The sequence below is a fragment of the Myceligenerans halotolerans genome (assembly GCF_054782975.1).
The window spans coordinates 113,377-170,459 of record NZ_BAAGRL010000025.1 but is presented as its reverse complement, the minus strand read 5'-3'; the positions used below and the strand labels follow the sequence as shown (position 1 = coordinate 170,459).

Sequence of the window (57,083 nt, the reverse complement as noted above, 5' to 3'; positions counted from 1 at the left end):
ATGTAGCGCCCACACTCGCGCCTCCTCCCCAGGTCCACGCACCCGCCTGCGAGACAGTGCTGGTGCTGAGTGACGGGGAGTAACTCGTGCCGGGGTACGAGTAGGAGTACTGGCTCAGGTCGGGGATCGTTCCGAACCCATAGCCGGATCCGTAGTACGTAGGCTGTGACAAGGCGACGCTCGCGCCGGCAGCGGCACCGATTGCCAGCCCCCCGAAGAGCGCCTCCCCCACTGTCACACACGCGCCCAGGACGACGATCCCAGGGCCGACGCAGTGTCCCGATGGGTCGGAGTGCCGCACAGGGTTACCCATGCCGTAGGCGTACCTGTTCAACTGATCCACAGGCAGGGCGACATCGTCGCGCGTCAGGAATCCGCCGGTCTCCGGGTCGTACCAGCGGGCGTCCATGTTTACGAGTCCACTTTGGGTGAAGTCGTTCTGGAACCCGAGCTGGTCGGCTCCGACACTGGAGGCCTGTCCTAGAGGGTCAAAGGACACGGTCCGTTCAGCCGCCCCATCGACGACCGCGATCACGTCTCCGTGCGGGTCTGTGATTCCTCTGCCGCCCTGGATCTCGACGATGCGCCCATGAGGATCACGAACCACCGGAGAGGATCCGATATCGGAGGCGTCACGACCCAAGCCCGCATAAGCCAGCGTCTTGTCCCCGGCCGACGAGAGCCGTCCGAGCCCGTCGTACTCATAGCTGTCGCTGCCCGACCTTGCCAGTTGCCCGAAGGGGTCGTAGTCGTAGGTCGTGTTGTCGGCAGCAACCCGGTTGCCGTCCGTTGAGTAGGAGTAGGTGACATCGCCGACCGAACGGAGCTGGTTGCGTGCGTCATACCTACGCTGGTCACCATCACGTGAGATCAGGTTCCCGGCCGGGTCCCACTCCAGAGTGTGAGTGCCGGACTCGTCCGCCCAACCTGTGAGCCTGTGCCGGGCGTCGTAGGTGTAGTCCGTCGTCCTGGAGGCAGGCTGGTTCGACGACCGTGACAGGCGGTTTCCTTCGGCGTCATATCTATAGGTCTCGTCCACCAAGGTCTCGGTGCCAGAGACCACCTTCTGGCCTGCCAAATTCCCGAGGAGGTCCCAGGACAACGTCTCCTGGCTAGATGGTGCGGATACCGACGCAAGGCGGGCGCCGTCATAGGCATAGCTGTAGAGCGAGCCGTCCGGCGTCGTCACCGAGCCAACGCGACCGCCGGGTTCCCAGGTGAAGGATGCCGTGCCGGTCGTGTCGGTCCGCTCCGTGACGTTTCCGTCCAGATCGTAGGCGACGGTCGAGTTCCCGGCCGGCCCATGCGACCCGGTGAGCTGACCGAGTTCGTCGTAGGTCAGGGTCTGCTTCCCGTCCGGGTGGGAGAACGAGGTCAGCCGGCCTGCCACGTCGTACCCGAAACTACGGGTGCTCGTGGCGGCATCGACGGTCGCGGTCACCGTCGCCGGCAGGCCGTCCACGAAGTATTCCGTCGACGTCGTACGGCCGCCCGGAGCGATCGCCTCGACCACACGCCCGGCGACATCGTGCTGCCAGGTGAAGGTTCTGTCAGCCGGCAGGGACGCGCCGGGTACCGACGGTTCGACCAGTGAAGCAAGCAGGCCGGTAGCGGTGTAGGACGCCTCAGTGATGTTGCCGTTCGGGTCCGTGTACGTGGTCACGTTACCGTCGGCGTCGTAGCCGAGGCTCGCGGTAGCGCCGTCCTCATAGACGATCGAGGTCGTGTTCCCCCGCTGGTCATAGCCGAACCCACGCACGCCACCCAACGGGTCAACCTGCTCGACCTGGAGCCCCGCCGCGTCATAGCCCCAGTTCCAGCTCCGCAGCGGATCACCGGACTCGGAATCGAGGATCGACTTCCGGACCGCATTGCCGTACGCGTCGTAGTTGGTCCACATCGTGCTGCCGTCGGTGCTTGTCTGCTCGACCACACGCCCAGCAGCATCCCTATCGAAGCCACGAATGACACCGGCTGCATCGGTGGCCGAAGTGACCTCTCCCAGCGTGTTGTACTCGGCCTCGAACGTCGCGCCCTCGGGCGACGTCACGCCTGTCTGGTTCCCGTAGACGTCGTATGCATAGCGCCAGGTCGCCTGCTGTTCGCCCACCTGCGTCGCCTGCTCGAGGAGATTTCCACGCCGGTCGTATCCAGCGGTAGTCACCACGCCCAGCGGATCGGTATAGGCGACCGTGTTGCCGAAATCGTCGTAGGCGAACATCTCGGTGTGGTCATCGGCATCGTCTCGTTCGCGTGTGACCTCGACGAGCTGTCCCAGGCTGTCGTAGCCGTAGCGGGTCGTCGCACCGGCCCTGTCCGTCGTCTTTTCAACCCGCCCCGCGGCGTTGTACTGCCACGAGTCGCGAGCAGCCTCCTGGCCTGCCTCGTGGAGAACGCTCTGGCTCGTCCGCCGACCGTAACCGTCGAACGTCGCCTCGGCAGTGGCTCCAGACGGCGTCGACCAGTTCAGCAGATTGCCGAAGGCGTCGTACCCGTACTTCGTGGTGTACGCGCCCTCCAGGGAGTAGGACGACTCTTCCACCATGCGATTCGCGGTGTCCCAGGTGTACCGCGTCTCGATCGGGTCGGCGTCGGTGGAACGGGGATCAACGACGGCAACCACCCGGCCCAAGACGTCGCGCCGAAGTGCGGTTGTTCGGGCACCCGCATCGTCCGCGGCCGAGCCCACCGTCGTTGTCATGAGGTTGCCGGCGGCATCGTAAGCATACGTGGAGGTACGCAGCGGCGTCGTCGCAGTGACCGTCTCGGACGTGACCAGGCCGCGCGGGTCCAGGGCGCGCATGATCTGTCGCGCTGGGCTGTCGGCTTCCCCGGTGGCAACCGTCAACTTCACGGGGCGACGCAAGTGGTCATAGGTGACACCGCTCACCACACCGTTGTCGAACAACGCGGACAGGTCCCCCGCGCGCGTGAAGTTCGCCGCGAACTCCCGCACATCTTCGGTACCCGACCCGCTCGCAGCAGGCATGTCCAGTGCCGTCACCTGCGCGAGCATGTCGTCGATGTAGTAGTCGTAGCGTCGGCTGACGCCCTTCCTGTCGGTGACGACCTCCGGTCGCCCTGCCTCGTCGTACTGGATCTCCTCAAGAACGACGTCATGAGGCTCCTGCTCGTGGGCGCTCATGTGGCCGACGGCAACCCGCCGCGCCACATCCCCTTGCGGCGTGTACTCCAGCCGTGTCGTCGCTCCCGCTGCATCAGTAGTCGTCACGAGTCGACCCAGTGAGTCATAGGAGTTCTGAGCCTGGACGACACCGTCTGGCCCCTTCGTGGTCAACAGGCGGCCCTGGGCGTCGTGGGTGTAGTCCACCACGTAGGAAGTGTCAGTACTGAGATCCCTTCTTGCCGATGAGATGAGGTAGCCATCGATGTCGTAGGAGTACGACTGGCGCGCCTGGTGCGCCTCACCCGTGATCGGGTCCGTCGTGCTCCCGGCAGTAACGGCGACGATCTTCCCGGCGCCGTTGTATGTGATCGACTGTGTCTGCGTCGTCACTCCGTCGCCAGAGGTCTCAGTCGATTTCAAGCGTCCAGCCCAGTCGTACGAGTACGCGTTCTTGGCGCCCAGCGGGTCGGTCACCGTAGCGAGCTGTCCCTTGCTCGTGTAGCCGAAGTTCGTCACCTTCCCGGCAGGATCGCTGACCGACGCACGCAAACCCGCCGGCGCGGTCCCGCCGCCGACCGCTGGTTCCGTGCCCTCTGTGTACGTGTATCGCTCGGTCGTGCGCGTCCCGGCAGTCGTGCCGCGGATGATCTTTGCCACACGGCCTGCACTGTCGTACCCGAACTCGATATCCGCGTACTCACGCAGGTCATCGAGCGTCGGATCCTTGAAGAGAAAAACCAGCGTACTCATCGGCGACGTCTTGAGTTCGAGTTCGCCCTTGGCGGCACCCGAGCCGACGTACGCGTATCGGGTAACGCTCGACTCGCCGTGCTCCAGGTACTGGTACCGCGCGGTCAAGTTGCCAGCCTCGTCATACTCCATTTCTAGGTAGGAGCCCTGAGGCGACGCGTACCCCGTCGTCCGGCCGGCACCGTCATAACGCCATTGCTCAACCCCACCACGGCTGTTGTACAGGTATCGGGTGCGCCCTTGAGCGTCCAACTCGTACCTGTCAACGGCGTCCGCGCCGTTGGTGACGGTGACCTGGCTCCCACCGCCCGACAAGGCAGAAGCCGCGAATGAGTACGATCCGTCTGGAGTCTCGACCTTGGTGGCCTTGGCACCGGAATAGGTCACCCGCGTCGTCGTCGCTCCGCCTGCCGATGCGACCGATACCAGTTTTCCACCGGAATAGTCGTATGCGATGCAAGCATCTTCTGGAGCGGGACGGCACACCTTGGTGAGCAGGTCGCCGTCATACGTGTAGGTCCACACCACTGGAGTGTTCCTGGGCGCTCCGTTGGGTCGCACCGAAGCAACTCTTTCGCCCACCCAAGACACGCCAATCGAGCGCCCAGATGTGACATCCTTGATCATCGAGATCTTTGCTGCGCTATTCCAGTTGAACTGCGTGGCGAATCCGTCCGCATTTGTCACCGACGACACACCCATGGAATTGAACTTGTAAAGTGCGCCATTTGGATCCGTGAATTTCCCGACACACGGACTCGCGCATGACTCCAACTTCATACCCTGCGAACCTGGCGCAGGCGCGAAACTGCCGTTGGCGTTCTTCCCGAAGGCCACCTCGTGTCCGTCAGCGAGTCTCACGATCTTTCCGGTTGACGTCTCAATCAACGCCATGTCAAAGATCGACGACCATCCGGCACCGAACGCTCCCACTCGCTCACTGGCCGATGAATGACTCCGAGCAAGCGCAAGCGGAGCGCCTGCACCTACCAGCGACGCATCGGTCGTGGCATGCTCGAAGTGCTGGTCGGAAAGATCGACCCCAGCGATCCGCGTCGCTTGGGCACCTAGCCCAAAACTTTTTCCCGCGGCAGCGGGGACAATCGTAGCGAAGGTACGACTCGGATTGCCTATGGTTCCCACGTAGGGGTTGTCCCGGGCTGCGGAAGTCCATTTGTATACGCCATTCCAACCCAGCGCACCGGACGGGACCTTCCAACTCTTGGACGCTATCCAGCCAGAATCCGCGACGACCACGGTGTCCCTGCAGTGCGCATCCAAACACCGCTTGACCTCGAAGGAGTACTCATAATCCTGAGAAACCGCATGCGCGAGCGACATCGACAGAGTCGGCCGGAGGGAACCAAGAATCTTCTGCGGGGACGGCGAACTGAGCCGCACCTCGAAGTCGCCACTCTCTGGCGACGCAAGAGTCGAGCCCGTGGAGAACCAGAACTCCTCATTGAATATAGTCCCCATGTACGGATTGTTCCGGGCCGCTGCCGTCCACTTGTACGTCTTGTTCGTCCCCAACTTGCCTGCCGGCACCTTCCAGGACCCTGGCACCCAGTCTGATCTTGCGACTGCCGTGTCCTCCGAACAGGTGCTCGCCCTCACCGGACAGACCGTGTACTGCCACTCGATCCCATCCGACGACGGACGAAGACCTGTGGTACGGCCGATCAGCGTCGGCCTCGTTCCCGTGCCCTTCGCATTGTTCGCCGGTGATTTCGCGAAAGACCGAGCGACTGGCGCCACACCGTTGTCGATGTAACTGACGTTCGGGAAGGACGGAATCTCTACCGCCTCGAAGTCGACGGGCGGATTGCTGTACCCATCACTAAGGCCTCTCACCACGGGCGGTGCAATTTCCGGCGACGCCACCGGAGCCTCCGCAGCAAGCACGGAACCCTCGGTCGCCGCCGCAGCTCCTGTCGACCCAGAGACGTCGACGAAACCTGCAGCCAAGACCGCGGTAGCAGCGAATACAGCGAGCGGACGGCGAAACCTCACCAGGATCTCCAGCATGTTCGTCAGACAGTCGATCAGGCACTTCGAAGACCCGTCAACGGAGGGACTCCGGAGCGCATAGTACTGAAAGCTAGCATATGTCCGACCTAGACCTTGCTGGGGAACGTCGTCGGACGCCTCACCCCAAAGAGTGAGATCACGCGGCACCCCGGAGCGCCACGTCGGTCCCGGCTGGGAAGGCCAGTTCGCCGCCAACCACCTCGGACACTTCGCCCTCGCCTGCGAGCTCTACCCGCTCCTGGCCGCGGCGGACGGTGCGCGCGTCGTCGTCAACAGCTCGGCCGGACACGTCCTGACCGACATCCGCTGGGACGACCCGCACTTCCGCACCGGCTACGACAAGTGGCTGGCCTACGGCCAGTCCAAGACCGCCAACAGCCTGTTCGCCGTACACCTCGATGCCCTCGGGGACGACGACGGCGTCCGGGCGTTCGCTCTCCACCCGGGCAAGATCATCACCGGTCTCCAGCGAGAGATGCCGCTCCAGGAGCAGATCGACCGCGGATGGGTGGACGAGCACGGCAACGTGATCGGGGCCGGCTTCAAGACACCCTCCCAGGGCGCCGCCACCGGCCTCTGGGCAGCCACGTCTCCCCTCCTCGACAGCCGCGGCGGCCTCTACCTCGAAGACTGCGACGTCGCACGCATCTCCGCCCCCGACCGCCCCATGGACGACGGCGGCGTCCGCGAGTACGCCATCGACTCCGGCGCGGCCGCCCGGCTCTGGGACCTCTCGCTAGCGGCGACGGGCGGCGCTCCGATCCCCCGATGACGGGACGTTCGGTGTCGCGTTGCCTCAGCGCGCCCCGATCAGCTCCCGTAGCCACGCGATCCCGGACTCCGCCTGCACTCGCTGGAACCGTCGCAGGTGCGGGATGCCGCGCGGCGGGGGTTGCAGCGAGGAGTGCACGAAGTAGGCGGCGATGATGGCGACCCAGGTGAGCACGGCCTCGGGGTCGGTGCCCGGCGGGAGCGGAGTGCGGTCCAGCACCGCCGACGGCGCGGGCCCGCCCAGCGCGTGCACGGCGGGCAGCATCGCGACCAGGTCGCGGAACGCCGCGCCTCGGGCGGCCCACGGCCAGTCCACGACCACGCCGCGGCCGCGATCCTCCGGCCCGGCGATCAGCACGTTGTCGGCGCGGAAGTCGCCGTGCACCAGCGAGTTGCCCGCGAGCGCCTCGGCCTGCCGGTCGTGTGCGGTGATCTGGGCGATCAGGTCGAGGTTTGCGGCGAGCCAGGGGTCGTAGGTCGACAGGCCGTCGGGTCGCTCGTCGGCGAGCAGTTCGGGGTGCGGCCACGGCGTCGCGGCGAAGTCGGGGAACTCGTCGCCGTCGGGGGCCGGGTGCTCGCCGATCCGTAGGGCGAGGCGTGCCAGCAGGTCGACGTCGTCCATGTCCCACGGATCGGTGCGTACGGCGCGTCCGTCCACCGGTTCGAAGGCGAGGACGGCCCAGCCGGTGTCTTCCTGGGGCGGGGCCGGGCTGTCGTCGGACACGTCGAGCGACCACAGCAGCGTGGGCGCGGGCACCGTGTCCGGCAGCCGCGCCGCGATGGCGGCCTCACTCCGGTGCAGTCGCCGTGCCTCGGCCTGGTCGGGAGAGGCGGTCTTGACGAATGCCGATCCGCGAGTGGTGGTCAGCACGCTGGCCAGGCCTGGGGAGTACCCGCCGTCGTGCGAGACCCACGACGTCACCTTCGCGCCCAGCCGCTCCTCGATGGCCGCCCGGATCGTGGCGGGCAGGTCGGGCCAGGTGGGACGTACGCGGGTCATGGCAGAACACCCTGCCGGAGCGGACAGGCCGGCACCACCGAAATACGCGGGGACGGTACATCCCCCGCAGGCGTTCTCACCCCAAGGAGTGAGATCACGCCGCACCTCCGGAGCATCGGGCCCGCCCCGGGGAAGGACGTGGTTCAATCGTGCTCAGCCCCCCGCCACTCTCCCGCACGGCCTGACGGTCCGCCCCGGCATCAAGGTGGTCATGGAAGGACATCCGATTCCCGCCGATCGAGGCACGACGCAGGCGTTCTGGCTGAACCTGATCGTCCATGGCGTCTTCGCGCCGCTCTCGGCCCTGGTGGTGGCTCTCCTTGTCGTCAGCGGGGCGCGAGCGTGGCAGGTCGTGGCGACGGTTCTGGCGGCGGTGGCGCTGCATGCCTCGATCGAGGTCGCGCGGCGTCGTCCCGTCGCGGGGTTCGCGGTCGCGTCGGCGGCGATGCTGGGGCTGGTGCTGACGCCCATGCCCGGGTGGGAGCCCAGTGCGCTCCCGTCGGCGGTGTGCTTCCTGGTCGCGCTGTGGCGTCTGACGGCCGTCGCGGGGCTTCGGCTGCGTCTCGTCGCGCTCCTCGTGAGCGTCGTGGGGATCGTCGTCTCGGGCCTGCTCTCATCGGCACGGATCGAGGGCTTCGTCCCCGCGTGGATGTTCTGGGTCCAGGGCGCGATCGCGCTGAGCATCGTCGTCGGCGTGTGGGCCGGGGCGATCGCCGTGACCCGTAGGAGGGAGCGTGCCGCCCGTGCGGAGCAGCGGCGACTGGATGTGGCTCTCGCTGCGGAACGTGCGCGCATCCGCCGTGACCTGCACGACGTCATCGCTCATTCGATCACGGTGCTGGTCGCGCGGGTCGACGCGGCGTCGGTCACCACGAGCGACGCCGGCACGAGCCGGGAGCTGGAGGACGTGGCCGAGGCGGGCCGCGACGCCCTCGGGGCGTTGCGGGCCATGCTGACGGTGCTGGACGCGGAGCGTCCGACCCTGAGCGAGCACCCGCTGACCGTGGCCGCTCTGCCGGAGCTCGTGGAAGCGGCGTCGACATCACTGCACCGCGTGACCTTCGCGGAGACCGGGGAACGCAGGCCGCTGGGGATCGGAGCCGAACTGGCCCTCGTGCGCGTCGCGCAGGAGGGCATCACCAACGCGCTCCGCCATGTGCGGCCCCCGGTCGCCGTGGCCGTCCGCCTCGAATGGCGGGGTCCGGACGTCCTCCTCGAGGTCCGGGACGACGGCGGTGCCGGCGTCCTGCGCGGCGGCTCCGCGGGAACGGGGCTGGCGGGTGCGCGGGCGAGGGTCGAGGCCGCGGACGGGACGTTCACCGTGACGGGGGACGACGGCGCCACGACGCACGACGGCGGCTGGACCCTGACCGCACGGCTACCGACCAAGGAGTCCCCGTGACACCCGTACGAGTACTCCTGGCGGATGACCAGGACCTGTTGCGCGGCGCGCTCCGCACGGTCCTGGGGGCGGACCCGCAGATCGACGTCGTCGCGGACGTGGGCGACGGCCGGGCCGCGATCGAGGCCGTGCGCTCCCACCGCATCGACGTCGTACTCATGGACATCCGGATGCCCCGGCTCGACGGCGTCAGCGCGACCGAGGAGATCACCCGCCTGTCCCCGTCGACGCGGGTACTGATCCTGACGACCTTCGACGCCGACGAACTCGTCGTCGCCGCCATCCGGGCCGGCGCGAGCGGTTACCTGACCAAGGACACGCGCCCGGCCGCGCTCTGCCGGGCGGTGCACGACGTCGCTGCCGGGACGTCCGCCCTGGCACCGGGTGTGGCGGCGAAGATCGTCGGCATGCTCCGCGACTCACCGGCGGCCGACGCCCATGCGCTGGACGCCCTCACCCCGCGTGAGGCCGAGGTCTTCGACCTGATCGTCGCAGGCATGTCCAACGCGGAGATCGGGGCGAAGCTCTACCTGACCCAGAACACGGTCAAGACCCATGTCCGGGCGCTCCTGATGAAGCTCGGGCTGCGGGACCGCGTCCACGTGGTGATCTACGCCTACGAGCACGGGCTCGTCCGCACGGAATGATCTCGCGCTCTCAGCGGTGGGGGACGGACCATCGGTGCGGGACGGAGCGGTCCCGGAAGAGGCTTCCGGGACCGCTCCGGACGGTCAGCGCGCCCGGCTCCGCACCCTCCTGTAGCACACGATCCGGCGTATCAGTGCAGTCGCGCCGAGCGCGAAGCACACCAGGGAGAAGAGCGCGAGCAGCGGGAGCAACCAGGCGGCGACGATCCAGTACTGGAGGCTGAACGAGCCGCCCTGGACGCCGATCAGCGTCGGAAGAAGCGCCCCGACGACGGTCACGAGTGCCAGCGGTATCAGCCGGAGCACCACTCCGGGGCGACGGGCCTCGTGCCGCCGGACCGCCCAGCGCGGCGCGCGCACCACGGTGAGTGTGAGGAGCGCGCCCACGATCAGGAGCAGCCCGAGCAGAACCACGTTCACGACGGTCAGCGGATTGCTCATCGACGTCGTCTCCGCGCCGTTCCGTTCGGCCAGCAGGTTGGTCGACAGCAGCCGGGGAGCCCCGACGCCGTTACCCAGGACGATCGCGGCCTCACCGGTCCCGGGTGAGAAGACCATGTCGCCGGTCCAGGTCGCCAGGGTGCCGCCGTGGCCGATCAGCGGCTGCGCGGCCACTGCCTCGTCGGGACGGGCTTCCCAGCCCAGACCGTAGTTGCCGGCTCCTGGCTGGGCGGTGTGCATCTCCTCCAGCGACTCCGCGCTCAGCGGGCCGACGTCGAGCATCCCCTGGTTGAACCGCACCCACCGCACCATGTCGTCCAGGGACGAGACGACCCCGCCGTTGCCGACGCAGGCGCCCGGCATCTCCGGGACGGCGAACGCCAGGCCCAGAACCACCTCGTGTCCCGAGGCCAGCCCGGCCGCCGGGTCCGAGCAGAGTTCCGTGGAGGTGGTGTCGTCCATGCCGAGCGGAACGAACAGTTCCTCGCTCATGAACTCGTCGAACGGCTTTCCCGACTGGACCTCGACGATGCGCGCGGCCACGGAGTAGTTCGTGTTGTGGTACTCGTACTGCGCCCCCGGGGCGGCGTCCAGGGTCTTGTCCGCCAGCGAGGCCACGGCGTCGGCGGCGCTGCGCGGGGGCGGGAACGCGTACTCGTTGTTGGTCCGGATCGACAGTCCCGAGGTGTGGCTCAGGAGGTGGCGGACCGTGATCTCGCGGAACCGCGGATCGTCCATGGTGAACTCGGGCAGCACGTCGACGACCGGGTCATCGAGGTCGAACATCCCCCGCTCCACCAGGATCATGACCGACGCGGCGGTCATCGACTTGCTCATCGAGGCGATCCGGAAACGCGTCTCCGGGGTGACCGGGTCCCCGTCGCCGTCACTGCCGCGGACGATGGTCTCGACCGTGTCGCCGTCGATCACCGCCACGGCCAGGCCGGGGTTGTCGTACGCCGCCTGGTAGGTGTCGACGAGTTCCTCGCCTTCCGTCTCGGCGTGCGCCGGAGACGCCGTGCCGACCAGGACGATGCCGGCCAGCACCGCCAGCAAGGCCAGCCCGGCCAGCAGGAGGGAGAACCGGATGGGTGGAGAGAACGGGGAACGAAGGGGTGTCGGCCGGTGTCGGATCATCACGGCATCAGCCTGGGCCGGCGCGGCGGCGCCGTGCCTCACCCCGGGGAGTGAGCCAGGTTCACCCCGAAGAGTGAGGAGGGATGCAGGCACCCGCCCGCGCGGCGCGATCGGCACCAGATCATCGGCTGATCGCCGGGCGAGCCACTCCCAGGGCGTTGTCCCTCTGGGATTCGCCCGCATACACCGGAGGGCCGCACGTGACATCAGTCAAGGAGGTTGTGCTGACGCGCCCAGCTCAGGAGTGTGGCCCCGTCGCAGGGGTACCTCGATCCGCTCGCGCGAAGCAGGTCGAGGATCTCGGCTGCTCGGCGTGAGTCGATCTTGCCGTCCTTGTAGGCACGGATGAGGAGCCACAGCGAACCGTGGACCTTGACAGTCCTCATCCGCCGGGCGATCCGTGTTGCTTGCGCATCATCGGTGATCGCGATCGCCTGTCGTACCTGCGCGCTCGCGAAGACCGTGGCTTCGCCCTGGTCGTGCGTACCAGGACCGATCGCCTGCACATATGCCGCGAGGGCGACGAGTTCTTCCATCCCCTGCTCAGGCAGAAGCTCGACCCAGGCGATCTCACTCAACGCACTGGGTCCGGCGGCGAACTCGTTGCGGACCATCTCGGTGGTGCCGACCCGGAAACCGACAGTCAGGTCCTTGAGTGCATGCATGATGCCCGCCGTCGCGAAGCCGCTCAGGCAGGTGTTGTCGATGACGAGCAGGGGGTGTGGATCGGCGGCGTCGGTCACGAGTAGAAGTCCGGTCGAAGCTCGTTGGGACCGGCCTCAACCGGCTCTGGCAAGTCGTCCTCCGGGACGCGCACGATGGCCGCACACCTCGACCTGCCGATCGAACCGTCGCGATAGGCGGCCAACCCGCCACGTGATACCGAGGCAGAAAGGTCGCCCTCGGCCAGATCCTCTTCGGGCTGCTGTCCGAATGCGCGCAGTTCGGCACGAGTCGGGTTCGGCCGGAGAGCACGAACCTCGACGTCCGTGATGAGCCCTGCCTCGACGAGGCGCGCGAGCAGGCCGCTCCAGCTGATCCGGTACATCGACGACAGCCAGATCGCTTCCTCGCGGACGCGCTGAAGCATGTGGGCACCCGCGCCGATCCGCTCGGCCCAGCGTTGGCGCACCACGGCGAGCGGCAACAGGAACTCCACGGCGAAGGCGTTGACCAAGTGCTCATGCCCCGAGGTCGCGCCGGAGACGGTCTCGGCCGAGTACACGTCATCGAAAAGATAGTGGCCGAGCTCGTGGGCCGCGGTGAAGCGCCGTCGGCCCGGATCCTGGTTCGCGTTGATCACCGCCACGCCGAACCCGTCACTCGGGAGCATGACACCGTCGGTCGCCTCACCCAGAACCACCGACACGGTGTAGAGACCGAAGTCGTCGAGCACGTCAGCCATCCGACCCAGTTGGACCTGCCCGAGTCCGGCCTCCTCGCGCACACGACGGGCGGCCTCGGCAGCATCCTCCGGAGTTTCGACCCTGCCGAGCGACCCCACGAGCCCGGCGTGCTCAGCCGGCTCGAGCGCTCCCAGCTCACGAAGCTGCTGCACGTCCGCGGTCAGATCCTCGGCGGCGAGTTCGGCGACGAGCGTCGCAGGTCGATCCTCGACCACACCGCTCCGCCGTGCGACCAGCGGTTCCGGAGAGTCGGCGACGAACCACGGCAGCGGCCGGTCCAGGAACGATGCAAGGGTCGACAGCTCGATCGCCGAGACCTTCCGAGTGCCTGTAGTGATCTTCGAGATCGCGGTGCGGTCCACACCCAGCGCCGTGGCGAGCTCCGCCTGAGTCTTCCTCGCGGCGACACGAGCAAGCTCGATACGGTCGCCAAGCTCTGCCGGTGTGATCATGTGTGCGATTCTGGCACACATGCGCTTTCGTGCCCAGCGACGGCACCCGGTCGTGCGTGGCCTTCTCGTCGCCGGTCAGTCGGGCCGCGTGTCCTCCGGCGTCAGCAGGGTGTCGTAGTGCGCGGACCGCTCCTCGAAGCGTGACAGGACGGCCCGCGCCTCGGCCGGGACGTGCGCGACCTCGTAGTCCTCGCCGACGAACTCCCGGACGGCGTCGAGCGAGTCGAACAGCATGACGGTGGAGAACTCGACCTCCCCGTCGAGCGGGCGCCGAAGCAGATAGGCGCCGTGGTAGCCGGCGAGCTTCCGCTCGGCGATGGCGGGCAGCACGCGAGTACTGACGATCGACTCGTACGCGTCAGCGTTCTCGGGGGTGGTCCATCCTCGCCAGATTCGAACGATCATGCGGGAAGTCCACCATGGGTGCTACCCGGCGCTCAAGCCGCCGGTCGGTGCGGGGGCACTTCGCCGTACCCCGGCCGGGATCGCCCCGCCCGGCCGGGGCCGGACGGCTCCGTCCACGCACGTCAGGCGCCGTTCGGATGGCCACGCACGTCAGAGGCGCCGTTCGGATAGGGTCGGGCCGCACTGTCCGGCGTCGTCCCTGGAGTCCTTCACGGTGAGTGAGTACCAGTACTACGAGTTCCTGGCGGTCGACCAGCCGCTGACCAGTGAGCAGCAGGCCGCGGTACGGGAGCTGTCGACCCGGGCACGGATCACGCCGACGTCGTTCACGAACGAGTACCACTTCGGCGACTTCAAGGGATCCCCGGACGAGCTGGTGCGCAAGTTCTACGACCTGCACCTCTACTACGCGAACTGGGGCAGCCGCCGGTTGCTCCTCAAGCTCCCCGCGGTCGCGCTGCAGGGCGTGCAGCTGGAGGAGTACATCGTGGGCGATCACATGGACGCCCACCGATCGGGCAGAAACATGATCCTGGACCTCGGGTCCGAGGACGAGGAGCACTGGGACGAGGACTTCCAGGAATGGACGCTGGGCGCGTTCACCGCGCCGCGGGCCGAACTGCTCGACGGCGACCTCCGGCCGCTGTACCTGGTGTTCCTCGCCGCGATCGGCGTCTGGGCGTACGACGAGGACGCCTTCGACTACGACGACGGCGACATCCTGGAACCACCCGTCCCGGCGGGCCTCGGCGATCTCACCGGAGCTCAACGGACCCTCGCCGACTTCCTCCGCCTGGACGACGACCTGCTGGCCGAGGCCGCCAGTGCGAGCCCGCCACGGGACGCCGTCGTCGGGCAACGCGACGCCCGCGAATGGGTGGCAGGCCTGCCGATGAAGACCAAGGACGACGCGATCGTCGCGCTCCTGGCGGGAGATCACGTGGCTGCGCGGTCAAAGTTGCAGCGCCGATTCCAGAGCGCTACGGCTGGTGACAGCGTGGAAGGCTCCCGGACGATCGGCGAACTGCTCGACAACGCGGCCAAGCGGAAGCAGCGACGGTCGCCGTGACCACGCGCGGTCGGTCGGTTGCCGGATGATCGGCCCCCGGCCTGACCGGCTGACTCACCGCCTCCAGGGGCAGGCGTCACGGATGCCGGCCGCGATCCGTGACGCAGGGACGGCCGGACGACTGCGGCTGACGCGATCCGGACGCCCGCGGCCGGACGGGAAGTGCGGTCGGTTGCCGAGTGACCGATCACTCGACAACCGACCGCACCCCCACCCGCGCGTGACCTCCCGGCGTCAGAGTTCCGCCGTCGGCTTCGCGTCCAGCTTGTCGAAGCTGTTCAGCAGGCGCACGTAGGGGGCGAACGCCTCCTCGACCTGCTCGGGCTGCAGGCCGTAGCGCGTCATGTCGTACGTGTGCGGGCGGCTGCCCGCCGGCCGGGCGATCACCCGGTCGAGCTGCGCCGCGTCGCTCTCCGTCCACGTCGCCCCGATCGCCGAGTACAGGCGCGGCACCTCGGTGTGCGGGTCGTGGCTGAGCGCGTGGTACGGCACGTCCACGATGGACGACGGCGGCACGCTCAGCCGCGCCTCCAGCCCGCTGTCCACCGACGTGACCATGGACTCCATCACGAGCCGCCCGATCTCCAGCGGGTCCGGGTCCTTCTGGTACGGCGCCCACAGCGTCTCCACGAGACTGCAGGAGGAGCCGACGACGGTCGCCGGGTCGCGATGCGTCCACACGAACGTGGCGTCCGGGAACACCTTCTTGATCGTCGTCATGTCGTTCAGGTGCGCCGGGTACTTGAGGATCCACCGCTTGGGCGCCCGGCCGTGCTGCAGCACCTGCAGGCCCCGCTTCAGGTACCCGTAGTCACCGGCCAGTTCCTCCTCGCTGCGACCCGCGTACCAGTCGCGGTAGGAGTGCATGCTGCCGTGGAACAGCGGCCAGTAGGTGCCGTGCGGCATGAGCACCAGCGACTCCTCCGGGTCGTCGGCACGGATCGGATGGATGTGCTTCAGGTTCGGCGCGAACATGCTGGTGACGATCTTGATGCTCTGGTCGAACTTCTTGATCTCCCGCTTGGCGACTGCCGGGTCCTCGAGGCCCGTGTAGGTCATCTCCCACGCGCGCGGCCCGCGGTGGGCGGGCGACGCCGCGAGCACCTTGTGGGTGAGGGTGGTCGCGGTGCGGGGCAGCCCGAGGACGAACACCGGATCGGTGATCTGCTCGTCGGCGATCTCCGGGCGCTCGGCCAGCAGTGCCTTGATGCGCAGCTGGTTGGCGTAGCGGTCCTTGACCACGGAGAGCGCGAAGAACCAGCCCAGGGGCGTCAGCCGGGGCTCCTCGACGACGCTGGCGAACACACGGCCGAGGCCCTCGGCCAGCTCAGGGTCCTGGGCGCCGGCGTCCTTCTCGATCTCGGCGACGGCCTTCGCCCAGGCGTTCGCGGGATCCTCGCGCCCCCGGACGGCGGGGCCGAAGACGGTGTTGAGGACCTTGGAGGTGCGGGTGGTTGTGGTGGTGCGGCTCACGATGCTCCTTCTCAGGAATCTTCCGCTCGGCCAGACATATGCGTTTGTATCGCGTTACGTCCGACATCTGATCAGCGCCGCCAGCCTACTCGCGCCCCACACCGTACGAGGTCGCGCGTCCGAAATCATTGCCGCGGCCAACCATCTGACAGGATGGAGCCGTGACGGGAACGAACGGTGCGGTGGCGGACTCCTCGTTCCGATTCCGGGACATCGCCGTCGTCGCCTACCTGCCGTCCGTCGTCAGTTCGATCGGGCACGGCGCCGTGCTCCCGGTGCTGGCGATCCACGCGCACGACCTGGGCGCGACCACGGCCGTGGCGGCGTTCGTGGTCGCGCTCATGGGCATCGGGCAGCTGGTCAACTCGCTGCCGTCGGGGGCGCTCGTGGCGCGGCTCGGCGAGCGCCGCACCCTGGTGATCGCCGGGCTCGTGGACGCGGTCGCGATGCTGGCCGCGTTCCTGGTGTCGTCGGTGTGGCTGCTGTGCGTGTGCGTCGTCGTCAGCGGGATGAGCTGGACGGCATTCCTGCTGGCGCGGCAGGGGTTCCTGATCGACGCGGTGCCGGTGAGTCACCGGGCGCGCGGGATGGCGCTGCTGGGCGGGTCGATGCGGGTGGGGGTCCTGGTGGGTCCGCTGCTGGGGGCGTTGCTGATCCACCTGTCCGACGTCCGTGCGGTGTTCGTGCTGGCGGCGTGCGCGTCGCTGGCGTCGGCGCTGATCGTGACCCGGATGCCGGACTTCGGCCGGGTGGCGCGCGACGTCGTGCCCCGGCGGGTGCACTCGGTGCTGCGGGAGCACCGGCGCACTCTGCTGACACTGGGCGTGGCGGTCGTCGTCATCGGCGCCTCGCGGTCGGTGCGCACGGGCCTGCTGCCGCTGTGGGCCGATCACGTGCACATCGACGCAGCGGTCGTGTCGCTGCTGTTCGCGGTGGCGGCCACGATCGACATCCTGCTCACCCTGCCGGGTGGCTGGCTGCTCGACACCCGCGGGCGGCGGGTGGTCGCGGTGCCGGTGGTGCTCGCCGTCGGCGTCGCCTGCCTGCTGCTGCCCCTGACGGACTCCGCGCTCGGGGTCGGCGCCGTGATGGCGCTCATCGCGGTCGGGAACGGGCTGGGTTCGGGAATCGTGATGACCCTCGGCGCGGACGCAGCTCCGGAGGAAGGACGCGCGCAGTTCCTCGGCGGCTGGCGGCTGTGCGGGGACATCGGCAACACGGGCGGGCCGCTGGTGGTCGCGGCGGTGGCGGCCGTCGCGCCGCTGGCCGCCGCGTCGGTGATGATCGGCGTGCTGGCACTGGCGGGCACGGCCTGGGTGGGCTACTGGACGGGCCGGGCGGACCGCACCCGCCGCGGCTAGGCGACGACGCGATCGGCGGAGTGTCGAGTGGTCGGCCGGACGTCGAGCAGTCGGCAGCCCGGGGAGCCGACCGCCCGACATCGAACCGACCACTCGACACCCCGTGCGACCACGCACCCACCCGCGCGCGACCTCCCGCTTCACAGGTCCGCCGTCGGCTCCGCGTCCAGTTTGTCGAAGCTGTTGAGCAGGCGCAGGTAGGAGGCGAACGCCTCCTCGACCTGGGCCGGCTGCAGCCCGTAGTCCGTGATGTCGTACGTGTGCGGGCGGGTGCCCGCGGGCCGGGCCAGCACCTGGTCGAGCTGCGCCGCGTCGCTCCCCGTCCAGGTCGCCCCGATCGCCGAGTACAGCCGGGGTACCTCGGTGTGCGGGTCGTGGCTCAGCGCGTGGTACGGCACGTCCACGACGGACGACGGCGGCAGGCCCAGCCGCGCGTCCAGCGCGCGCTCGATCCACGTGACCATGGAGCCCAGCACGAGCTGCCCGACCTCCACCGGGTCCGGGTCCTTCTGGTACATCGACCAGACCGTCTCCACGAGACTGCACGTCGAGCCGACGACGGTGGCCGGGTCACGGTGCGTCCACACGAACGTCGCGTCCGGGAACACCTCCTTGATCGTCGCCATGTCGTTGAGGTGCCCCGGGTACTTGACGATCCACCGCTTGCGGTCCCGCCCGTGCTGCAGCACCTGCAGACCCTGCTTCAGGTACTCGTAGTCGGCGGCCTTGTCCGCCGCGCCGCGCCGGGCGTACCACTCGCGGTAGGTCGGCATGGAGGCGTACAGCAGCGGCCAGAAGGGACCGTGCGGGAGGAGCATCAGCGACTCCTCCGGCTGCTCGGCGCGGGTGGTGTGCATGTGCTTCATCCCTGGCATGAACAGGTTCGTCATGGCCTGGTTGGCCCGGTTGAAGTTCTTGATCTCGCGCTCGGCGACCGCCGGGTCCTCAAGGCCGGTGTGCATCATCTCCCACATGAGCGGGCCGCGGTGCGCGGGCGAGGCGGCGAGCACCCGGTGGGTGAGCGTGGTCGCCGTGCGCGGCAGCCCGAGCACGAACACCGGGTCGGCGATCGGCTCGTCGAGGATCTCGGGACGCTCCGCCAGCACGTTGTTGACGCGCAGCCGGTTGGCGTACCGCCCCTTGATCGCGGCGAGCGCGAACGTCCAGCCCAGCGGCGTCAGGCGGGGTTCCTCGGCGATGCTCGTGATCACGACGCCGAGGCCCTCGGCGAACTTCGGGTCCTCGGTGCCGGCCTCCTCCTCGACCTCGGCGACGGCCTTCGCCCAGGCGCTCCCCGGATCCTCGCGGCCCCGTATGACGGGGGCGAAGACGGTGTTGAGAACCTTGGAGGTGCGGGTGGTGCGAGAAGTGCGGCTCACGATGTCCCTTCTCATGCGATCGACGTGGCGGGTCGCGGGGCGAGCGCGGGGCTCACCGGACGAACTCCTCGGGCTCCGGCGGCTGCTCGGGGCGGAAGGTGACCGGTAGCGCTTCAAGGAGGCGGAAGCGGAAGTCCGGTGCCCACCGGAGTTCGTCCGTCCGCAGCGCGAGCCTGGGCGCGAGGCGGTGGTGCAGCGTCTCGACCGCCGTCCGCACGATCAGCCGGGCCAGGTGCGGCGCCGGGCACGCGTGGGCGCCGACGCCGAACGTCAGGTGGGCGCGGCTGCCGGACCCGTCCCAGGCGCCCTCGCCGCGGATGCTCGGGTCCGAGCCGAGAGCGCCGACGGCGAGCAGGATCGCGTCCCCGGCCTGCACGAGCTTGTCGCCGAGCACGAAGTCTTCGAGGGCGATCCGCGGTGCCAGCGTTGTCACCGGCGATGCGGTCCACAGCACCTCGTCCAGCGCCTCGTCGATCCCGAGCTGCCCTCCCGCGAGCCGTCCGGCGAACCGGTTGTCCGTCAGGGAGAGGTAGAGGGTCTGCGCCAGCCAGGCCTGCAGGCCGCGGGCCGCGATGGCCGTGAGCGACAGGAGCCCGAGCGCGGCCTCCGCGGTGCTCCCGTAGGAGGCGTGCCGCGCGAGCCGGCCCGCGGGCGTGGGCTCGCCGTCCGGCCGGCGGGCCGCCGTCTGGCCGGTGAGCAGGAAGCTCATCTCGTGCACGGCCGCGGCGGTGTCCTCTCCGGCCGCCCGGCGTGAGGCGGCGTCGAACACCTGCTGCGCGGCCGCGTCGTCGAACCCGAGGAACGTGCCGAACGTCAGCTGCGGCATGGGCGCCACGTACTCGCGCACGAGGTCGGCCACGCCCGTCCCGGCGAACCCGTCGATGAGTTCCTCGCACCTGGCGCGGGTGGTCCTGGCGATCTCGGCCTCGTCGATGACGCCGAGCACGTCGTCGAGCGGGGCGCGGAGCCGGCCGTGGGCACTACCGTCCATCTGCTCCACCGTCGCCCGGCCGGCAGGTGCCAGCGGCCGCAGCAGCGGGGACTCCGAGGGTGGCGCGTCGCGTTCGTGGCCGCTCCAGGTGCCGGTGGCCGCCGTGAGCGGGAGCTGGCCGCGGGCCATCGCGACGATGGTCCGGTACCCCATCACGAGCCAGGCGCGGGCACCGGGCTCCAGTTCGACGGGCGCCAGGTCCCCCCACTCCTCGCGGAGGCGGGTGTGAATGGCGTCCACGTCGTGCGCCGTGGTCAGCTCGGGGATGGTCGTGACGGTCGCGGGATCGTCGAGTTTCACGGGCCGGCGGCCGGGATCGTCCCCGAGGGCGCCGCCGGTTCCGGCGATGCCGTCGATAGTGGTCGAGCTGGTCATCATCATGTCCCCGTCTGGGTCGGGTACAGGGTGCAGTGCTGTCTTTCGCCCGAACTCTGCCGGACATATCGCCTTGTGTCGAGATAGGTCCGGCATCCGGCCTGCTCGAACAGGGTGTGGCGGCCGTGGAGGCCCCGCCTCGGGCGAGGATAAGGCCCATGGACGACACCGCACGCTGCCCCTGCCTGTCGGGCGAGACCTACGGTGCCTGCTGCGGCCGGTACCACCGCGGCGCGGGTGCCGCCCCCACCGCGGAGGCCCTGATGCGGTCGCGCTACGCCGCCTTCGCCGTCGGCGACGCCGACTACTTGCTGGCCACGTGGTCGCCGTCGTCCCGGCCGGACACACTGCACCTGGACGACGACGTCCGCTGGCAGCGCCTCGACATCCTGCGCACCGAGGCCGGCGGGCCGTTCGACGACACCGGCGTGGTCGAGTTCGTCGCCCGCTACCGCACGCCGGCCGAACGCGGGCGCCTGCACGAGGTGAGCCGGTTCGAGAGAGTCGGCAAGCGCTGGTACTACGTCGACGGCACGACGAACTGAGGAAGCGGCTCTGGCCCGACCAGGAGATCGCGCGGGTCGGCGATGCGGTCGGCCGGTTGTCGAGTGGTCGGTCCGTTGTCCGTGCGGTCGGCCGCTTGAGGGACCGACCGCTCGGACAACGGACCGACCGCTCGACGCCGGACCCTGCCCGGCGACGCGGCCTCGGCGAGTTCTGCTCAGGCCGCGTTCGCGCGGCGGACGTCGGCCAGGTAGTCCCGCGAGGCGTCGACGAATCGTTCGATGGCGGCCTTCGAGTTCTTGCGCGCCACGTCGTAGTCCTCGCGTGAGGCCTTCGGACCGATCACGTCGACGCTCTTCATGGCCTGCTCGCCGAGCTCGACCAAGCCGGGAGCCGTCACCAGCAGCCTCACCCGGTAGCCGCGCTCGATCACGGCGGTCCGCAGCTCGAAGACCTCACGACGCAGCGCGTCGGGGTCCAGCGCCGTCTCGCCGTTGGCCAGGTGCCAGCGGTCCATCCGGACACGCCGGTAGTTGTGCAGGGCACCGCCGTACTCGGTGAACGCCTCCACCCGCTCCTGCCGCAGCCGCTCCGCCCGCGCCAGGCCCTCCTGTTGACGCACGGTGCTGCGCTGGATCCAGTACGTCGCCACCGACCCCAGCAACGTCCCGCACACGGCGATCAGACTCGTCGCGATAATTTCCACGCGCACACCCAACCACCTGCGACCGTCCACGTGAAGCTCCCTGAGCCCGCCGGCCCGGAAGATCGTCACGGACGCGGCCCGATCGCGTCCGGAGCCTGACACGCACGACGCGGAGCCGCCGCACGTCGAACCCCTCCGAGCGCGACCACGCCATCTTGGCCGATGGTTGCGTTGCCACCATGCACGATGGCGTGGTCGGCGCCGGCGGGTCGCCGACAGGCGGGGTCGACGTCGACGGCCGCCTCGCCGGTTACGGCGCGGCTGTCAGCGCGTCCGGCGTCCGAGGCGTGGCTGGACCCAGCCATTGCCGATGCTGCCCCAGGGCCGCTGGAAGAAGCCCACCCAGGACTCGCCCCCGAACCGGTGCGCCTCCGGGGAGAACGTCGGCGTCGGCGTCGGCGTCGAGGCTTTATCGGTCATGTCGGAATTAACCACACCGCGATGCTAGCCGTGGGGTGCCACGGGCCGCTGCCGCGCCGAGAACCATGCAGTTCCTTCCGCATTCGGCTCCAAAGCGGAAGGAACTGCATGGTTCGCAAGGAACTGCATGGTTCGTTGCCGCCGGGGGCCTCGGGCGGCCGCCCCACTACTTGAAAGGTTTCACATCGTCGCTCGCGATTGACGCCCCGCACCCCGCTATCTAACGTTGCAAACCCAGGCAACCGCTTTCCCTGCACCACGACTTCACGATGGAGTGAAACGTGTCCACAACCCTGAGCAGACGTCTGAAAATCCTGCTGTCCCTCCTGTCCGCCGCGTGCGTGACCGCAGCCCTCCTCGTCACCGCACCCCTCACCGCCTCGGCCCAGGTCGAGCCGGGCACCTGGTACATCGTCGAGTCCCGGCACTCGAACCTCGTCCTCGACATCACCGGGCGCTCCACCGAGCCGGGCGCCGAGCTGGTCCAGTGGAACCGGACCGACGCGACCAACCAGCAGTTCCGGTTCCTCGACGCCGGGAACGGCTACTACCGGATCCAGGTCCGCCACTCGAACCAGGTGCTCGACGTCTGGGAGTGGAATGCCGACAACGGCGCGACCATCGCCCAGTACGACGACCTGAACGGCACCAACCAGCAGTGGCAGGTCACCGAGAACTCCGACGGGTACTACACCTTCGTCAACCGCTTCTCCGGCAAGGCGCTCGACGTCTGGGAGAACTCCACCACGGCAGGCGACCGGATCTCCCAGTACAACGAGAACGGCGGCGCCAACCAGCAGTGGCGCCTGATCCCGGTCGACGACGGCGGCACCACCGATCCGCCCGGGGACGGCACCTACCAGGCCGAGGCCCTGACCCGCGGCGTCTCGACGATCCCCACCGGGTCGGGCCACCTCGTCAGCTGGCGCCTCCTGGGCACCGACTCCCCCGACACGGCGTTCCACGTCTACCGCGACGGCCAGCGCCTCACGTCCTCGCCGCTGACGGGCGCGACCAACTACTGGGACGACGGCGGATCGGGCAGCTCCACCTACTCGGTGGCGGCTGTGAACGACGGCACCGAGGGCTCGACGTCGGACGCGGAGATCCGGTTCAACTCCAGCGGCTACTTCGACATCCCGATCCAGGCACCCCCGGGCGGCTCGACGCCGTCGGAGAGCTTCACCTACGAGGCGAACGACGTGAGCGTCGGCGACCTGGACGGCGACGGCGACTACGAGTACGTCGTCAAGTGGTACCCGACCAACGCCAGGGACAACGCGCACTCCGGGTACACGGGCAACACGATCATCGACGCCTACCGGTTGGACGGCACGCGTCTGTGGCGGATCGACCTGGGCCGCAACATCCGCTCCGGCGCGCACTACACCCAGTTCCAGGTCTACGACTACGACGGCGACGGTGACGCCGAGATCACGATGAAGACCGCCGACGCCACCGTCGACGGCCAGGGCACCGTGATCGGCAACGCCGGCGCCGACTACCGCAACAGCAGCGGCTACGTGCTGTCCGGGCCGGAGTTCCTGACGATCTTCGACGGCCGCACCGGAGCCGCCGTCGACACGGTCGACTACCAGCCCCCGCGCGGCAACGTCTCGGACTGGGGCGACAACTACGGCAACCGCGTGGACCGGTTCCTGGCGGGGACCGCCTACCTCGACGGTGAATCGCCGTCGATGATCTTCTCCCGCGGCTACTACACCCGGTCGGTGATCTGGGCGGTCGACTTCGACGGGCAGAACCTGTCCACCCGGTGGATCTTCGACTCCGACCAGGCCGGCAGCCAGTACGAGGGACAGGGAGCCCACAGCCTCTCGATCGCCGACCTGAACGGCGACGGCCGCCAGGACATCATCTTCGGCGCGATGGCCATCGGCGCGAACGGGCAGCCGCTGTGGAACACCGACCTGAAACACGGCGACGCCCTGCACGTGAGCGACTTCGAGCCGTCCAACCCCGGCCAGGAGGTGTTCATGCCCGGCGAGTGGAGCACCATGCCCTCCTCCCGGCTGGTCGACGGCGACAACGGGCAGATCCTCTACCAGACCTCCCCCGACGGGGACAACGGCCGCGGCGTGGCCGCGAACATCTGGGCGGGCAACCCGGGCAGTGAGTACTGGTCGGCCGCGGTCGGCGGCCTGCAGAGCGCCAACGGCTCCAACATCGGCTCGAAGCCGTCCTCGATCAACTTCGTCATCTGGTGGGACGACGACGGCGAACGCGAGCTGCTCGACGGCACCCACATCGACAACTACTCACCGGGCGGGCGGCAGCTGACCGGCTCGGGTGTGTCGTCGAACAACGGCACCAAGGCGACCCCCGCCCTGTCGGCCGACCTGTTCGGCGACTGGCGCGAGGAGGTCATCTGGCGCACGAGCAACAACTCGGCGCTGCGCATCTACTCCACCCCGTACGAGACGGACCTGCGGATCCCCACCCTGATGCACGACCCGCAGTACCGCGTCGCGATCGCCTGGCAGAACACGGCCTACAACCAGCCGCCGCACCCGAGCTTCTACATCGGGAGCGACATGTCCCCGGCCCCCTGGCCGGACGTGGTCACGCCGTAGGGACCTCCCCGCCGGAGGCTGGGCGGATGAGCATTCCGTCCGAGCCATGAGCTTTCAGCGCATCGCCCGAGACGGGGCGGGCAGAAGTTCATGGCTCGGACGGAAAGCTCATGGTCAACGGTGCCGAGTCCTTCCCGGTGACGGGCATGCGAGCCGGCCAGGGAGGCTCGGGACCGAGATCGGCATGCCCGCGAGCGCCCGCACGGACGCTGATTCCGGCGGCGGCCGTTCAGGCCGCGCGGATCACGCCCCAGCGGCGGAGGATCAGGTACATCTCGCAGCCGAGGCACAGCCCGAACACCGCGTTGAGTCCGGCGGCGACGAAGGCCACCGCCGCGGCGATCGGCACGGCCGCCAGTACGCCGAACAGCCCCAGCACCACGCCCACCCCGGTCACGATCAGTCCGACGAGCTGAGCGAACCGCGGCGGGCGCCGGTCCTCCAGTTCCTCCGGCGGCGTGAGGCGCGGCCGCACGAACGTGCGGAAGACCCACCCCTGCCAGGTGCCCTCGGCCCCGCGCAGCGCGCCGAGCAGGAAGCCGAGCGCGATCACGGCGAGCAGCACGAGACCCGCGGTGTTCGCACCGAACAGCATGACGATCGCCAGCAGCAGCGCGGTGATCCCCGCGCCGAGCCGCGGCCCGCGCGGGTCGATCATCCCGTCCTTCCTGGTGTTCGACGGCGCCGTCATCGTGCCCACCCCTTCGTCGCAACTGCCCGGCCGGCGTCCGTCGTCGGCCACTGCTCCTTCGTAACCGCCGCCCGCCCGGCACCGTCCGCCCGCCCGGCACCGTCCGCCCGCGCGGCATCCGCCGACCGGCCCTGCCCCGCCGCCTGCCCCGGGCCGGGCACGCGGGCCAGCGCCTCGCGCGCCTGCGCAGGCGAGACGCCGCCGCTCATCCGCGCGACCTCGATGCCGTCCTGGTCGAGGACCAGGACGGTCGGGGTGCGGAGGACGGCCAGGTGACCCGTCAGGGCGAAATGGTCCTCGACGTCCAGCTCATGGTGCACGACGCCGTCCCGCGCGGCCACCGTCCCGAGCGCCCGTGCGGTCGACCGGCACGCCGCGCACACCTGCGCGGAGAACTGCACGAACGTCGCGTGCCTCCCGAGGTCCACGCCCTGAGACGCCCAGTCGACGTGCCCGTCGGCGGCCCGGGGGCCGCGCACGACACCCTGGCGTCGCGACCACGCCACGCCGACCAGCGCCGTCAGTGCGATCGCACCACCCAGCAGCAAGATTTCCATCGTTCGTCCCCGTCCATCCGGCCACGGAGACCGGACCTACTGATCTACGCATCCCATCACATCGGCATTCCCTTTGGGAACCATCGTCTTGATCTATGGACGGTTGGAGCGGCGGGGAAGGTCACGGGACGCAGCGCGGCGAAACATCAGGGGCCGTCGCGAAACACGAAAGTTACCGCGACCGCACGGGACCGACATGTCCGTCCACTTAGGTTCATTTGAACCTAATCGACGGCCCGGTCCCCGGGCCGACGCCCACGAACGGAGCACCCCCATGCGTCCTCGGTCCACGTCGCGCCCCGGCCTGACACGCCTGAGCACCGCCTCGCTCGCCGCCCTCTGCGTCGTCGCCCTCAGCGCCTGCGGCGCGCGGGTCGACAGCGGCAGCGAGGGCACCGCCACCGCCGCCGAGAGCTGCGTCGACACCTCCGGCGACACGGTCAAGATCGGCTTCCTCAACTCGCTGTCCGGCACGATGGCGATCTCCGAGCAGACCGTCCACGACTCCCTCCAGCTCGCCGCCGAGGAGATCAACGCCGACGGCGGCGTGCTCGACAAGCAGCTCGAGATCGTGTCGGAGGACGGCCAGTCCGAGCCCACCGTCTTCGCCGAGAAGGCCGGCAAGCTCATCACCAGCGACTGCGTCGCCGCCGTCTTCGGCGGCTGGACGTCGGCCTCGCGCAAGGCCATGCTGCCGGTGTTCGAGTCCCAGGACTCCCTGCTGTTCTACCCCGTGCAGTACGAGGGCCTCGAGTCCTCACCCAACATCTTCTACACCGGCGCCACGACCAACCAGCAGATCGTGCCCGCGCTCGACTACCTCGCCGAACAGGGCGCCGAATCACTGTTCCTCGTCGGCTCGGACTACGTCTTCCCGCGCACCGCGAACAAGATCATCAACGCCTACGCCGAGGCCCACGACATCGAGATCGTCGGCGAGGAGTACGCGCCGCTCGGCCACACCGACTTCTCCACCATCGTCAACAAGGTGAAGTCCGCCGACGCCGACGCCGTGTTCAACACCCTCAACGGCGACTCCAACGTGGCCTTCTTCAAGGAGTACAACAACGCCGGGATCGCGAGCGACGACATGCCCGTCGTCTCCGTGTCGATCGCCGAGGAAGAGGTCGGCGGCATCGGCGTCGAGAACATCGAGGGCCAGCTCACCGCCTGGAACTACTACCAGACCGTGGAGAGCCCCGCGAACGAGGCCTTCGTCGAGGCCTTCAAGGCGAAGTACGGCGAGGACCGGCCCACCTCCGACCCCATGGAGGCCGCCTACACCTCGCTCCACCTCTGGCGGGCGATGGTCGAGAAGGCCGGCTCCTTCGCGGTGGACGACGTCGTGGCCGCCGCCGACGGCGTCACCTACGACGCCCCCGAGGGCCCGGTGGTCGTGAACGGCGAGAACCACCACATCGCCAAGACCGCGCTGGTCGGAACCATCGGCGAGGACGGCCTGATCCACACCGAGTGGAGCTCCGAGGAGCCCATCGAGCCCGACCCGTACCTCGAGGGCTACGACTGGGCCGACGGCCTGTCCTGACCCGCGGACACGAGACGGACCCTTCATGGACATCATCGCCCAGCTCTTCGCCGGACTCAGCCTCGGCTCCGTCCTCCTCCTCGCCGCCCTGGGTCTCTCCCTGACCTTCGGCCAGATGGGCGTCATCAACATGGCCCACGGGGAGTTCATGATGGCGGGCGCCTACACGGCGTTCGTGGTCCAGGGCGTCGTCGGCGACGCCGGCGTGAGCCTGCTGCTGGCGCTCCCGCTCGGCTTCGTCGTCGGCGGCCTGCTCGGCCTGCTCCTGGAGGCGACGCTCATCCACCGCATGTACCGCCGGCCGCTGGACACGCTGCTCGTCACCTGGGGTGTCGCGCTCGTGCTCCAGCAGGTCGCGCGGGACGTGTTCGGCGCACCCAACGTGGACGTCCGCGCACCCGCGTGGCTCTCGGGCGCCGTCGAGATCGGCGGGCTCGCCCTGCCGAAGACACGCCTGTTCATCCTGGCGCTCGCCGCGGTCTGCGTGGTCGCCCTGGCGCTCGCCCTGCGGGCCACGCCGCTCGGCCGGCGCATCCGCGCCGTCGTGCAGAACCGGGACCTGGCCGAGGCGTCCGGCATCTCGTCGCGCGCCACCGACCGGGTCACCTTCTTCATCGGGTCCGGGCTGGCCGGCGTCGCGGGGGTAGCGCTCACGCTGCTCGGCTCGATCGGGCCGACGCTCGGGACCAACTACATCGTCGACGCGTTCCTGGTCGTCGTGGCGGGCGGCATCGGGCAGATCAAGGGCACCGTGATCGCGGCGACGGCACTCGGCCTGATGCAGTCGTTCTTCGAGTACTCCACGACGGCGTCGGTCGCCAAGGTGCTCGTGTTCGTCGCGATCGTGGCCTTCCTGCAGCTACGACCCCAAGGGCTGGTCTCGGTCCGGACGAGGAGTCTCGCATGACCGCTCTCACCGCACTCGTGCGGCCCGGGCGCACCCGGACCCTCGCGGCGTTCGGCCTGGCCGCCGTCCTGCTGCTGCTCGCGCCCGCCGTGCTCAGCCCGTTCCGCCTCGACCTGCTGGCCAAGTTCCTGTGCCTCGCGATGGTCGCCGTCGGGATCGGCCTCGCCTGGGGCCGCGGCGGCCTGCTCACCCTGGGCCAGGGCGTCTACTTCGGCCTCGGGGCCTACCTCATGGCCATGCACCTCAAGCTCGCCGACGCCGGACCGGGCGGCGTGCCGGACTTCATGCTCCTGTACGGGACGGGGCAGGTGCCGGGCTGGTGGGAGCCACTGCGCTCCCCCGTCGCGGCGATCCTGCTGATCCTGCTGGTCCCGGCAGCGCTCGCCGCGGCCCTCGGCTGGGCCGTGTTCACCCGCCGGGTGCGGGGCGCGTACTTCGCGATCCTCTCCCAGGCCCTGGCGGCCGCCTTCGCGATCCTGCTCATCGGCCAGCAGCAGACCACCGGCGGGACGAACGGGCTCAACGGGTTCCGCGCGTTCTTCGGCTACGACCTGGCCGACCCGGTCAACAAGCAGATGCTCTACCTGATCGCCGCCGGCGTCCTGCTCGCGATGGTGGCCGTGGTGCGCCTGCTCACCGTCTCCCGGTTCGGCGAGCTGCTGGTGGCGGTCCGCGACCAGGAGGACCGCGTCCGGTTCCTCGGCTACGACCCCGCCCTGGTGAAGGTCGTCGCCTACGTCGTCGCGGCCGTGATGGCCGCGGTCGGCGGGGCGCTGTTCGTGCCGATCGTCGGGATCATCTCGCCGGCCGACGTCGGCGTCGTCCCGTCCATCGGGTTCCTCATCGGCGTGGCGATCGGCGGGCGCGCGACCCTGCTGGGCCCGGTGCTCGGGTCGATCGCGGTGAGCTGGGCGCAGACGTCGATCTCCGAGCAGTTCCCGTCGGGCTGGATCTACTTCCAGGGGGCGATGTTCATCCTCGTCGTCGCCTTCCTCCCCGGAGGGCTCGCCTCGGTCGCCGGGACCATGTGGCGGCGGCGCTCCGCCGCGCCGGACGCCGCAGCCGGTGCAGCCGGTGCGATGGCCGACGACGACGGCGGGCCGGGTACCGACCTCGCAACGGAGAGGAGCCGGGCATGAACGACACACCATCAACGGAGCAGCGGCCGGAGACGGCGGCTCCACAGCCGGCGACGGCGAGCCCACGGCCGGAAGCGGAGACCGAACGACCGGAGACCGAGACCGGCCGGCCGGAAGCCGAGATCGACCTGGCCGCCGCCGACGCCCTGCTCGGCACGGACGCCGCCCGGTTCCGGCACGACTACCTGGAGGTGCGGGGGCTCCGTGTCGAGTTCGACGGCTTCGTCGCCGTGCGCGATGTCGACCTCACGGTCACTCAGGGCGACCTGCGGTTCCTCATCGGGCCGAACGGCGCGGGCAAGACGACGCTGATCGACGCGGTGACGGGGCTCGTCCGGGCGGCTGGGTCGGCCGCGTTCGGCGGGACGGAACTTCTCGGGCGCACCACCCACCGGATCGCGCGCGCCGGGGTGGGCCGGACGTTCCAGACCGCGAGCGTCTTCGAGGAGCTGACCGTGCTGCAGAACCTCGACATCGCGGCGGGCGCACGACGCCGGCCGCTGACCCTGCTGCGGCGACGGGCGGGCACACCCCCGGCAGTCGAACAGGCACTGGAAACGGTCGGGCTGACGGCGCTGCGCGACGCCCCGGCCGGCGTGCTCGCCCACGGCCAGAAGCAGTGGCTGGAGATCGGGATGCTGCTCGTCCAGGACGCCCACCTGCTCCTGCTCGACGAGCCCGTCGCGGGGATGACCCAGGCCGAGCGCGAGGAGACCGGGGAACTGCTGCGGCGCATCGGGTCGCAGCGGGTGGTGGTCGTCGTCGAGCACGACATGGAGTTCCTGCGCGCCTTCGCCGACTCGGTGACCGTGATGCACCAGGGACGGGTGCTCGCCGAGGGCACGGTGAACGAGGTGCAGAACGATCCCGCCGTCGTCGAGGTGTATCTCGGCAACGGCGCGTCGCCGTCGAACGCCGCGGCGCCGTCGGGCAACGCGGCGGCGTCGGGCAACGGCGCGGCGTCGTCGGGCGCCTCGGCGTCGTCGGACACGGGCGCCTCGGCGTCGTCGGACGACGGCACGACGGACGCGGCGCCCCCGCAACCCGCCACGACGGAAGGAGATCTCCCGTGATGCTCGAACTGAGCGGCGTGACCACGGGCTACGGCCGGACCACCGTGGTGCACGGTGTCGACCTGACCGTCCCCGACGGCGCGCTCACCGCCGTCCTGGGCCACAACGGCGCGGGCAAGACGACGCTCCTCCGTGCGGTGCTCGGCCTGCTGCCGGTGCGCGCGGGCGCGGTGCACCTGGACGGCGCGGACGTCACGTCGCTCGCGCCTCACAAGCGGGTGCGGCGCGGCATCGCCTACGTGCCGCAGGGCCAGCAGTCCTTCGGACGCCTCAGTGCCCGGGAGAACCTGCAGGTGGTCGCGGACGCGCAGGGGCGGGCGGGCCGGCGTCGGACGGACGAGGCGCTGGACCTCTTCCCCGCGCTGCGCGACCTCCTCGGCCGCCAGGCAGGGTTGCTGTCGGGCGGTCAGCGCCAGCAGCTCGCCATCGCCCGGGCGCTGGTCACCGGGCCGCGCCTGCTCGTCCTCGACGAGCCGGTCGAGGGCATCCAGCCCAACGTGGTGACCGAGATCTACGACGCCATCTCGGCGCTCACCGCCGCGGGCAGCCTGTCGGTGCTGCTCGTCGAGCAGCACATCGGCTACGCCGTGGAGCACGCCGCCGAGTTCGCGGTGCTCACCTCCGGCCGCGTCGCCCACCGCGGGCAGGGCGGCGGCGCGACCGCGGCCGCCGACGCCCGGAAGGCACTGGCCCTGTGAGCGCCCGGTCGCAGAGCCCGACGGCGGCCCGGACTGCGCCGGCTGCGCGCGACCACGCCATTTTTGGCGACCACGCCATTTTGACCGATGGTTGCGCTCCCACCCAGCAGAACGGCGTGGTCGACGCCGGCGCTGCGACCGATCGAGAGGGGTCCCATGCGTTTGACGCCTGGGGATGTTGAGAAGTTGTTGCTGGCTACCGCCGGGATGGTTGCTCGGGACCGGCTGGGGCGCGGGGTGCGGCTCAATTACCCGGAGTCCGTGGCGCTGCTGTCCTGCTGGGTGATCGAGCGGGCGCGCGACGGCGCCGACGTCGCCACGCTCATGGACGCCGGCCGCGAGGTCCTCACCCGGGAGCAGGTCATGGACGGCGTCGCCGAGATGCTCGTCGACGTCCAGGTCGAGGCCACGTTCCCCGACGGCCGCAAGCTCGTCACCCTGCACCACCCCGTCCAGTAGGAGGCCCCCTATGTCAGCCCATGCGTCCGCCGGGCCGGGCGCCGTCCGCGTCGCTCCCGGCCGCATCGAGATCAACGCCGGCCGCGCACCGCACGAGCGCCTGTCCCTCGTCGTCCTGAACACCGGGGACCGGCCCGTCCAGATCGGTTCCCACCTGCACCTGCCCGACGCCAACGGCGCCCTCGAGTTCGACCGGGAGGCCGCGCACGGTTTCCGGCTCGACGTGCCCGCGGGCACGTCCCAGCGGTTCGAGCCCGGCGCGAGCCGCCGGGTCGACGCCGTGACGATCCGCGGGGCGCGCCGCGTGCCCGGCATCCAGCGCGGCAAGGACGACGGCGGCGCGCTGGGGCCGGTCCGCGCGCGCCCGGACCAGGCGCTTCCGGTGTCGGTCGATCCGGTGGCGGTCGATCCAGTGTCCGTTGACCCGACATCGATCGACCCGGCGTCCGCCGACCCAGCGCCCGGACACCCAGCCGCCGGCCACCCGGCGCCCGGACACCCGGATTCCGCCCATCCAGGATCCGTCGACGAGCAGGAGGAACGCTGATGGCGTGGATCGACCGCGAGCGCTACGCCGCCCTGTACGGTCCCACGGTCGGTGACCAGGTGCGCCTGGGCGACACCGATCTGTGGATCGAGGTCACCGAGGACCGCACGGCGGGCGGTGAGGAGGCAGTGTTCGGCGGGGGCAAGTCGATCCGGGAGTCGATGGCGCAGTCGTCCCGTACCCGCGCGGAGGGCGCGCTGGACACGGTGATCACGAACGCCGTCGTGCTGGACTGGTGGGGCGTGATCCGGGCCGACGTCGGGGTGCGGGACGGGCGCATCGTCGCCCTGGGCCGGTCGGGCAACCCTGATATCGCCGACGGCGTGCACCCGGACCTGGTCATCGGGCCGTCGACCGACGTCATCTCCGGTGAGGGGAAGATCCTCACGGCCGGGGGTTTCGACCCCCACGTCCACCTGCTGTCGCCGTCGCCGCTGTACGAGGCTCTGGCCACGGGCATCACCACCGTGGCGGGCGGCGGGACCGGACCGTCCGAGGGGTCCAAGGCGACGACGGTGACCGGCGCGGGGCATCTGCGGCACGTCCTGCGCGCCCTCGACCCGGTGCCGGTGAACGTGCTGCTGCTCGGCAAGGGCAACACGGTCAGCGCGGACGCCCTGGCGGAGCAGGCGCTGGCGGGAGCGGGCGGGTTCAAGCTGCACGAGGACTGGGGCTCCACCCCGGCGGCGCTGGACTCCGCCCTGCGCGGCGCGGAGGAGTGGGGGCTGCAGGTGGCCCTGCACTCGGACTCGCTGAACGAGGCGGGGTTCGTGCAGTCGACGATCGACGCCATCGACGGCCGGTCGATCCACGCCTTCCACGTCGAGGGCGCGGGCGGCGGGCACGCGCCGGACATCCTGACGATCGCCGCTCTCCCGCACGTGATCCCGGGCTCGACGAACCCGACTCTCCCCCACACGGTCAACACGGTGGCCGAGCACCTCGACATGCTCATGGTCTGCCACCACCTGAGCCCGGCGGTCCCGGAGGACCTGGCGTTCGCCGAGTCCCGCATCCGCGCGACGACGATCGCCGCGGAGGACGTGCTGCACGACATGGGGGCGCTGTCGATCACGTCGTCCGACGCGCAGGCGATGGGCCGGATCGGCGAGGTGATCACCCGCACGTGGCAGGTGGCGCACGTGATGAAGCACCGCCGCGGCCCGCTGGGCAGCTCGGAGCCGGCGGACAACGAGCGGGCGCGGCGCTACGTCGCCAAGTACACGATCAACCCGGCGATCGGCCACGGCGTCGCCGATCATGTGGGCTCGGTGGAGCCGGGCAAGCTGGCGGACCTGGTGCTGTGGGACCCGCGGTTCTTCGGCGTCCGGCCCGACCTGGTGCTCAAGGGCGGCGTGATCGCGTGGGCGGCGATCGGCGACCCGAACGCGTCGATACCGACGCCGCAGCCCGTGCTGCAGCGTCCCGCGTTCGGCGACGCGATCGCGGGCGACCTCTCGCTCGCGTTCGTCGCCCCCGCCGCGATCGAGGACGGGCTGGCGGACCGGCTCGGGCTGCGCCGCGAGCTGGCCGCGGTGACACCCACCCGCGACGTGGGGAAGGCGGACATGCGCAACAACGACGTCCTGCCCCGGATCGACATCCGGCCCGACACGTTCGAGATCCGCGTCGACGGCGATCTCGTCGAGCCGGCGCCCGCCGTCCGCCTGCCGCTCACCCAGCTGTACTCGATGTTCTGAAAGGCGGCACGTGACCTCACCCCACGCGCTCTCGGTGGCGATGCTGCTCGCCGACGCCCGCCTGCCCAGCGGCGGGCACGCGCACTCCGCGAGCCTCGAACCGGCGCTGCTGGGCGGCCTGCCGGTCGCGGCGGTGCCCGCCTGGCTCACCGGCCGCGCGACGACGGTGAGCCTGGTGGAGGCGGGCACGGCCGTGGTGACGGCGCGGCTGCTCGGCGCGGCGGCCGACGTCGGCCGGGGTGACGACGACCGGGGCGGCGACGACCGGGCTGGAAACCTACCCGCGCATTCTCTGGCCGACGTCGTCAGCGCGTGGGCGGCGCGCACACCCGCGCCCGCGCTGCGCGACGCCGCCCGCCTGCTCGGTCGCGGCTACCTGCGGCTCGCGCGCTCCCTCTGGCCGGAGACGCCCGCGGTACGGGCCGTCGCCGCGCACGCCACCACCCATGGCCCGCTCCCCCGCGCGGTGGTCCTGGGGGCGGTCGCCGCGGCGACCGGTCTGCTCCCCACCGACACCGTGCGCCTCACCGTGTACGACGACGCCCAGACCGCAGCGTCGGCCCTGCTCAAGCTCGAACCGCTGGATCCGGTCACCCCCGCGCGCTGGGTCCTCGACTCGTGCGCCGCGGCGGAGCCGCACGTGCTCCGCGTCGCGGCGTGCACCACCCCGGAGGACATTCCGGCCTCCGGTTCCCCGCAGACCGAGGGCTGGGCGCAGGCCCACGCCCTCCTGAGCCAAAGGTTGTTCCGTGCCTGACTCCCCCCTTGTCCCTGTGCCCGCTTCCGCTCCCGTCACGGCGTCAGGCTCGCAGCCCGGCGGCCCGGCCGTCCCCGAACCGAGCTCCGCGGCCGACGTCACCCGGCCGCCCTCCCGGGCGCTTCGCCTCGGGGTCGCCGGTCCCGTGGGCGTCGGCAAGTCGTCCCTCATCGCGACGATCTGCCGGGCGCTCGGCGCCGAGCTGCGCATCGGCGTCATCACCAACGACATCTACACCGACGAGGACGCGAAGTTCCTGCGTTCGGCCGGCGTTCTCGAGCCCGAGCGCATCCGCGCCGTGGAGACGGGTGCCTGCCCGCACACCGCGATCCGCGACGACGTCACCGCGAACCTGCTGGCGGCCGAGGACCTGGAACGCGACTTCGACCCACTGGACCTCGTGATCATCGAGTCCGGCGGGGACAACCTCACGGCGACGTTCTCCCCCGCGCTCGTCGACGCCCAGATCTTCGTGCTGGACGTGGCCGGCGGCGGGGACGTCGCCCGCAAGGGTGGTCCCGGGATCGGCCGCGCCGACCTCCTCGTCGTCAACAAGACCGACCTCGCGCCGTACGTGGGCGTCGACGTCGCGCGGATGGTCGCCGACGCGTCGGCGGCGCGGGAGAACCGTGCGGTCGTCGCGCTCTCCCGCAGCGACGAGACGTCGGTGGCGGAGCTGCGCTCCTGGGTGCTCGACGTGCTGCGCAGCTTCCGCGCCGGCGCGCACGTCGCGCAGGATCCCGGCCCCATGGCGCCGCACTTCCACGCGGACGAGGACGGCGGCCACGTGCACAGCCACGACGAGGACCAGGTACACGACCACGCCCACACCCACTGACCGCCCGATGTCGCGGATCCTCCCCCGGGCTCTCCCCGCCGACCCGGTCCCCTCGGAGCTCACCCGAGACGGCCTCCCGGCCGGCGCCGACCACGCCATTCTGCGTGGTGGCAGCACCACCATCGCCCAAGATGGCGTGGTCGCGCGCCGGCACCTTCGGCCCCCGGATGGTCACTCGGGTCGGAACGGGACGCGGGTGACGCGGGTGGCGGTCGAGCGGCCGGCGGGGCCCGGCACGCCCGTGCGCGTCCGGACCTCCGACGGCCTGCTCGCCGCGCGTCTCGTCTCCCGCGACGAGGTGCGCGCCGAGGTGGCGCTGGTCGCGAGCGGCGCCATGCTGCTCGGCGGGGACCACGTCGTCGTCGGCGTGCGGGTGGACCCCGGCTGCGCGCTCACGCTGACCGACGTCGGCGGCACGGTCGCGTACGACGGCGACGGGGCCGCCTGCCGGTGGGACACCGACATCCAGCTCGGTGCCGGGGCCACGCTGGCCTGGGCAGGGCTGCCGTTCGTCGTGGCCGCGGGCGCGGACGCACACCGCGCGACCACGGTACGGCTCGGCGCCGGGTCACACCTGGCCCTGCGCGAGACCGTGGTGCTGGGCCGTACCGGCGAGCGCGGCGGCCGCGTCGTGCTGCGCCTGGACGTCGCCGACGACGCCGGTCCCGTCCTCGTCGAGGAGCTGACCGCCGCCGGGGACCACCCCGTCCCCGGCGTCCTCGGCGACCACGCGGTGATCGACACCGTCACCACCCTGCACGGCAGCCCCGACGCCGACCGCCACAGCGAGCCCGCCGCGAGCACCGACGGCCCGGCCGACATCGGACCTGGCCGCGGCAGACCTGCAGCAGGTCCTGGCGGCCCACCGGACGCCCGGCCCGTGCGCCCCGACGACGCGGTCACGCTTTGCCTCGAACGCGGGGGAACGCTCACCCGCTGGCTCGGGGCCGCGACGCACCTGAGCCCTCTCGAACCCCCGGCGCTCGCCGCCCCGACGACATCCCCGGAGGATGCATGACTCCCAGCACGTCGGCCAACCAGCACCCCGACCGCTCGGTCGGTGCGGCCCACTCGGTCCCCGCTGACCGCATGGACCGCCCCGACCGCCCGATCCGCCGCGAGCGCCGGAGCATGACGGTTCCCGTCATCGTCGCGCTCCATGTCGTGGGGGTCGGGGGCCTGGCCGCGGCGTTGTTCGTCGACGACGGCGCCGGGGCGATCACCCTGGCCATGGGGCTGGCGGCCTACTCGCTCGGGCTCCGGCACGCGTTCGACGCCGATCACATCGCGACGATCGACAACACGACACGCCGGCTGGTGCGCGCGGGCCGGGACGCGCGTGGCGTCGGTCTCTGGTTCTCGCTGGGGCATTCGACGGTGGTTCTCGGCGCCGCCCTGCTCCTCGCTCTGGGGGTGAACGCCCTGGCTCCGATGCTGGGAGACGAGTCGTCGCCGCTGCGCCGGGCGACCGGGATCTGGGGGCCGGTCGTCTCCGGCACGTTCCTGCTGGCGATCGCCGTGGTCAACATCGTCATGCTGCGGCGGACCCTGCGCGGTCACGCCCACCATTACGCCGGCGGGCCGGTCACCTGGGCGCTGCGGCGGTTCGAGTGGTCCACCGACAGGCCTGGCCGGATGTACGTGGTCGGTCTGGTGTTCGGGCTCGGGTTCGACACGGCGACGGAGATCGGGCTGCTGGCGATCACGGCGTCGGCGGCCCTCGGCCAGGTCGCCTGGTACGCGGCCCTGCCCCTCGCGGTGCTGTTCGCGGCGGGGATGTCGCTGCTGGACTCCGCCCAGGGGGCGGTGGCCCGGCGCGTCTACGCCCACGCCGGGTCCGGCGGGCCGGAGACCGTCGGTGCGGGCGGCGGGCGTACGGGTGCCCCGGTCCCCGCGCGCTCCCGGGTGCGCTACGACGTCGTCGTCACGGGGGTGTCGGCGCTGGCCGCGCTGGGGATCGGCACGGTGACGCTGATGCAGGTCGCCGTCGAGCACGCGCCGTGGCTCGGCGGGGTCCCGGGCGCCGGCGTCAGCCTCGAGCCCTACGGGGTGGTGCTCACGGTCGTGCTGCTGGCGGTCTGGGGCGTGGGACTGCTAGCCCTGCGCCAGCCGCGCCGTGAGGCGTGAGAGGACGTCGCGGCCGCGGGACGAGAGGTAGACGCGGATCACGCGGCGGTCGAGGCCGTCGACCTCGCGGTAGACGAGGGCCTTGGTCAGGAGATCGTCGACCCGGCGGCCGAGGGTCGCCTTGTCGACGAGCACCGCTTCGCGCAGCTGGGACATGGTCAGGCCATCACCCGCGCCCAGTGCGTCGAGGACCAGCCACTCGTCGAGGGCGAAGCCTTCGGGGCGGAGCACCTCGGCGGCGTTCCTGGCCGCGCGCCGCGCCGCCAGGACGGATTCGCGCAGCATCGCGGCCGCCATCGTGTCGCCCACGTCGTCGTGGGTCGGAGCTATGACCGTCTCACTCCCCGTCCGCATGGCCGCACGCCCTTCCTGTGTGCTCGTACACTACCCGCCAACACAGGCCGAGCCCAGGAAAGGGCCCATCACGGGACGGGGCGTCATGTCGGACTTCGTCGTCGGTGCTCTCCTTCACTTCCAGGGCCCCGGAGGGATCTACGGCCCGTCGTGCCAGGCCGTGACGGAACTCGCCGTGGCGGAGATGAACGCGTCGGGCGGGATCCTCAGCCGTCCGGTGCGTGCGGAGTTCCTCGACGCGGGCCAGCCGCTCCCGGTCCTGCGGCATCAGGTGGGCCGGGCGCTGACCGCGGGCAGCATTCACGCGCTGACGGGCTGGCACACCTCCCGGGTGCGGAACGCCGTCGTCCCGCTGGTGCAACGCCGGGTCCCGTACGTGTACCCGGCCGCCTACGAGGGCGCCGAGACGCGCCCGGGCCTCTACGTCACCGGGGAGGTCCCGTCAGCCCAGCTGTTCCCCGCCATCTCGCGGCTCCGGGCAGAACTCGGTGTCCGGAACTGGTATGTGGTCGGCGACGACTACGCGTGGCCGAGGCGCACGTTCCAGGCGCTGTCCACGCAGGTCTCGTCGCTCGGGGTGGAGTTCGCCGGCGCCCGGTTCCTGAACGAGCAGGGGGCGAGCGCCGCCCAGCTCGGCGCCGTGGTGCACGACGTCGAGGCGTCGCGTGCCGACGGGGTGCTGATGCTGATGGTCGGGCAGAACGCGGTCCGGTTCAACCGGGTGTTCGCCCGGCAGGGTCTCGACGAGCGGATCGTGCGCCTGAGCACGCTCATGGAGGAGAACATGCTCATGGGCAGCGGCGCCGGCGGGACGGAGAACCTCTACTCGACCGGGGGCTGGTTCCGGAGCCTGGCGACAGGCGGGGCGCTCGACCTGATCGGGCGCTACACGGCCCACCACGGCGTGCACGCCCCCGCGGTCGGGGCGGCGGCCGAGGCCTGCTACGAGGGCATCTTCGCGCTGCGCACCATCATCGAGCGGGCCGGGAGCGCGGCGGTGGCCGCGACCGACCGGTCGGTGGACGGCGTCGTGTACGAAGGCCCGCGCGGTCCGATGCGGTTCCAGGGCAACCACGCCGAGCACCGCCTCTACATCGCCCGGGCCGACGGGTTCGACTTCGACCTCATGGGTGAGCTGTGAACTGGGCGAACTCCGGGCGCCGCCCCCGGCCCGCGTGATGACGGCCGGCCCCGCTCGACGTCGCGGTGTGACTTATCCCATGGAGAACAATCCGGTCAAGTCATACCTGGGCGGACTCGGAACCCGTGACCCGATTGTGACTTCCCGGCCCGCCAGGGTTACGGTCGGTCCCGCTCACGGCACTCCGTGAGCGCTCGAGGCGGACGCCGAACCCTGTCACCGCCCCGGGATCTGCAAACCAGATGACAGGGGCGGGGGAACCAACGCAAGCGGGCGCCATCGGCGCCCTTGGGGTGAAGCCGCACGGGTAGTGCGGCCGGGTCACTCTCCGATCCGAATCCGACAGCTCACCTCGCAGGCGCCGGGAGAACCACACGTGACCACTCGCACGCCCGGGCGCCATCGCGCTGCCCGAAATCCCCTCACCCCGCTGACCCCGCTCACCCGTGCCGCCGCACGCGGCATCTCCGGCGTCGCGCGCCGTGGCGCGCTCGTCGTCGCCGGATCAGGTCTGGCCGTCTCCCTGCTCAGCATCCCCTCGGATGCGGCGCCGGCGGCCGACGCCGGCCCGACCACCGCCGAGCTCCAGGCCGTGACGGGGTCCGTCGAGGCCGCGGCCGCGCAGGACGCGGCCGCGCAAGATGTGGCTGCGCAGGACGTGGCCGCCGCCCCCGCCGTCCGAGTGGCTGCCGACAGCAGGCTCACCCTGGAGACCGGGACGATCAAGGTGACGCCCGCACCCGAGCCGGAGCCTGAGCCAGAACCCGAGCCGGAGCCGGAGCCGGTCGAGGCCGCAGAGCCCGTCGAGGAGGAGGCCCCCGCCGCCACCGAGCAGCCCGCCGAGCCGGTCGAGAAGGCCGTCCCGGCCACCGCCGCCGGCTCCGAGGTGGTCTCCATCGCCATGCAGTACCTCGGCGTGCCGTACGTCTGGGGCGGCTCGACCCCCGCAGGGTTCGACTGCTCCGGGTTCACGTCGTACGTCTACGCCCAGGTCGGCGTCACCCTGCCGCGCACCTCCTCGGAGCAGCGCTACGCCGGCACCGTGGTCTCCGCCGCCGAGGCCCGGCCGGGCGACCTCATCTGGTCCCCCGGCCACATCGCCATCTACGCGGGCGACGACATGCAGGTCGAGGCCCCGGTCCCGGGCGAGACCGTGCGCTACACGAAGATCTGGCAGTCGAGCCCGACCTTCATCCGCGTCGGCTGACACCGGCCGACCACGCTCCACCACGAGGGCCCGCACCACGACGGTGCGGGCCCTCGTGGGCTCTGATGCGGGTCACTCGCCGCGACGAACGCGAGCGCCGCGCCGACGGCCGCCGTCAGCGGCGGCGTGAACCACGACGCGGTCCCCGAGCGCCGCTCCGGGCCACCCCGGCCGATGCCGGGCGCCCGGGTCGATCGAGAGCGCGCAGCGGACCCCGCGCCCTCGCGCGGGCGGGAGGCGGAGACCGTCAGCCCTCCCCCGCCTCGTCGTCGAACCTCTCCCGCGCCGCCCGCACGTCGTCCATGTTCGACGACGCCCAGCGCAGGAGGGCGTCGATGAGGTCCTGCAGCGTGTTGCCGAGCGCCGAGATGCGGTACTCGACGGCGACGGGGCGGGTGTTGACGACGACGCGCTCGATCATCCCGTTGCGTTCCAGCCGCCGCAGCGTCGCCGTGAGCGACTTCTGCGTCACGACGGGGATCGCGCGCCGCAGCTCGTTGAAGCGCAGCGGCTGCTCGCAGAGCTTGTCGAGCACCTGGAGCGACCACTTGTCGAGGATCTGGTCGAGGAACTCGCGCTGCTCGCCGGTGAGCTGGGTCGGGGTCGGGGAGGACGTTGCGGTATCCATCACGCCACCTGGTCTCGTTGAAGTTCCCGCTGGATACAAGGTATACCAGAGATACCTAGTAACGACCAGCGAGGAGTTCTCCCATGGCAGTCACGCTGTCCACCCCCGAGGGCATGTTCCAGCCCGTCCCCTACCACCACGTCTCCGTCGCGACGGGCACCCGGCACGTGCACGTCGCCGGCCAGATCGCCCGGGATGCCGACGGCAATCGCATCGCCACCGGCGACCTCGCCGGCCAGCTCGCCCAGGCGCTCCGGAACACCGCCCGCGGCCTCGCGGGCGCGGGCGCGACGTTCTCCGACGTCGCGCGGCTCCGGATCTTCGTCACCGACTGGAGCCCGGAGAAGTACGACGACTTCGTCGCCGGCATCGAGCAGGTCGCCGACGAGCTCGAGCTGCCGCAACCGCTCCCGCCGCTGTCGGCGATCGGCGTGGACTACCTGTTCGAGCCGGACGTCCTCGTCGAGGTCGAGGCGTACGCCGTCCTCGATTGAAATGCAGGGCGGTTCGCCGAGGGGCAGATATCGCACGGGTAGGTGTGGTCGGTCTGTTGTCCGTGCGGTCGGTACCCCGAGGGACCGACCGCACGGACAACAGACCGACCACTCGACAAGTGGCCGACCGCGGCCGGATCCCTCCTGAGGGGACGACCGCCGCGGGGTCGCTACGGTGTGGCCATGTCCTCGCCGCTGAGCAATCCGCGCCTCGCCGCCGTCGCCGCCCGCGGCATCCAGGCCCTGCAGGCCGCCGCCGGCCGACGGCAGACGGAGACCGCGCGCCGCCGCCTGCCCGACTACCCGGGCACCCGCGAGCCGCTCACGATCCCCACGCAGCACGGGGAGGTGCGTGCCTGGGCGTACCGGCCCCCGGAAGGCGCGGACGCCGGTGGTCTCCCGCCCGTGCACGTGAACCTGCACGGCGGCGGATTCGTGCTCCGCGGCCCCGACCAGGACGACCCCTGGTGCCGCCTGCTCGCCGCGGAGGCCGGCGTCGTCGTCCTGAACGTCGACTACGACGTCGCCCCGCAGGTGCGGTTCCCCGTGCCTCCGCACCAGGTGCACGCGGTGCTGGACTGGGTCGCGGGCGCCGGCGTCGACCACGGCTGGGACGGGCGGCGGCTGAGCATCGGCGGGCAGAGCGCGGGCGGCGCGCTCGCCGCGGCGGCGTCCCGGCTCGCGCTGGAGAACGCGCACCCGCGGGTGGCGCTGCAGGTGCTGCACTACCCGCCGCTCGACCTCACGGTCCCGGCAGGAGAGAAGCGGTCCCCGATCGCGAAGCCGCTCCTGCGCCCCTGGATGGGTGACGTGTTCGACGCCTCGTACGTGCCCGACGTCGCACGACGCGCCGACCGCCTGGCCTCCCCCGCCGCCCTGGTCGACCGCCGCCGACCACGCCATCTTGCGCCGACCACGCCATTGCGACGGATGGTTGCGTTAACACCGCGCACAATGGCGTGGTCGGCGCCGTCGGCACCATGACGCGGTCGCGCACCATGGCGTGATCGGCGCCTGCGGAGAGGCCGGGGCTGGGGACCGGACGCTGGGAACCGGAGGCCGAGGCCGGGGCGGCAGCCGCCTACGGGGCGAGGCGGACGAGCCGACTGGTGACGTGGCGGCGGACCGCGAGCGCCGCCGCGCGGCCCGCGCGGTTGCCGCCGATGGTGCTCGCGGAGGGGCCGTAGCCCACGAGCTGCACGCGGGGATCCCGGGCGGTGGTGACGGCGGTCTGCACGTCGGACGTGCCGGGCAGCAGCGGGATGCCGCCGTGCTCGCTGCGCAGGCGGAGCGGTGCGAGGTGGGTGACGGCGGGCCGGAAGCCGGTGGCCCAGAGGATCGTGTCGACGGGTTCGACGGCGGGCTGTCCCGGGTCGCGTGCGTCGTCGTCCCAGCGGACACCACCCGGCTCGATCCGGGAGAACATCGGGCGACGCCGGTCGTAGACGCCGAGGCGCGCCGCCTCCTGCTCCTGGGGTCGCAGGGCGAGGCCGGTGACGCTCACGACGCTCGCCGGCGGGAGGCCCGCGGTCACGCGGTCCAGCACCTGCCCGATGGCTTCCCGGCCGCTGTTCTCGTCGAAGTCGTCGCGCCAGACCGGTTCGCGCCGCGTCACCCACAGGGTGTCGGTGATGGGGCCGAGCTCGCCGAGGAACTGCACGGCCGAGGCTCCCCCGCCGACCACGAGCACGCGCTTGCCGCGGAAGTGCTCGGGCCCGGGGTAGTCGTGGGTGTGGAACTGTTCGCCGGCGAACGTCTCGGCGCCGGGGTAGTGCGGGACGAACGGCCGGGTCCACGTTCCGGTCGCGTTGACGAGCGTGCGGGTGAGCCAGGTGCCGGCGTCGGAGCGCACCTCGAGCAGGTCGCCGCGGCCGGTGACCGTACTGACGCGCACGGGACGTCGCACCGGCAGGTCGTGCTCCGCCTCGTAGTGGCCGAACCAGTCGGGCACGGCGCGGTTCGCGCGGTCCGTCGAGCGTCCGGGCGCGGGCCCGTCCGGCAGGTCGGCCACGCCGTGGACGTCCCGCATCGTCAGGGAGTCCCACCGGTGCTGCCAGGCGCCGCCCGGGCGGGGTTCGGCGTCGAGCACGACGTGCCGGATACCAAGCCTGCCCAGGTGGTACGACGCCGACAGGCCCGCCTGGCCCGCCCCGATCACGACCGAGTCATACACATCCACACGTCCCTCAACCACGAGGAAGGCCGTTCCATGCCCGGCGTTCGGCACCTGCCGCCCGACGTACGACGTCCGAGGTCCGAGGTCCGGGGTACGACGTCCGCCGTTCCAGGCCCGCCGTTCCACACCCGCCGCCCGACGTCCGCGACGCCCCGGATAGTTCTCCCCATGGCCATGCCCCGCGGTTCCCGATAGGTTCTCGTCTGCTTCACCCGCATCGGCCCGACAGAACGGGGACATCCATGGGCGAGCTCTGGGGCGCCGACCTCGAGCAGCTCCGCGCCCTCGCGGGCACCATGCGCGAGAGAGCGCAGGCCCTGGAGACCGCGCGCGCCCAGGTCGACGGGGCGCTCGCCGGGCTCCAGTGGTTCGGCCAGGACGCGGAGGGATTCCGCGCGGAGTGGTCGGACCTGCACCGCCCGAACCTGTCGACCGCGATCGACTCGCTCTCGCAGGCCCGCGAGACGCTCGAGCAGAACGCCGACGACCAGGAAAGCACCAGCGACGACGACGGCGCGGGCGGTCTGGGTTCCGGTGCCGGGGGCTCCTCGCCGGACTCGGGCTCCGGGGACGGCCCGGGCGCGGCGTACGTCCCCGTCTCCTCTCCGGCCTCCCCGCAGCTGCCGTCCGCCCTGACCCCCGACCGGTACGGGGATCTCTCCGAGGGGGAGCGCCAGGAGTGGCTGGCGACCGCCACCGACGAGCAGATCGCCGACCTGATGGCCGCGATGGAGGCGCAGGGCCTGTACCCGGGGCCGGACGCCGGCGCGCTGGCCAACGAGCACTGGACCCGGCAGGCGGCGCAGGACGCCGGGATCGACTACCTCGAGTGGGACCCGAGCCTGGGTGCCGACGCCAACCGCGAGAACATCGAGGCCGTCTACGAGTACTACGCCGACCTGTACCTGCAGAACCCCGACCTGGAGTGGGCCGGGATGGCGGCGATGATCGGCCCCTCGTTCGCCGCGGGCTTCCTCGATCTCGACATGATGCGCGACGTCGCGCAGGGCTTCGAGGTCTCGGGCGAGGTGCTCGACCACGTCGGCGGCGTGCCCGGTGCCGAGCTGATCGAGCAGGTCGCCGGCATGACCGACGACGAGCTGCGCTTCTACGAGACCACGTTCCTGTCGATGCAGCAGGAGATCTTCCACGACCAGGCGTCGATGCATGCCGCCTACGAGCACGGCGGCATGGACGAGATCGAGCGCATGTACGAGTCGGGCGCGATCGACGAGGCGACGTTCGACGCCTGGGGCGACATCGCGTCCGGCGACCCGGACCGCGTCTCCGAGGGCAACGTCGAGATGCTGCGCCGGGAGCAGCAGGACATCATCCACGACGACTACCAGGACATGATGAACCGTCCGGTGACGGGCGAGGCGATGACCTACATGATGACCCTCGTGGGCGAGGCGTCGATCCCGGGCACCCAGACGTTCGCCGAGGTCAACCCGCTGACCATCACGGCCGAGACGCCCGGGCCCGAGAACGTCCCGTTCACGCCCTGGGACAACCCCTTCCAGGGGGAGGTCAGCGTCACGACGCCGCTGCCGGACGGCAACATCGCCGACACCGGGCAGCGCTGGGACTACATCCAGGCCGACACGCTGCCCGCCTACCAGGACCTGCTGGCGAACGACCCCGGCCGCGTCGAGGAGATCCTGCAGACGGACGTGTCCGACCGCATCGACGACTACCGGCTCACGAACCCGTCTCACCTGGCCGACATCGTGGGGCGGCTGGGCGACTGGGACGTGGACGTCAGCCAGTGAGGGACGACGTCGTCCGTCCGCCCGCCGCCGCACCATCCACACGACGCATACGGCACCTGACCTGCACACGACATGACAAGGTGGACCCATGTCATTGAGGAAGGCGATCCTCGCGGCGGCCGCCGTTCTCGCGCTGGTCGCGACGGCGGGCTGCGCCGTCCGCGTCGGTGGCGCGGACGACGACCGCGCCGAGGTCTTCGGAGAGGCGAACAGCATGCAGTGGGACCTGACACGACCGCTCAAGGCCGAGGATCTCGGGCTCCCGGAGGACCAGATGGTGGTGGTCACCGTGCCCGACGACGCCACCGTGAACCTCACGCTCCCGTCCGGCACCTGGTCGGGGCGCACGGAGGAGATGACGGTGACCACCCGGCACGGCTACGTGGACCAGGTCGACCTGTACTGGACCGAGGCCGACGGGCAGGCCGCCGCCGACCGGATGGCCGGGGACGCGTCGCTGCTCGGCGTGGATCCCGCCCAGGTCGCGGGCTGGGCCGAGACCGCGAGGTGGGCCGAGACCGCCGACATCAACCGGACTCGTGAGAAGGCCAACTACAACGGCGCCACCGGCGAGGTGTCCACCTCGGTCAAGCCGAGCATGGCCGTGGGTGAGGGCGCGGGGACGCCGGTCCGGCTCTGGTACAAGTTCTACGTCCGGGACGTGGTCGAGACGGCGACCTGATCCGTGAGGACGGCCCGCGGCCGACGTCGTCCGCGAACCGTCCTCGCGAGGCATGGGCCGCCTCACGCCATCTCGGGCACGTGCAGGTGCGCGAACGCGATCTCCATCTCCTCGACGCCGTCGACGATCGCGTCGAGCTCGGTGACGACCCGGTCGCGGATGCCCGCGGCGGCGTCCCGGCTGCCCTCGATGGCTCCGAGGGTGTCGAAGGCGGCCGTACCGACGATCCGGCTCGCCTCACGGTCGACCATCAGGCTGGCCCCGCAGAATCCGTCGAGCTCCTGGATCTGCGGCAGGGCAACCATCCGGAACAGGTCGATGGCGCGATCGATCATGTCCGGGTCGCAGCTCAGCCAGGTCAGGCGCGCGTGCGCGCCGTCCGGCACGACGTGGTCGTGGTGGACGACGGCGATCTCCCACTGGTGGACCTCGCTGTCGCCGTGGCTGCCCAGCGCCCGCTCGGCGCTCGCCCGCAGCGGGCGCACGGCCTCGGTGCTCGCCCGCATCGCGTCCTCGGACCGCCACGAGGTCGTGGCGACGACCCGGCAGATCCTCCGGTCGTAGAGCAGCGACATCCCGGCGCAGCCGTCCATCGCGGTGACCGCGGGGTAGATCTCGTCCTGGATGAGCCGCAGGCCCTCGTCGAGCAGAGCGGGATCTCCCCGCACCTCGGAAGTACGTACGTACATGACTGGCTCCCAGCTTCGGGGCAACGCCCGGACGGCGCTGCCGTCCCTCCCCACGTTCCGCCGCCGGGCGGCCCGGCGCAAGTCGGTTCAGCGCGGGCAGACCGCCGCGTCCGCGGAACCTCTCGGCGAGGCGGGGGCGCCGTGGGTCAGCGGTTCCCAGGCCGTGAGGAGCTCGTTGGTGCCGAACGTGCTCCACGACTCGTCGTGCCGCCGCGACCACGTCATCGGGCAGCCGAACCGGCCCGCCAGGACCGACAGCGACGCCGACGGCAGATACTCCAGCCGGCCGTCCACGGATCCGCGGCAGAGCCAGGACGGCGTCTCGCCGGCGACCGCGATCTCGGAGTGCAGCTCGAACGCCGCCGACAGGCGCGGGCCGACGCGGGGGTACAGGTCGTCGCCCTGGATCGACGTCGTCATCAGGACGTGCGACATGGCCGCCAGGCCCAGCGTCGTGTGGCTGAAGTCCCGGCAGCTCTCCTGCGCGACGCCGTCGCGGAAGTCCTCCTGCCCCTGCCAGAAGGCGATGATCTCGCGCTCGGTGTCGTACGGGCTGCCGGACGCCTCCACCGGGAGGGCACCGTCGGACTCCAGGTAGACGTAGGCCCGGGACCGGTCGAGGAACACGGCCACGGCCGTGTCGTAGGCGTCACGGTCGTCGAGGAAGACGGCGATGGCGATGGCGGCCTCGGTCATGGCCAGCTCCCAGTTGCCGTTGGAGTAGGAGCGCGCGGTGACCTGAGGGAGGTAGACGTCCCGGAGCATCGCCTCGAACCGTTCCACCTCCTCCTTCGGCCAGCCCGCGCCGGTGTGCCGGACGATCTCCGCCGCCCGCGCCCAGATCGCGCCGGCCCAGGCGGCCTGGAGGCGGGCGTTCGTGTTCGTGTGCCCCCGGATGGTCGCCGACCAGGCGTTCATGATCTCGATCGACTTGCGCGCGTGCGCCTCGTCGCCGGTCACCGCCCATGCGAGCGCCTGGGCGTAGGCGGCGTGGGCGTCGCGCCGTTCCTCGGTGCACCCGTGGTCCGGGTTCTGGTGTCCCCCGCACTCGACCACGGTGCGTGGCTCGGCCCGGTGGTCGAGCGCGCCCCACTCGGAACTCACCATCTCGGCGAAGACCTGCTCCGCCGGGTGTTCCCCCGCCGCGACCCGGCGTTCCATCGCGTCGAGGAGGACCTGGTCGACGAAGACCCCGGGGTGGACGAAGCCCGAGCCGCCCCCGCCCCCGGACCCGGCCTCTTCGGGCGCGGGCCGGACCTCGCTCACGGCGTCCGGGTGCTCGGGTTCCCGGGTCACGCCGGACTCGGCCGCCAGGCTGGGCTTCGCCGTCGGCTCGGCGATCGCACGCTTGACACCGACGGGTCCCTCGGCACAGCCCGTCACGGCGACCAGCACGGTCAGCACCACGGCGATGGATACTCGCACGAGACAGAGCCTGACATAAGAGAGCGGAAATCGGCGTGACAACACCCGGTCCGGAGGGCAAGCCTCTCCGTTCCCCTTTGTCCTCGGGTGGTCGGGGGTTTGGCGTGTGGTCGGTCAAGTGATTGACCGACCACACGCCAAACCCCCGACCACACACCCTCCGGTCCCCCGCCCCGCGTCAGGGCACCGGCGAGACCGTCGGCACCAGCACCGTCGTCAGGTCCCCCGAGCCCAGGTGGACGAGCGCCTTGCCCGGCGCCACCTGGCTCGACACCGCCGACCGCGGCAGGCTCACGCCCACCAGGTCGCCGTCGAACCGGTCCTGCGGGCTGAGCAGCGCGCCGCGCCGGTGCTTCTTGGCGTCGACCTGCCAGCCGGAGAACCCGCTCGCCACGTCCGACGCGTCGCCGCCGAGCACGAGCGCGCGCCGGTTGTCGCCCGCCGTCCGGAACCAGGCGCGCAGCCAGCCCTTGGCCGGGCAGTCCGCGACGAGCTCGGCGTCGTCCACCAGGAACACCACGGGTGTGCCGTCCGGATCCAGGAGCGGCGCGAGCGTCTCCTCGGTCAGCTGTTCGGCGTCGGTCAGCACCGTCCGCACGGCGAGCGAACGGCGGGCGAACGTTCGCACACGGCGAAACGACAAAACCGCAGGTCACGGCTCCCTTGGCGATCGCTGGGGCAGGTCTTGGGATGAGGTTCCCGGCTTGCGCGGATGGCGGTGCGATGCCGCACGCCGCATGATCGGCCGGACGTCGCATGATCGGCCGCCCGGGGCGCCGATCATGCGACATCTGACCGACCTCCCATCTCCGCGCGACAATCCGCGCGCCCCGCCGATTACGCTGTCGCCGTGGATCAGGTCGTGGAACGCGCCGACGAGGCGGAACGCCTTGCCGCGGCCGCGGCACGCGGCGACGCCCGGGCGCTCGAGGATCTCCTGGTGCACGTGCGCGCGGACGTGCTGCGGATCTGTGCCCGGTTCCTGCCGTGCGCCGAGGACGCCGAGGAGGCGTGTCAGGACACCTTGCTCGCGGTCGCGCGGAACATCGCGTCCTTCGAGGGACGCTCGGCGTTCCGCACCTGGCTCTACCGCGTGGCGGCCAATCGGTCCCGGAGCACCTACCAGGCGCTCCGGCGCCGGTTCGAGGCCGAGCGCGACCTCCCGCCGCCCGACCGCCCGGATCCGCGGCGCACGAGCGTCGTGGCGGGCACCCGCCTGGACCTGCTCGACGGCCTCTCGGCGATCGGGGCCGAGCACGCCGAGGCCGTGGCCCTGCGGGACGTGGCAGGCCTGGCCTATGCCGAGGTGGCGGTGGCGCTCGGGGTTCCCGAGGGAACCGTGAAGTCCCGCATCCACGAGGGCCGACGGCGCCTGCGAGCACATCTCGGGGATGCCGGATGAGAGCACCCCGGACACGCCACCTGCCCTGGGGTGCCCCGTGCCGCCGTCGGACGCACCGCCCGTCCCGGAGCGCGCCGGCCCGCCGCCACTCCGGGGCGGGCCGGAGCGCAGGCCGTGCGCCTGGGTGACCGGCCCCCTCACACGTGACCCACATCACATCCGGATCACCGAACCGCGACGCCTTCCGGGCGGACTCATGGGGTGACGGAACCCGACAGAAGGAGATCACCATGCGGTCCACCTACCGCGCCCTGCCCGCCGCGCTCGCACTCGCTCTTCCGCTCACCCTGGGCGCCTGTGGCGGTTCCGGCGAGGCCGTCAGCCCGCTCAGCGGCGACGCCGCGTCGGGCGAGCCGACAGGCGCCGAGACCGGCGCGGCGAGCCCCAGCGCGAGCCCGTCCGCGAGCGCCGGCGAGGCGGTACCCGTCAGCGGCGTCACCGAACGCACCCTCTCGCACACCCAGGCCGACGTCACGGTCCTGTCCGCCGAGGTCTCCTACGAGACGCCGGGCAGCAAGACCGGGGACATGCCCGACCCTCTTCCCGGCGACGTCCCCTATCTCTACGTCGAGGTGAAGGTGGCCAACCGCCTGCTGAACGAGGGCCTTCTCCTGCAGGACGGCATCTACCTCGACCTCGGCACCGGGGAGCTGCTCCCGAACACGCTGCGCACCGACGCGTCGGGCAACATCGATCCGGGGACGACGGCGGACGGCTGGTACGGCTTCGAGCTTCCGGGCCCCGACGCCCCGGTCGAGGACGCGGTCCTCGTGCTGGGCGAGCTCGACCGGCGGCAGGACCTGCTGCCGCTGACGGGCGAGCAGCCGGAGCCGGAGTACCCGAAGGAGATCGACGTGAAGTCGCCGGGGATCGTCCTGACCGGCTCGGTGGACGACCACGACGGGCAGTGCCCGATGGACGTCGAGATCACCGACGCGACGCTGGCGCACTGGGTCGGGTTCGACGAGGACGGTTCGTCGTACCAGACCGAGCAGGCCGCGGCCGACAGTCTGATGGTGTGGCTGAACTTCGACATCAGCACCAGGCCTGACGGGGTGGGCTGCTTCCTGCACACCCAGGACGAGCTGCATCTGGTGGTCGACGGCGAGCGCCGCGGCGACTCGCCGCGGATCCACGAGACCGGGATCGTCGACAGCGGTACGACCGACCAGCAGTTCCTGGTCTACGAGGTCCCGGCCGACGCCGAGGTGGAGATCGAGTGGGGCAACATCGAGGGCAGGACGGTCCTGACGGAGATCCCGGTTCCGTAGGGGATCGCGCAGGTAGGTGTGGTCGGTCCGGTGTCGAGTGGTCGGTCCCTCAAGCGGCCGGCCGCACGGACAACGGACCGACCGCGCCGCCTACTCAGCAGGCCGGCGCGGACGGCGGAGCCCTCATGGCGCGCGGGCGGCAGGCGGTCACGCCCTGCGGACAGCGGGTCTTCACGCAGCGCGGCAGTCACGCACAGCGGTCACGCACAGCAGTCAGGGTGCGCCGGCCTCGATGCCGGCGAGCAGCGACTCCACGAACCGGGCGGGGTCGCTGTCTGCTGGTGGCGCGATCTGGGCGTAGAGCAGGCCCGCGTCCGACGGCGCCGAGCCCGCCGCCTCCACGATCGTCGCCTTGCCGCTGCGGCAGTCGGTGAAGGTCGCCACGGCCCAGGTGATCCCGCCCGCGTCGACCTCCGCGCTGTCGGGGGCCTCGCACTGCCCGTGGACCTGCGCGCCGACGTAGTCCTCCGGCGTCGTCTCGGCGGCGAGGGTGGGCGACAGGCCGATGAACGCGCCGGGCACGGAGGCATCGGTCGCCCAGCGGCCGGGCTCGGGCGAGACGACCAGCGCCGGCTCGCGCGCGCCGGCGTCGTCCGTCCGGCCGGACCAGCCCGATCCGGCGGCCTCCCAGCCCTCCGGCAGTCGCACGTGGATGCGGTCGTCGTCGCTCGCCGCGACGGCGGTGTCCCTCTCGAGCCACCAGAGGACCCCGGTCGCGGCCCCGGCGAGGGTGAGACTCACAGCGACCGCGACCGCCCAGCGGCCACGGCGTCGGCCTCGGGTCCGGGCGTCGCCGGGCGTCAGCGTCTCCCCGCCGTCGTGCGTGCCCGTCTGCTCGGGCGGCGACCACGGGCCCGGCTCCTGCGGGCCGACACGGGGTGCGACGTCGGACCTCGGGGTCGACGGACCGCGCGGTTCGTCGTGGCCGACGTGCGGGGCGGCGCCGGCCAGAGCCGTCATGAAGGCGGCGGCGTCCGGGGGCCTGGCGGCGGGGTTGCGCGACGTCGCCGCGCGCAGCACGTCGCCGACAGACTCCGGGACGCCCCGGCGCAGGCGCCATCCGGGGCCTGCGATGCCGGGCACGCCGTCGGACCCGGCAAGGTCGGCCGCGGCACCGGGCACGACGCCGGACGCGACGCCGGGTGCCTCGTCAGGTTCGGTCAGGAGGACGATGCCGAGCCGGCCGAGGGCGTACACATCGGTCCTGCGGTCGACGGTGGCGAGCGGGTGGTCCTGCTCGGGCGCCATGAATCCGGGCGTGCCGGCGCGTGCCGTGAGCCCGGACGCCGCCGCCAGTTCCTTCGCGAGCCCGAGGTCGGCCACGAGCACCTGCTGCTCCCCCGCCTGCCTGCTGCGGAAGAGCACGTTCCCGGGCGTCAGGTCGCGGTGCACGATCTGCGCGTCGTGGAGCACCTGGACGCCGGCCGCGATCTCCGCCAGGAGCGACAGGCCCTGGTCGGCGTCCGGCCGGCCCGATTCCAGGCGGTCCCGCAGGCTGCCGCCGTCGGCCCAGGCGAGGACGGCGTACGGGCGCCCGTCGGGCAGCTCGTCGAAGGTGTGGACCCGCACCAGCCGCTCGTCGTCGAGCCGCCACAGCAGCCGGGCCTCCTCCACGAAGCGCTCCCGTACCCGCAGGTCATGGCTCCAGTTCTCCGCGAGCACCTTGATGGCCACGTACGCGTCGAGCAACTCGTCATGACCGAGCCACACGGTCGCGAACGACCCCACGCCCAGCAACCGCTCGATGCGATAGCGGCCGATGCGCTGGGGGTGCTCCATGGTCAGAAGGCTATCTACCGGTCGCGCACGGGCCGGGTGAAAGCGCGGGCCGGGTGGCCGGGCCGCTGAGCCGCGGCGGCCAACCGGCGACGGCCACCGGTCGCGGCCGGCTGCCTCGGCGATCCGGGATGTCGAGGCAGCCGGCACGCCCCCGACGGCAGGCGGCACGTCCCTCTACGGCAGGCGGCAAGGAGTCAGCAGCGGCTCCGGAACCTCCGCTCGGCGAAGCGGTTCTCGACGAATCGCACCACGCTCGGCGCCGCGGTCACCATCGTCGTGATGTGTTCGCCGAGATGCCACTGCCAGTACACGTCGGCGCCCGCGGCGCAGTACTCCTCGCGCAGCGTCACCGCCTGGCCCGGCGGCACGATCTCGTCGAACAGGCCGTGGTACAGGAACATCGGCGCGTCCGGCGGGTTCGCCCCGGCGCGGTTCTCGGTGAACCGCGCCTGCCAGGCGTCGGTGTACCGCGGGTCCTCGTCGGTGTAGACGCCGATGTCCTGCAGCGCGTACGCGAGCGCCGTGTCGACGCACGCGTCCCGCTCCCGCTCGTACAGGCGCCGGCCCCGTTCGTTGAGATAGCCGTGCAGGTCGAGTTCCGGGTAGGCGGCGTCGTACCCGAAGGCGGCGAGCAGCATGAACCCGAAGCCGACCCCGCCGTTGAGCCTCTCGGAGACCTCGGTGAGGTCGGCGGGCACGCCACCGGCGGCGACGCCGACGACGGCGAGCTCCGGCGCGTACGCCTGCCACAGCTCGCCGGCCCAGACCGCCGCGCCGCCGCCCTGCGAGTAGCCGGCGATCACCACCTTGCCGCCGGGCTCCAGCCCGGACGCGGTCAGGTTCGTGGCGGCCCGCACCATGTCGAGCACGACGCGACCCTGCGACCTGCCGACCATGTAGGTGTGCACTCCGGGTGTGCCGAGGCCCTCGTAGTCGGTGATCACCACGGCGTACCCCTTGAGCAGGAAGGGCTCGATGAGCGGCCGCTCGTAGTCGAGCCAGCGCGACGGCGCGCAGTCGTCGCCGACACCCCGCGTCCCGGGCGCGACGGTCACGATCGGGCGCGGCCCCTGGCCGATCCATGGGCGGTGCGGCACGAGGACGCGCCCGGTCACGGGGATGTCCTGGCCGGTGGCGTTGGTCGAGTGGTACATGACCATCCAGGTGCGGGCGACCAGGCCGGCGGGCTGCTCGCGCGTCCTGATCAGCTCGCCGTTCGCGCCGTCGCCGAGGTCGGCAGGCGGGTCGTAGAAGCCGTCGGGCGGGACGGGGAAGATCGTGCCGGACCGGAGCCGGCCGTCGTCGGGCACGGCGGCCGACGACGGGTCGGTGAGCTCCCCGGTCCCGGGGTCCGGCACGGGGGCGACGGCGGACGTCGTGTTCGACGTCGTGCTGACCGGTGCGGGAGGCGCAGCCTGCGCGACGGCGGGTGCGAGCGGGACCGCGAGTGCGGCGGCGGTGGTGACGGCGAGCCCGCGAAGCCATGTTCTGCGGGCGGGGTGACGATGGCGGTTGAGCATGGATGCCTCTCCTTCGAGGTCGTCCCCGGATGCTCGACGCTGAGCACCCGGCCCGGCGAACCGAGCGCTACTTACTGTAACTACAATAAGTAGCGGCGCCAAGAGCCCTCCGGGGAGCGGCGGGACGGCGGGACGCAGTGTGGTCGGGGGTTTGGCGTGTGGTCGGTCAAGTGATTGACCGACCACACGCCAAACCCCCGACCACATGACGGAGACCGCCAGGATCCGGCTGGCCGCAGTCGTGCACCACGCCCGGACGGCAGTCAGGAACGGGCCGGGCCGGCCGTCGTCGTCCGGGACGTCAGGACTGGCCCGCGCCCGCCATCACGGTCTCCTTGACGCCGGCGGCGTCCTCGGGCGTGTAGGAGTACGGGATCGGCTCGACCGAACCGCCCTGCTGCCCCTCGCCGGAGTTCACGAAGTGGTTGTCCCGGGCCACGATGCTGCCCGGGCCGGAGTCGGCCTCGCCGAGGTGGAACGGGTCGTCGACGTTCTCGAAGTAGTTGCCCTCGACCAGCACGCCCGCACCCATCGTGGAGGCCACGCCGTAGCTGGAGACACCCGTGTACAGGTTGTTGAACACGTGTACCGGGTTCGCGAACCGCACGCGCGGGTTGCGCTGGACGGTGCCGTCGAACCAGTTGTGGTGGTAGGTCACCCGGAGCGCACCCGTGTCCTGGTCGCCGTTGTCGTCGGAGTGGCCGAGCAGGGCGTTCTTGTCGTGGCCCTGGAAGTGGTTCCAGGAGACGGTGACGTAGTCCGACCCGCGCTTGATGTCGAGCGACCCGTCGTAGCCGACGCCGAACGTGTTGTGGTCCACCCACACGTTCCGGGACATCTGGATGTTGATCGCGTCGTCGTCCCAGCCGTCGAACGACAGGTTGCGGATGATGACGTTCTCCGCGTCGGCGACGTCCAGGCCGCAGCCCGTGAGCCGCGCGCCCGAGACACCCTCGACGGTGGTGTTCGACCCGACCCGGATCATCCCGCTGCAGGAGACGTCGCCGGAGAGCCGGACCACCTTGGCCGAGCCGCCGGACACGGCGCCCGCCAGTTCGTCGGCGGAGCCGACACCGATCGCCGCCGCGTCACCACCCCCGGTGACGCCGCCGTTCTGCCCGCCCCACCCGATCAGGGCGCCGGCCGCGGCGGGCGCTCCCGCCTCCTCGGACGCGGACTTCCCGGTCTTGCTCTCCTCGGAGGGCTTCTCGGTGCCCTCGGACGGGCGGCCCTCGCCGCCGGAGACCTCCACGGCTCCCGCCTCGGTGTCGACCTGGACCGAGTCCGGGACCGTGACGGCCGCCTCCTCGGCGTCGGCCCGTACCGAATCGGCGACGACGACGGCGTCCTGGGCGCCGCCGAGGATGTTGTTGCCGGCCAGGGCATAGGCGCCGGCGCCGAGACCGGCGACCACGACGGCGGAGGCTGCGATCACCACCCGTCCACGACGAAATCTGGAAGTGCGAGCCATCTGGGTTGCTCCTCGTGTGCACGATCTGGGTTCGTGGTGTGCACGCCCTTGTACACCGGCGACGGCGCGAGAGGCGCGATGCGCACGACGCCATCAGACATCTCTGGCAAATCGCCAGCGCATCGGAGACTACAACGTTGCAGTCCCGTCGCGGAACTTCACCCGGGCGAGCAGATCACGAATCCGGTGACGTCACCGGGGCTGAGGCAGGGTCCCCGATGCCGCCAGGACGCGCTCGGCGCGCTCCACCAGGGCCACGGCACCCGCCGCGAGCGGAACCAGCACCAGGTTGCCGAGCAGCATCGTGCGGAAGAACGGCAGGCCCGCCACGTAGGAGGCCAGGAGCCCGTCGAGACCGGCAGGGTAGAAGGTGCCCCTGCCCTGCAACCACACGCCGAAGTTGGTCCACAGGAAGAACCAGACGGACCCGCCGACACCGAGCCCGAGCGCCGCGCCGAGCCTCCGCCACCCGGTGGTGCGACGCACGAGCAGCGCCCCGAGCCCGATCACGGCCCACGCCGTCCAGGTGAACAGCAGGATCGACGTGTTGCCGAGCAGCGCGTCGCTCACCGCGGCGGCCGCGAACGGCACGAGCACCGCCGCGCGGTGCCGCAGGATCACGGCGGCGAAGAACGTCGCCGCCGTGATCAGCTCCAGATTCGGCGGGGCGCCCAGGTCCGCGCGCACCATGCGCCACACCACCGCGAGCACCACCGCGGCGACGGCGAGTGCCGGCCGCCACCAGCGGTGCGCGAGGTCCGCGAGCGTCAGGTCGCGTACGGGTGGCCGGTGGGCGTCGGACCGGGCGCCTCGCATCAGAACGTCTCCAGCTTCCAGGTGATCTCCTGGCCGTCCTCGGTCTCGAACGTGCCGGCGCCGACCTCGGCCTGCTCGCCGTCGACGTAGAACGCCCAGAACTCGTTCTCGCCCTCGTCGGCGGTGTATCCGCAGATGGCCGTGACGAAGGCGGTGTCGTCGTCGCCGGTGGCCTCGGCGTTCGGGTCATTCTCCAGGAGCAGGTCGAGCGCGGTCTCACCGTCCTCGCCGGTGTAGGTGAAGTCTTCCTTCTCGACGCAGGCCGGGGCGAGGCCGCCGGGAGCGGACGCGGCGTCGTCGGCCTCGTCGTTGTTCTCGCCGCCGGAGCCGCAGGCCGCAAGGAGTGCGACGACGGCCGCCGCGGCGAGCATCTTCAGGGACGGGATGGTGGTGCGTTGCATGGTCACAGCCTCATCGTAAGAACCCGGCCCCCGAACCCGCATGTGCGTCTCGTGGACCGGTGCTCTGCGACCCGGACGCCGGGCCAGGGCCCCGATGCGGGTCGCTGACGGATCAGACGTCGATACGCTCGCGGTCCAGCTCGTTCGCGCCGTCGACGATGAACTTCTTGCGCGGCGCGACGTCCGAGCCCATGAGCAGGTCGAACACGCGCTCGGCGGCCTCGGCGTGCTCGGCCGTGACGCGACGCAGCGTGCGGTGGCGCGGGCTCATGGTGGTCTCCGCGAGCTGGTCGGCGTCCATCTCGCCGAGGCCCTTGTACCGCTGGATGTCGTCCTTGTAGCGCCGCCCCGCCTTGTCGAGCTTGCGCAGCGTGCTCT

Annotated in this window: 52 protein-coding genes and 1 riboswitch (2 of these 53 only partly in view); of the genes, 27 read left to right on the top strand and 25 right to left on the bottom strand. The window is 71.1% G+C overall.

Translation table 11 applies throughout. The features are described from left to right. Positions 1–5,905: the 5' portion of an RHS repeat-associated core domain-containing protein gene (locus tag ACYVK5_RS17375; RefSeq protein ID WP_460707206.1), read on the bottom strand. 1,022 nt of this gene lie to the left of the window's left edge; only the first 5,905 of its 6,927 coding nucleotides appear in the window; it begins with the start codon at positions 5,903–5,905; the stop codon falls past the left edge of the window. Positions 5,906–6,038: 133 nt separating this feature from the next. Here ACYVK5_RS17375 and ACYVK5_RS17370 point away from each other — a divergent pair, with 133 nt between their 5' ends. After that, complete coding sequence (locus ACYVK5_RS17370; RefSeq protein WP_460707205.1) at positions 6,039–6,680, top strand: SDR family NAD(P)-dependent oxidoreductase; 642 nt, start codon at positions 6,039–6,041, stop codon at positions 6,678–6,680. 24 nt (positions 6,681–6,704) lie between these two features. On the opposite strand, the gene ACYVK5_RS17365 is transcribed toward ACYVK5_RS17370, so the two are convergent. After that, the gene (locus ACYVK5_RS17365) at positions 6,705–7,679 is read right to left on the bottom strand and encodes a phosphotransferase family protein (RefSeq protein ID WP_460707204.1); all 975 of its coding nucleotides are present in this window, start codon (positions 7,677–7,679) and stop codon (positions 6,705–6,707) included. Positions 7,680–7,890: 211 nt separating this feature from the next. On the opposite strand from ACYVK5_RS17365, the gene ACYVK5_RS17360 reads away from it, so the two are divergent. Continuing rightward, positions 7,891–9,081 (top strand): sensor histidine kinase, encoded by a 1,191-nt coding sequence (locus ACYVK5_RS17360; RefSeq protein WP_460707203.1) that lies wholly within the window; start codon positions 7,891–7,893, stop codon positions 9,079–9,081. Further along, positions 9,078–9,728 carry a response regulator gene (locus ACYVK5_RS17355; protein WP_460707202.1) on the top strand — a complete coding sequence of 217 codons (651 nt, stop codon included), beginning with the start codon at positions 9,078–9,080 and terminating at the stop codon, positions 9,726–9,728. The genes ACYVK5_RS17360 and ACYVK5_RS17355 overlap by 4 nt, the downstream gene beginning before the upstream one ends. An 84-nt stretch (positions 9,729–9,812) precedes the next feature. On the opposite strand, the gene ACYVK5_RS17350 is transcribed toward ACYVK5_RS17355, so the two are convergent. From ACYVK5_RS17350 to ACYVK5_RS17335, 4 genes are all read right to left on the bottom strand, one after another. Then, positions 9,813–11,306: a serine hydrolase domain-containing protein gene (locus tag ACYVK5_RS17350; RefSeq protein WP_460707222.1), complete on the bottom strand. Its 1,494-nt coding sequence runs from the start codon at positions 11,304–11,306 to the stop codon at positions 9,813–9,815. Positions 11,307–11,512: 206 nt separating this feature from the next. Continuing rightward, positions 11,513–12,049, bottom strand: a complete 537-nt coding sequence (locus ACYVK5_RS17345; RefSeq protein WP_460707201.1) for a DUF3368 domain-containing protein — start codon at positions 12,047–12,049, stop codon at positions 11,513–11,515. Next, positions 12,046–13,164 carry a helix-turn-helix domain-containing protein gene (locus ACYVK5_RS17340; protein ID WP_460707200.1) on the bottom strand — a complete coding sequence of 373 codons (1,119 nt, stop codon included), beginning with the start codon at positions 13,162–13,164 and terminating at the stop codon, positions 12,046–12,048. The genes ACYVK5_RS17345 and ACYVK5_RS17340 overlap by 4 nt, the downstream gene beginning before the upstream one ends. A 75-nt stretch (positions 13,165–13,239) precedes the next feature. Continuing rightward, the gene (locus ACYVK5_RS17335; protein ID WP_460707199.1) at positions 13,240–13,569 is read right to left on the bottom strand and encodes a hypothetical protein; all 330 of its coding nucleotides are present in this window, start codon (positions 13,567–13,569) and stop codon (positions 13,240–13,242) included. A gap of 214 nt (positions 13,570–13,783) precedes the next feature. On the opposite strand from ACYVK5_RS17335, the gene ACYVK5_RS17330 reads away from it, so the two are divergent. After that, positions 13,784–14,638, top strand: coding sequence for a hypothetical protein (locus tag ACYVK5_RS17330; protein ID WP_460707198.1), 855 nt, complete (start codon positions 13,784–13,786; stop codon positions 14,636–14,638). A gap of 234 nt (positions 14,639–14,872) precedes the next feature. Here the strand turns inward: ACYVK5_RS17330 and ACYVK5_RS17325 are convergent, their stop codons facing one another. Further along, positions 14,873–16,111, bottom strand: coding sequence for a sulfotransferase family protein (locus ACYVK5_RS17325; protein WP_460707197.1), 1,239 nt, complete (start codon positions 16,109–16,111; stop codon positions 14,873–14,875). A gap of 161 nt (positions 16,112–16,272) precedes the next feature. Here ACYVK5_RS17325 and ACYVK5_RS17320 point away from each other — a divergent pair, with 161 nt between their 5' ends. Beyond that, positions 16,273–17,472: an MFS transporter gene (locus ACYVK5_RS17320; protein WP_460707196.1), complete on the top strand. Its 1,200-nt coding sequence runs from the start codon at positions 16,273–16,275 to the stop codon at positions 17,470–17,472. Positions 17,473–17,612: 140 nt separating this feature from the next. Here the strand turns inward: ACYVK5_RS17320 and ACYVK5_RS17315 are convergent, their stop codons facing one another. Further along, positions 17,613–18,851 (bottom strand): sulfotransferase family protein, encoded by a 1,239-nt coding sequence (locus tag ACYVK5_RS17315; protein ID WP_460707195.1) that lies wholly within the window; start codon positions 18,849–18,851, stop codon positions 17,613–17,615. A gap of 52 nt (positions 18,852–18,903) precedes the next feature. Next, entirely contained in the window at positions 18,904–20,217 is a 1,314-nt protein-coding gene (locus tag ACYVK5_RS17310) for a cytochrome P450 family protein (RefSeq protein WP_460707194.1), read from the bottom strand. A gap of 158 nt (positions 20,218–20,375) precedes the next feature. Between ACYVK5_RS17310 and ACYVK5_RS17305 the strand changes: the two genes are divergently transcribed. Beyond that, the gene (locus ACYVK5_RS17305) at positions 20,376–20,762 is read left to right on the top strand and encodes a YchJ family protein (RefSeq protein WP_460707193.1); all 387 of its coding nucleotides are present in this window, start codon (positions 20,376–20,378) and stop codon (positions 20,760–20,762) included. Positions 20,763–20,938: 176 nt separating this feature from the next. Here the strand turns inward: ACYVK5_RS17305 and ACYVK5_RS17300 are convergent, their stop codons facing one another. Both ACYVK5_RS17300 and ACYVK5_RS17295 read right to left on the bottom strand, forming a co-directional pair. After that, positions 20,939–21,457 (bottom strand): hypothetical protein, encoded by a 519-nt coding sequence (locus ACYVK5_RS17300; protein ID WP_460707192.1) that lies wholly within the window; start codon positions 21,455–21,457, stop codon positions 20,939–20,941. Between the two features lie 234 nt (positions 21,458–21,691). After that, positions 21,692–21,847 carry a hypothetical protein gene (locus ACYVK5_RS17295; RefSeq protein ID WP_460707191.1) on the bottom strand — a complete coding sequence of 52 codons (156 nt, stop codon included), beginning with the start codon at positions 21,845–21,847 and terminating at the stop codon, positions 21,692–21,694. Between the two features lie 281 nt (positions 21,848–22,128). On the opposite strand from ACYVK5_RS17295, the gene ACYVK5_RS17290 reads away from it, so the two are divergent. Further along, positions 22,129–24,438 carry a rhamnogalacturonan lyase family protein gene (locus ACYVK5_RS17290; protein WP_460707190.1) on the top strand — a complete coding sequence of 770 codons (2,310 nt, stop codon included), beginning with the start codon at positions 22,129–22,131 and terminating at the stop codon, positions 24,436–24,438. Between the two features lie 229 nt (positions 24,439–24,667). Here the strand turns inward: ACYVK5_RS17290 and ACYVK5_RS17285 are convergent, their stop codons facing one another. Together ACYVK5_RS17285 and ACYVK5_RS17280 are read right to left on the bottom strand one after the other, a co-directional pair. After that, a complete protein-coding gene (locus ACYVK5_RS17285) occupies positions 24,668–25,129 on the bottom strand; it encodes a DUF4395 domain-containing protein (RefSeq protein ID WP_460707189.1) in 462 nt (153 codons plus the stop codon). Continuing rightward, positions 25,126–25,686, bottom strand: a complete 561-nt coding sequence (locus ACYVK5_RS17280) for a thioredoxin family protein (RefSeq protein WP_460707188.1) — start codon at positions 25,684–25,686, stop codon at positions 25,126–25,128. Before ACYVK5_RS17280 ends, ACYVK5_RS17285 begins: the two co-directional genes overlap by 4 nt. 274 nt (positions 25,687–25,960) lie before the next feature. Here ACYVK5_RS17280 and urtA point away from each other — a divergent pair, with 274 nt between their 5' ends. From urtA to ACYVK5_RS17220, 12 genes are all read left to right on the top strand, one after another. Beyond that, positions 25,961–27,232 (top strand): urea ABC transporter substrate-binding protein, encoded by a 1,272-nt coding sequence (gene urtA, locus ACYVK5_RS17275; protein ID WP_460707187.1) that lies wholly within the window; start codon positions 25,961–25,963, stop codon positions 27,230–27,232. A 25-nt stretch (positions 27,233–27,257) separates the two neighbouring features. Beyond that, on the top strand, positions 27,258–28,139 hold the full coding sequence (gene urtB, locus ACYVK5_RS17270; RefSeq protein WP_460707186.1) for an urea ABC transporter permease subunit UrtB: 882 nt from the start codon (positions 27,258–27,260) through the stop codon (positions 28,137–28,139). Next, the gene (gene urtC, locus ACYVK5_RS17265; RefSeq protein ID WP_460707185.1) at positions 28,136–29,278 is read left to right on the top strand and encodes an urea ABC transporter permease subunit UrtC; all 1,143 of its coding nucleotides are present in this window, start codon (positions 28,136–28,138) and stop codon (positions 29,276–29,278) included. Before urtB ends, urtC begins: the two co-directional genes overlap by 4 nt. Continuing rightward, positions 29,275–30,351, top strand: coding sequence for an urea ABC transporter ATP-binding protein UrtD (gene urtD, locus ACYVK5_RS17260; RefSeq protein ID WP_460707184.1), 1,077 nt, complete (start codon positions 29,275–29,277; stop codon positions 30,349–30,351). The genes urtC and urtD overlap by 4 nt, the downstream gene beginning before the upstream one ends. Continuing rightward, complete coding sequence (locus ACYVK5_RS17255) at positions 30,351–31,049, top strand: ATP-binding cassette domain-containing protein (RefSeq protein WP_460707221.1); 699 nt, start codon at positions 30,351–30,353, stop codon at positions 31,047–31,049. The genes urtD and ACYVK5_RS17255 overlap by 1 nt, the downstream gene beginning before the upstream one ends. 156 nt (positions 31,050–31,205) lie before the next feature. Next, positions 31,206–31,508 carry an urease subunit gamma gene (locus ACYVK5_RS17250; RefSeq protein ID WP_460707183.1) on the top strand — a complete coding sequence of 101 codons (303 nt, stop codon included), beginning with the start codon at positions 31,206–31,208 and terminating at the stop codon, positions 31,506–31,508. A gap of 10 nt (positions 31,509–31,518) precedes the next feature. Further along, the gene (gene ureB, locus ACYVK5_RS17245; RefSeq protein ID WP_460707182.1) at positions 31,519–32,055 is read left to right on the top strand and encodes an urease subunit beta; all 537 of its coding nucleotides are present in this window, start codon (positions 31,519–31,521) and stop codon (positions 32,053–32,055) included. Continuing rightward, positions 32,055–33,755 (top strand): urease subunit alpha, encoded by a 1,701-nt coding sequence (locus ACYVK5_RS17240; RefSeq protein WP_460707181.1) that lies wholly within the window; start codon positions 32,055–32,057, stop codon positions 33,753–33,755. The genes ureB and ACYVK5_RS17240 overlap by 1 nt, the downstream gene beginning before the upstream one ends. Before the next feature lie 10 nt (positions 33,756–33,765). Beyond that, on the top strand, positions 33,766–34,512 hold the full coding sequence (locus ACYVK5_RS17235; RefSeq protein ID WP_460707180.1) for an urease accessory protein UreF: 747 nt from the start codon (positions 33,766–33,768) through the stop codon (positions 34,510–34,512). Between the two features lie 145 nt (positions 34,513–34,657). After that, positions 34,658–35,350, top strand: coding sequence for an urease accessory protein UreG (ureG, locus tag ACYVK5_RS17230; RefSeq protein ID WP_460707220.1), 693 nt, complete (start codon positions 34,658–34,660; stop codon positions 35,348–35,350). 196 nt (positions 35,351–35,546) lie between these two features. Beyond that, entirely contained in the window at positions 35,547–36,368 is an 822-nt protein-coding gene (locus ACYVK5_RS17225) for an urease accessory protein UreD (RefSeq protein WP_460707179.1), read from the top strand. Next, positions 36,365–37,477 (top strand): HoxN/HupN/NixA family nickel/cobalt transporter, encoded by a 1,113-nt coding sequence (locus tag ACYVK5_RS17220; RefSeq protein WP_460707178.1) that lies wholly within the window; start codon positions 36,365–36,367, stop codon positions 37,475–37,477. The genes ACYVK5_RS17225 and ACYVK5_RS17220 overlap by 4 nt, the downstream gene beginning before the upstream one ends. Here the strand turns inward: ACYVK5_RS17220 and ACYVK5_RS17215 are convergent. After that, positions 37,445–37,831 carry a MarR family transcriptional regulator gene (locus ACYVK5_RS17215; protein WP_460707177.1) on the bottom strand — a complete coding sequence of 129 codons (387 nt, stop codon included), beginning with the start codon at positions 37,829–37,831 and terminating at the stop codon, positions 37,445–37,447. The genes ACYVK5_RS17220 and ACYVK5_RS17215 overlap by 33 nt on opposite strands. Before the next feature lie 85 nt (positions 37,832–37,916). Between ACYVK5_RS17215 and ACYVK5_RS17210 the strand changes: the two genes are divergently transcribed. After that, complete coding sequence (locus ACYVK5_RS17210) at positions 37,917–38,972, top strand: substrate-binding domain-containing protein (RefSeq protein ID WP_460707176.1); 1,056 nt, start codon at positions 37,917–37,919, stop codon at positions 38,970–38,972. A gap of 194 nt (positions 38,973–39,166) precedes the next feature. Next, a riboswitch (cyclic di-AMP (ydaO/yuaA leader) is annotated at positions 39,167–39,345 on the top strand. 3 nt (positions 39,346–39,348) lie between these two features. Then, positions 39,349–40,179, top strand: a complete 831-nt coding sequence (locus tag ACYVK5_RS17205) for a C40 family peptidase (protein ID WP_460707175.1) — start codon at positions 39,349–39,351, stop codon at positions 40,177–40,179. A 247-nt stretch (positions 40,180–40,426) separates the two neighbouring features. On the opposite strand, the gene ACYVK5_RS17200 is transcribed toward ACYVK5_RS17205, so the two are convergent. Next, positions 40,427–40,807, bottom strand: coding sequence for a winged helix-turn-helix transcriptional regulator (locus ACYVK5_RS17200; RefSeq protein WP_460707174.1), 381 nt, complete (start codon positions 40,805–40,807; stop codon positions 40,427–40,429). Between the two features lie 83 nt (positions 40,808–40,890). Here ACYVK5_RS17200 and ACYVK5_RS17195 point away from each other — a divergent pair, with 83 nt between their 5' ends. Together ACYVK5_RS17195 and ACYVK5_RS17190 are read left to right on the top strand one after the other, a co-directional pair. Then, the gene (locus ACYVK5_RS17195) at positions 40,891–41,301 is read left to right on the top strand and encodes a Rid family hydrolase (RefSeq protein ID WP_460707173.1); all 411 of its coding nucleotides are present in this window, start codon (positions 40,891–40,893) and stop codon (positions 41,299–41,301) included. A gap of 183 nt (positions 41,302–41,484) precedes the next feature. Beyond that, positions 41,485–42,285 (top strand): alpha/beta hydrolase fold domain-containing protein, encoded by an 801-nt coding sequence (locus ACYVK5_RS17190; RefSeq protein WP_460707172.1) that lies wholly within the window; start codon positions 41,485–41,487, stop codon positions 42,283–42,285. A 97-nt stretch (positions 42,286–42,382) separates the two neighbouring features. On the opposite strand, the gene ACYVK5_RS17185 is transcribed toward ACYVK5_RS17190, so the two are convergent. Beyond that, complete coding sequence (locus ACYVK5_RS17185; RefSeq protein ID WP_460707171.1) at positions 42,383–43,480, bottom strand: NAD(P)-binding domain-containing protein; 1,098 nt, start codon at positions 43,478–43,480, stop codon at positions 42,383–42,385. A 239-nt stretch (positions 43,481–43,719) separates the two neighbouring features. On the opposite strand from ACYVK5_RS17185, the gene ACYVK5_RS17180 reads away from it, so the two are divergent. Together ACYVK5_RS17180 and ACYVK5_RS17175 are read left to right on the top strand one after the other, a co-directional pair. After that, a complete protein-coding gene (locus tag ACYVK5_RS17180; protein WP_460707170.1) occupies positions 43,720–45,249 on the top strand; it encodes a WXG100 family type VII secretion target in 1,530 nt (509 codons plus the stop codon). 88 nt (positions 45,250–45,337) lie between these two features. After that, positions 45,338–45,931: a hypothetical protein gene (locus tag ACYVK5_RS17175; RefSeq protein ID WP_460707169.1), complete on the top strand. Its 594-nt coding sequence runs from the start codon at positions 45,338–45,340 to the stop codon at positions 45,929–45,931. Between the two features lie 62 nt (positions 45,932–45,993). On the opposite strand, the gene ACYVK5_RS17170 is transcribed toward ACYVK5_RS17175, so the two are convergent. The 3 genes from ACYVK5_RS17170 to ACYVK5_RS17160 form a co-directional block, all read right to left on the bottom strand. Beyond that, positions 45,994–46,620 (bottom strand): hypothetical protein, encoded by a 627-nt coding sequence (locus ACYVK5_RS17170; RefSeq protein WP_460707168.1) that lies wholly within the window; start codon positions 46,618–46,620, stop codon positions 45,994–45,996. A gap of 87 nt (positions 46,621–46,707) precedes the next feature. Then, positions 46,708–48,045, bottom strand: a complete 1,338-nt coding sequence (locus ACYVK5_RS17165) for an alginate lyase family protein (RefSeq protein WP_460707167.1) — start codon at positions 48,043–48,045, stop codon at positions 46,708–46,710. A 178-nt stretch (positions 48,046–48,223) separates the two neighbouring features. Continuing rightward, on the bottom strand, positions 48,224–48,673 hold the full coding sequence (locus ACYVK5_RS17160) for a hypothetical protein (protein ID WP_460707166.1): 450 nt from the start codon (positions 48,671–48,673) through the stop codon (positions 48,224–48,226). Positions 48,674–48,895: 222 nt separating this feature from the next. Here ACYVK5_RS17160 and ACYVK5_RS17155 point away from each other — a divergent pair, with 222 nt between their 5' ends. Together ACYVK5_RS17155 and ACYVK5_RS17150 are read left to right on the top strand one after the other, a co-directional pair. Beyond that, entirely contained in the window at positions 48,896–49,447 is a 552-nt protein-coding gene (locus ACYVK5_RS17155; RefSeq protein WP_460707165.1) for an RNA polymerase sigma factor, read from the top strand. Between the two features lie 230 nt (positions 49,448–49,677). Then, positions 49,678–50,718, top strand: coding sequence for a hypothetical protein (locus ACYVK5_RS17150; RefSeq protein ID WP_460707164.1), 1,041 nt, complete (start codon positions 49,678–49,680; stop codon positions 50,716–50,718). Positions 50,719–50,931: 213 nt separating this feature from the next. Here the strand turns inward: ACYVK5_RS17150 and ACYVK5_RS17145 are convergent, their stop codons facing one another. The 6 genes from ACYVK5_RS17145 to ACYVK5_RS17120 all read right to left on the bottom strand — a co-directional run. Continuing rightward, positions 50,932–52,497 (bottom strand): serine/threonine-protein kinase, encoded by a 1,566-nt coding sequence (locus ACYVK5_RS17145; protein WP_460707163.1) that lies wholly within the window; start codon positions 52,495–52,497, stop codon positions 50,932–50,934. Between the two features lie 194 nt (positions 52,498–52,691). Continuing rightward, on the bottom strand, positions 52,692–54,017 hold the full coding sequence (locus ACYVK5_RS17140) for a lipase family protein (protein ID WP_460707162.1): 1,326 nt from the start codon (positions 54,015–54,017) through the stop codon (positions 52,692–52,694). Positions 54,018–54,318: 301 nt separating this feature from the next. Then, complete coding sequence (locus ACYVK5_RS17135; RefSeq protein WP_460707161.1) at positions 54,319–55,488, bottom strand: pectate lyase family protein; 1,170 nt, start codon at positions 55,486–55,488, stop codon at positions 54,319–54,321. Positions 55,489–55,680: 192 nt separating this feature from the next. Then, a complete protein-coding gene (locus tag ACYVK5_RS17130; RefSeq protein ID WP_460707160.1) occupies positions 55,681–56,304 on the bottom strand; it encodes a DUF6580 family putative transport protein in 624 nt (207 codons plus the stop codon). Continuing rightward, the gene (locus ACYVK5_RS17125) at positions 56,304–56,705 is read right to left on the bottom strand and encodes a DUF4430 domain-containing protein (protein WP_460707219.1); all 402 of its coding nucleotides are present in this window, start codon (positions 56,703–56,705) and stop codon (positions 56,304–56,306) included. The genes ACYVK5_RS17130 and ACYVK5_RS17125 overlap by 1 nt, the downstream gene beginning before the upstream one ends. Positions 56,706–56,817: 112 nt before the next feature. Continuing rightward, positions 56,818–57,083, bottom strand: the final stretch of a protein-coding gene (locus ACYVK5_RS17120) for a DNA gyrase/topoisomerase IV subunit B (protein WP_460707159.1). The gene runs 1,873 nt beyond the window's last position; the window shows 266 of its 2,139 coding nt (coding positions 1,874–2,139); its start codon lies off the right edge, out of view; it ends in the stop codon at positions 56,818–56,820.

Coding starts and splice junctions, on each gene's coding strand:
- ACYVK5_RS17365 (WP_460707204.1), bottom strand. CDS start 7,679: ATGACCCGCGTACGTCCCACCTGGCCCGACCTGCCCGCCACGATCCGG.
- ACYVK5_RS17360 (WP_460707203.1), top strand. CDS start 7,891: ATGGAAGGACATCCGATTCCCGCCGATCGAGGCACGACGCAGGCGTTC.
- ACYVK5_RS17350 (WP_460707222.1), bottom strand. CDS start 11,306: ATGATCCGACACCGGCCGACACCCCTTCGTTCCCCGTTCTCTCCACCC.
- ACYVK5_RS17340 (WP_460707200.1), bottom strand. CDS start 13,164: ATGATCACACCGGCAGAGCTTGGCGACCGTATCGAGCTTGCTCGTGTC.
- ACYVK5_RS17335 (WP_460707199.1), bottom strand. CDS start 13,569: ATGATCGTTCGAATCTGGCGAGGATGGACCACCCCCGAGAACGCTGAC.
- ACYVK5_RS17310 (WP_460707194.1), bottom strand. CDS start 20,217: ATGACCAGCTCGACCACTATCGACGGCATCGCCGGAACCGGCGGCGCC.
- ACYVK5_RS17305 (WP_460707193.1), top strand. CDS start 20,376: ATGGACGACACCGCACGCTGCCCCTGCCTGTCGGGCGAGACCTACGGT.
- ACYVK5_RS17295 (WP_460707191.1), bottom strand. CDS start 21,847: ATGACCGATAAAGCCTCGACGCCGACGCCGACGCCGACGTTCTCCCCG.
- ACYVK5_RS17285 (WP_460707189.1), bottom strand. CDS start 25,129: ATGACGGCGCCGTCGAACACCAGGAAGGACGGGATGATCGACCCGCGC.
- ACYVK5_RS17280 (WP_460707188.1), bottom strand. CDS start 25,686: ATGGAAATCTTGCTGCTGGGTGGTGCGATCGCACTGACGGCGCTGGTC.
- urtA (WP_460707187.1), top strand. CDS start 25,961: ATGCGTCCTCGGTCCACGTCGCGCCCCGGCCTGACACGCCTGAGCACC.
- urtB (WP_460707186.1), top strand. CDS start 27,258: ATGGACATCATCGCCCAGCTCTTCGCCGGACTCAGCCTCGGCTCCGTC.
- urtC (WP_460707185.1), top strand. CDS start 28,136: ATGACCGCTCTCACCGCACTCGTGCGGCCCGGGCGCACCCGGACCCTC.
- urtD (WP_460707184.1), top strand. CDS start 29,275: ATGAACGACACACCATCAACGGAGCAGCGGCCGGAGACGGCGGCTCCA.
- ACYVK5_RS17255 (WP_460707221.1), top strand. CDS start 30,351: ATGCTCGAACTGAGCGGCGTGACCACGGGCTACGGCCGGACCACCGTG.
- ACYVK5_RS17250 (WP_460707183.1), top strand. CDS start 31,206: ATGCGTTTGACGCCTGGGGATGTTGAGAAGTTGTTGCTGGCTACCGCC.
- ureB (WP_460707182.1), top strand. CDS start 31,519: ATGTCAGCCCATGCGTCCGCCGGGCCGGGCGCCGTCCGCGTCGCTCCC.
- ACYVK5_RS17240 (WP_460707181.1), top strand. CDS start 32,055: ATGGCGTGGATCGACCGCGAGCGCTACGCCGCCCTGTACGGTCCCACG.
- ACYVK5_RS17220 (WP_460707178.1), top strand. CDS start 36,365: ATGACTCCCAGCACGTCGGCCAACCAGCACCCCGACCGCTCGGTCGGT.
- ACYVK5_RS17215 (WP_460707177.1), bottom strand. CDS start 37,831: ATGCGGACGGGGAGTGAGACGGTCATAGCTCCGACCCACGACGACGTG.
- ACYVK5_RS17210 (WP_460707176.1), top strand. CDS start 37,917: ATGTCGGACTTCGTCGTCGGTGCTCTCCTTCACTTCCAGGGCCCCGGA.
- ACYVK5_RS17200 (WP_460707174.1), bottom strand. CDS start 40,807: ATGGATACCGCAACGTCCTCCCCGACCCCGACCCAGCTCACCGGCGAG.
- ACYVK5_RS17195 (WP_460707173.1), top strand. CDS start 40,891: ATGGCAGTCACGCTGTCCACCCCCGAGGGCATGTTCCAGCCCGTCCCC.
- ACYVK5_RS17190 (WP_460707172.1), top strand. CDS start 41,485: ATGTCCTCGCCGCTGAGCAATCCGCGCCTCGCCGCCGTCGCCGCCCGC.
- ACYVK5_RS17180 (WP_460707170.1), top strand. CDS start 43,720: ATGGGCGAGCTCTGGGGCGCCGACCTCGAGCAGCTCCGCGCCCTCGCG.
- ACYVK5_RS17175 (WP_460707169.1), top strand. CDS start 45,338: ATGTCATTGAGGAAGGCGATCCTCGCGGCGGCCGCCGTTCTCGCGCTG.
- ACYVK5_RS17170 (WP_460707168.1), bottom strand. CDS start 46,620: ATGTACGTACGTACTTCCGAGGTGCGGGGAGATCCCGCTCTGCTCGAC.
- ACYVK5_RS17150 (WP_460707164.1), top strand. CDS start 49,678: ATGCGGTCCACCTACCGCGCCCTGCCCGCCGCGCTCGCACTCGCTCTT.
- ACYVK5_RS17145 (WP_460707163.1), bottom strand. CDS start 52,497: ATGGAGCACCCCCAGCGCATCGGCCGCTATCGCATCGAGCGGTTGCTG.
- ACYVK5_RS17140 (WP_460707162.1), bottom strand. CDS start 54,017: ATGCTCAACCGCCATCGTCACCCCGCCCGCAGAACATGGCTTCGCGGG.
- ACYVK5_RS17135 (WP_460707161.1), bottom strand. CDS start 55,488: ATGGCTCGCACTTCCAGATTTCGTCGTGGACGGGTGGTGATCGCAGCC.
- ACYVK5_RS17130 (WP_460707160.1), bottom strand. CDS start 56,304: ATGCGAGGCGCCCGGTCCGACGCCCACCGGCCACCCGTACGCGACCTG.
- ACYVK5_RS17125 (WP_460707219.1), bottom strand. CDS start 56,705: ATGCAACGCACCACCATCCCGTCCCTGAAGATGCTCGCCGCGGCGGCC.